At 58.3% G+C, this 55,188-nt stretch carries 58 protein-coding genes and 3 pseudogenes (2 of these 61 cut by a window edge); 44 read left to right on the top strand and 17 right to left on the bottom strand.

Features of this window, described 5'->3' with window-relative positions:
- Window positions 1-88: the final stretch of a GFA family protein gene (locus AC1DNI_RS14360; protein ID WP_477692317.1), read on the top strand. The gene continues 356 nt to the left of window position 1, outside the view; only the last 88 of its 444 coding nucleotides appear in the window; its start codon lies beyond the left edge, outside the window; it ends in the stop codon at window positions 86-88.
- A 335-nt stretch (window positions 89-423) separates the two neighbouring features.
- Here AC1DNI_RS14360 and AC1DNI_RS14355 read toward each other — a convergent pair whose 3' ends face one another.
- The gene (locus AC1DNI_RS14355) at window positions 424-615 is read right to left on the bottom strand and encodes a hypothetical protein (RefSeq protein ID WP_113281297.1); all 192 of its coding nucleotides are present in this window, start codon (window positions 613-615) and stop codon (window positions 424-426) included.
- A gap of 860 nt (window positions 616-1,475) precedes the next feature.
- On the opposite strand from AC1DNI_RS14355, the gene AC1DNI_RS14350 reads away from it, so the two are divergent.
- A complete protein-coding gene (locus AC1DNI_RS14350) occupies window positions 1,476-1,763 on the top strand; it encodes a hypothetical protein (RefSeq protein ID WP_477692316.1) in 288 nt (95 codons plus the stop codon).
- A 67-nt stretch (window positions 1,764-1,830) separates the two neighbouring features.
- Here the strand turns inward: AC1DNI_RS14350 and AC1DNI_RS14345 are convergent.
- A pseudogene (locus AC1DNI_RS14345) lies at window positions 1,831-3,231 on the bottom strand (amidase).
- 255 nt (window positions 3,232-3,486) lie between these two features.
- On the opposite strand from AC1DNI_RS14345, the gene AC1DNI_RS14340 reads away from it, so the two are divergent.
- Window positions 3,487-3,744 (top strand): hypothetical protein, encoded by a 258-nt coding sequence (locus tag AC1DNI_RS14340; RefSeq protein WP_027232142.1) that lies wholly within the window; start codon window positions 3,487-3,489, stop codon window positions 3,742-3,744.
- Between the two features lie 69 nt (window positions 3,745-3,813).
- On the opposite strand, the gene AC1DNI_RS14335 is transcribed toward AC1DNI_RS14340, so the two are convergent.
- Both AC1DNI_RS14335 and AC1DNI_RS14330 read right to left on the bottom strand, forming a co-directional pair.
- Window positions 3,814-6,123: a rhodanese-like domain-containing protein gene (locus AC1DNI_RS14335; protein WP_477692315.1), complete on the bottom strand. Its 2,310-nt coding sequence runs from the start codon at window positions 6,121-6,123 to the stop codon at window positions 3,814-3,816.
- A gap of 380 nt (window positions 6,124-6,503) precedes the next feature.
- A complete protein-coding gene (locus tag AC1DNI_RS14330) occupies window positions 6,504-7,940 on the bottom strand; it encodes a DUF1254 domain-containing protein (RefSeq protein ID WP_477692314.1) in 1,437 nt (478 codons plus the stop codon).
- 272 nt (window positions 7,941-8,212) lie between these two features.
- Between AC1DNI_RS14330 and AC1DNI_RS14325 the strand changes: the two are divergent.
- From AC1DNI_RS14325 to AC1DNI_RS14300, 6 genes and pseudogenes are all read left to right on the top strand, one after another.
- Window positions 8,213-9,000: pseudogene (locus tag AC1DNI_RS14325) on the top strand (alpha/beta fold hydrolase).
- A 3-nt stretch (window positions 9,001-9,003) separates the two neighbouring features.
- Entirely contained in the window at window positions 9,004-10,173 is a 1,170-nt protein-coding gene (locus AC1DNI_RS14320) for a PAS domain-containing sensor histidine kinase (RefSeq protein WP_477692313.1), read from the top strand.
- Between the two features lie 62 nt (window positions 10,174-10,235).
- Complete coding sequence (locus tag AC1DNI_RS14315) at window positions 10,236-10,742, top strand: helix-turn-helix transcriptional regulator (RefSeq protein ID WP_477692438.1); 507 nt, start codon at window positions 10,236-10,238, stop codon at window positions 10,740-10,742.
- A complete protein-coding gene (locus AC1DNI_RS14310; RefSeq protein ID WP_477692312.1) occupies window positions 10,739-11,143 on the top strand; it encodes a VOC family protein in 405 nt (134 codons plus the stop codon). Before AC1DNI_RS14315 ends, AC1DNI_RS14310 begins: the two co-directional genes overlap by 4 nt.
- A gap of 50 nt (window positions 11,144-11,193) precedes the next feature.
- The gene (locus AC1DNI_RS14305; protein WP_036814642.1) at window positions 11,194-11,376 is read left to right on the top strand and encodes a hypothetical protein; all 183 of its coding nucleotides are present in this window, start codon (window positions 11,194-11,196) and stop codon (window positions 11,374-11,376) included.
- A gap of 96 nt (window positions 11,377-11,472) precedes the next feature.
- Window positions 11,473-11,985 carry a pyridoxamine 5'-phosphate oxidase family protein gene (locus tag AC1DNI_RS14300; protein ID WP_477692311.1) on the top strand — a complete coding sequence of 171 codons (513 nt, stop codon included), beginning with the start codon at window positions 11,473-11,475 and terminating at the stop codon, window positions 11,983-11,985.
- Between the two features lie 72 nt (window positions 11,986-12,057).
- Here the strand turns inward: AC1DNI_RS14300 and AC1DNI_RS14295 are convergent, their stop codons facing one another.
- Complete coding sequence (locus AC1DNI_RS14295) at window positions 12,058-12,774, bottom strand: GntR family transcriptional regulator (RefSeq protein ID WP_477692310.1); 717 nt, start codon at window positions 12,772-12,774, stop codon at window positions 12,058-12,060.
- Window positions 12,775-12,893: 119 nt separating this feature from the next.
- Between AC1DNI_RS14295 and AC1DNI_RS14290 the strand changes: the two genes are divergently transcribed.
- From AC1DNI_RS14290 to AC1DNI_RS14260, 7 genes are all read left to right on the top strand, one after another.
- Complete coding sequence (locus tag AC1DNI_RS14290; RefSeq protein WP_477692309.1) at window positions 12,894-14,414, top strand: aldehyde dehydrogenase family protein; 1,521 nt, start codon at window positions 12,894-12,896, stop codon at window positions 14,412-14,414.
- Window positions 14,415-14,538: 124 nt separating this feature from the next.
- On the top strand, window positions 14,539-15,489 hold the full coding sequence (locus AC1DNI_RS14285; RefSeq protein ID WP_027232132.1) for a sugar ABC transporter substrate-binding protein: 951 nt from the start codon (window positions 14,539-14,541) through the stop codon (window positions 15,487-15,489).
- 141 nt (window positions 15,490-15,630) lie between these two features.
- Window positions 15,631-16,578 (top strand): ABC transporter permease, encoded by a 948-nt coding sequence (locus AC1DNI_RS14280; RefSeq protein ID WP_477692437.1) that lies wholly within the window; start codon window positions 15,631-15,633, stop codon window positions 16,576-16,578.
- Window positions 16,578-17,315, top strand: coding sequence for an ATP-binding cassette domain-containing protein (locus AC1DNI_RS14275; RefSeq protein WP_027232130.1), 738 nt, complete (start codon window positions 16,578-16,580; stop codon window positions 17,313-17,315). The genes AC1DNI_RS14280 and AC1DNI_RS14275 overlap by 1 nt, the downstream gene beginning before the upstream one ends.
- 37 nt (window positions 17,316-17,352) lie before the next feature.
- Window positions 17,353-18,189, top strand: coding sequence for a 5-dehydro-4-deoxy-D-glucuronate isomerase (gene kduI, locus AC1DNI_RS14270; RefSeq protein WP_477692436.1), 837 nt, complete (start codon window positions 17,353-17,355; stop codon window positions 18,187-18,189).
- On the top strand, window positions 18,186-18,941 hold the full coding sequence (kduD, locus tag AC1DNI_RS14265; RefSeq protein WP_477692308.1) for a 2-dehydro-3-deoxy-D-gluconate 5-dehydrogenase KduD: 756 nt from the start codon (window positions 18,186-18,188) through the stop codon (window positions 18,939-18,941). The genes kduI and kduD overlap by 4 nt, the downstream gene beginning before the upstream one ends.
- Window positions 18,942-19,283, top strand: a complete 342-nt coding sequence (locus AC1DNI_RS14260) for a cupin domain-containing protein (RefSeq protein WP_477692307.1) — start codon at window positions 18,942-18,944, stop codon at window positions 19,281-19,283.
- Window positions 19,284-19,310: 27 nt separating this feature from the next.
- Here AC1DNI_RS14260 and AC1DNI_RS14255 read toward each other — a convergent pair whose 3' ends face one another.
- Window positions 19,311-19,943 carry a GntR family transcriptional regulator gene (locus AC1DNI_RS14255; protein WP_027232126.1) on the bottom strand — a complete coding sequence of 211 codons (633 nt, stop codon included), beginning with the start codon at window positions 19,941-19,943 and terminating at the stop codon, window positions 19,311-19,313.
- Window positions 19,944-20,106: 163 nt separating this feature from the next.
- Between AC1DNI_RS14255 and AC1DNI_RS14250 the strand changes: the two genes are divergently transcribed.
- The 18 genes and pseudogenes from AC1DNI_RS14250 (at window position 20,107) to AC1DNI_RS14165 (ending at window position 36,114) form a co-directional block, all read left to right on the top strand.
- Complete coding sequence (locus AC1DNI_RS14250) at window positions 20,107-21,531, top strand: M20 family metallopeptidase (protein ID WP_091923247.1); 1,425 nt, start codon at window positions 20,107-20,109, stop codon at window positions 21,529-21,531.
- A 169-nt stretch (window positions 21,532-21,700) separates the two neighbouring features.
- Window positions 21,701-22,420, top strand: coding sequence for an ABC transporter permease (locus AC1DNI_RS14245; protein ID WP_477692306.1), 720 nt, complete (start codon window positions 21,701-21,703; stop codon window positions 22,418-22,420).
- Window positions 22,420-23,139, top strand: a complete 720-nt coding sequence (locus AC1DNI_RS14240) for an ABC transporter permease (RefSeq protein WP_477692305.1) — start codon at window positions 22,420-22,422, stop codon at window positions 23,137-23,139. Before AC1DNI_RS14245 ends, AC1DNI_RS14240 begins: the two co-directional genes overlap by 1 nt.
- Window positions 23,136-23,918: an ABC transporter ATP-binding protein gene (locus tag AC1DNI_RS14235; RefSeq protein WP_477692304.1), complete on the top strand. Its 783-nt coding sequence runs from the start codon at window positions 23,136-23,138 to the stop codon at window positions 23,916-23,918. Before AC1DNI_RS14240 ends, AC1DNI_RS14235 begins: the two co-directional genes overlap by 4 nt.
- Window positions 23,919-23,951: 33 nt before the next feature.
- Window positions 23,952-24,806, top strand: a complete 855-nt coding sequence (locus AC1DNI_RS14230) for a transporter substrate-binding domain-containing protein (protein WP_477692303.1) — start codon at window positions 23,952-23,954, stop codon at window positions 24,804-24,806.
- 508 nt (window positions 24,807-25,314) lie between these two features.
- Window positions 25,315-25,794, top strand: coding sequence for a MarR family winged helix-turn-helix transcriptional regulator (locus AC1DNI_RS14225; protein ID WP_477692302.1), 480 nt, complete (start codon window positions 25,315-25,317; stop codon window positions 25,792-25,794).
- Entirely contained in the window at window positions 25,791-27,863 is a 2,073-nt protein-coding gene (locus AC1DNI_RS14220; RefSeq protein WP_477692301.1) for an FUSC family protein, read from the top strand. The genes AC1DNI_RS14225 and AC1DNI_RS14220 overlap by 4 nt, the downstream gene beginning before the upstream one ends.
- A 5-nt stretch (window positions 27,864-27,868) precedes the next feature.
- Window positions 27,869-28,078: a DUF1656 domain-containing protein gene (locus AC1DNI_RS14215; RefSeq protein WP_027232118.1), complete on the top strand. Its 210-nt coding sequence runs from the start codon at window positions 27,869-27,871 to the stop codon at window positions 28,076-28,078.
- Window positions 28,078-29,010 (top strand): efflux RND transporter periplasmic adaptor subunit, encoded by a 933-nt coding sequence (locus tag AC1DNI_RS14210; RefSeq protein WP_477692435.1) that lies wholly within the window; start codon window positions 28,078-28,080, stop codon window positions 29,008-29,010. The genes AC1DNI_RS14215 and AC1DNI_RS14210 overlap by 1 nt, the downstream gene beginning before the upstream one ends.
- A gap of 52 nt (window positions 29,011-29,062) precedes the next feature.
- Window positions 29,063-29,716 (top strand): phytochelatin synthase family protein, encoded by a 654-nt coding sequence (locus AC1DNI_RS14205; protein ID WP_477692300.1) that lies wholly within the window; start codon window positions 29,063-29,065, stop codon window positions 29,714-29,716.
- Between the two features lie 142 nt (window positions 29,717-29,858).
- Window positions 29,859-30,893 (top strand): alpha/beta fold hydrolase, encoded by a 1,035-nt coding sequence (locus AC1DNI_RS14200; protein WP_477692299.1) that lies wholly within the window; start codon window positions 29,859-29,861, stop codon window positions 30,891-30,893.
- Window positions 30,894-30,931: 38 nt separating this feature from the next.
- Window positions 30,932-31,672: a response regulator gene (locus AC1DNI_RS14195; protein WP_477692298.1), complete on the top strand. Its 741-nt coding sequence runs from the start codon at window positions 30,932-30,934 to the stop codon at window positions 31,670-31,672.
- The gene (locus tag AC1DNI_RS14190) at window positions 31,669-32,985 is read left to right on the top strand and encodes an ATP-binding protein (RefSeq protein WP_477692297.1); all 1,317 of its coding nucleotides are present in this window, start codon (window positions 31,669-31,671) and stop codon (window positions 32,983-32,985) included. The genes AC1DNI_RS14195 and AC1DNI_RS14190 overlap by 4 nt, the downstream gene beginning before the upstream one ends.
- A gap of 139 nt (window positions 32,986-33,124) precedes the next feature.
- Window positions 33,125-34,435: pseudogene (locus tag AC1DNI_RS14185) on the top strand (cytochrome c biogenesis protein DipZ); the annotation flags it as partial.
- A gap of 92 nt (window positions 34,436-34,527) precedes the next feature.
- Window positions 34,528-34,737: a hypothetical protein gene (locus AC1DNI_RS14180; RefSeq protein ID WP_477692296.1), complete on the top strand. Its 210-nt coding sequence runs from the start codon at window positions 34,528-34,530 to the stop codon at window positions 34,735-34,737.
- Window positions 34,734-35,243: a peptide-methionine (S)-S-oxide reductase MsrA gene (msrA, locus tag AC1DNI_RS14175; RefSeq protein ID WP_477692295.1), complete on the top strand. Its 510-nt coding sequence runs from the start codon at window positions 34,734-34,736 to the stop codon at window positions 35,241-35,243. The genes AC1DNI_RS14180 and msrA overlap by 4 nt, the downstream gene beginning before the upstream one ends.
- Window positions 35,244-35,708: an NUDIX hydrolase gene (locus AC1DNI_RS14170; RefSeq protein ID WP_477692294.1), complete on the top strand. Its 465-nt coding sequence runs from the start codon at window positions 35,244-35,246 to the stop codon at window positions 35,706-35,708. It begins immediately after the preceding gene.
- Between the two features lie 91 nt (window positions 35,709-35,799).
- Window positions 35,800-36,114, top strand: coding sequence for a hypothetical protein (locus AC1DNI_RS14165; RefSeq protein WP_091923220.1), 315 nt, complete (start codon window positions 35,800-35,802; stop codon window positions 36,112-36,114).
- 559 nt (window positions 36,115-36,673) lie between these two features.
- Here AC1DNI_RS14165 and AC1DNI_RS14160 read toward each other — a convergent pair.
- Entirely contained in the window at window positions 36,674-37,159 is a 486-nt protein-coding gene (locus AC1DNI_RS14160; protein WP_153669760.1) for a hypothetical protein, read from the bottom strand.
- Window positions 37,160-37,406: 247 nt separating this feature from the next.
- On the opposite strand from AC1DNI_RS14160, the gene AC1DNI_RS14155 reads away from it, so the two are divergent.
- Genes AC1DNI_RS14155 through AC1DNI_RS14145 form a run of 3 tightly spaced genes read left to right on the top strand, consistent with a single transcriptional unit; the run spans window position 37,407 to window position 39,444 of the window.
- A complete protein-coding gene (locus AC1DNI_RS14155) occupies window positions 37,407-37,811 on the top strand; it encodes a hypothetical protein (protein ID WP_228020112.1) in 405 nt (134 codons plus the stop codon).
- A gap of 27 nt (window positions 37,812-37,838) precedes the next feature.
- On the top strand, window positions 37,839-38,408 hold the full coding sequence (locus AC1DNI_RS14150; protein ID WP_477692293.1) for an OmpA family protein: 570 nt from the start codon (window positions 37,839-37,841) through the stop codon (window positions 38,406-38,408).
- Window positions 38,409-38,424: 16 nt separating this feature from the next.
- Complete coding sequence (locus AC1DNI_RS14145; RefSeq protein WP_477692292.1) at window positions 38,425-39,444, top strand: Lnb N-terminal periplasmic domain-containing protein; 1,020 nt, start codon at window positions 38,425-38,427, stop codon at window positions 39,442-39,444.
- Between the two features lie 11 nt (window positions 39,445-39,455).
- Here AC1DNI_RS14145 and AC1DNI_RS14140 read toward each other — a convergent pair whose 3' ends face one another.
- Window positions 39,456-39,731, bottom strand: coding sequence for a hypothetical protein (locus tag AC1DNI_RS14140; protein WP_153669755.1), 276 nt, complete (start codon window positions 39,729-39,731; stop codon window positions 39,456-39,458).
- A 134-nt stretch (window positions 39,732-39,865) separates the two neighbouring features.
- Between AC1DNI_RS14140 and AC1DNI_RS14135 the strand changes: the two genes are divergently transcribed.
- From AC1DNI_RS14135 to AC1DNI_RS14120, 4 genes are all read left to right on the top strand, one after another.
- Window positions 39,866-41,677 (top strand): adenylate cyclase, encoded by a 1,812-nt coding sequence (locus AC1DNI_RS14135; protein ID WP_477692291.1) that lies wholly within the window; start codon window positions 39,866-39,868, stop codon window positions 41,675-41,677.
- Window positions 41,678-41,794: 117 nt separating this feature from the next.
- A complete protein-coding gene (locus AC1DNI_RS14130; RefSeq protein ID WP_477692434.1) occupies window positions 41,795-42,595 on the top strand; it encodes a DUF2092 domain-containing protein in 801 nt (266 codons plus the stop codon).
- Entirely contained in the window at window positions 42,592-42,804 is a 213-nt protein-coding gene (locus AC1DNI_RS14125) for a hypothetical protein (protein ID WP_036814631.1), read from the top strand. The genes AC1DNI_RS14130 and AC1DNI_RS14125 overlap by 4 nt, the downstream gene beginning before the upstream one ends.
- A 48-nt stretch (window positions 42,805-42,852) precedes the next feature.
- Complete coding sequence (locus tag AC1DNI_RS14120; RefSeq protein ID WP_477692290.1) at window positions 42,853-44,136, top strand: alpha/beta hydrolase; 1,284 nt, start codon at window positions 42,853-42,855, stop codon at window positions 44,134-44,136.
- A gap of 140 nt (window positions 44,137-44,276) precedes the next feature.
- Here the strand turns inward: AC1DNI_RS14120 and AC1DNI_RS14115 are convergent, their stop codons facing one another.
- The 8 genes from AC1DNI_RS14115 to AC1DNI_RS14080 form a co-directional block, all read right to left on the bottom strand.
- Window positions 44,277-45,104, bottom strand: a complete 828-nt coding sequence (locus AC1DNI_RS14115) for a Hint domain-containing protein (protein ID WP_477692289.1) — start codon at window positions 45,102-45,104, stop codon at window positions 44,277-44,279.
- A 217-nt stretch (window positions 45,105-45,321) separates the two neighbouring features.
- On the bottom strand, window positions 45,322-45,825 hold the full coding sequence (locus AC1DNI_RS14110; RefSeq protein WP_027232102.1) for an acyl-CoA thioesterase: 504 nt from the start codon (window positions 45,823-45,825) through the stop codon (window positions 45,322-45,324).
- Between the two features lie 180 nt (window positions 45,826-46,005).
- Window positions 46,006-46,653, bottom strand: a complete 648-nt coding sequence (locus AC1DNI_RS14105) for a VOC family protein (protein WP_477692288.1) — start codon at window positions 46,651-46,653, stop codon at window positions 46,006-46,008.
- 38 nt (window positions 46,654-46,691) lie between these two features.
- On the bottom strand, window positions 46,692-48,890 hold the full coding sequence (locus AC1DNI_RS14100) for a xanthine dehydrogenase family protein molybdopterin-binding subunit (protein WP_477692287.1): 2,199 nt from the start codon (window positions 48,888-48,890) through the stop codon (window positions 46,692-46,694).
- Window positions 48,891-48,895: 5 nt separating this feature from the next.
- Window positions 48,896-49,366: a (2Fe-2S)-binding protein gene (locus AC1DNI_RS14095; RefSeq protein ID WP_477692286.1), complete on the bottom strand. Its 471-nt coding sequence runs from the start codon at window positions 49,364-49,366 to the stop codon at window positions 48,896-48,898.
- 317 nt (window positions 49,367-49,683) lie between these two features.
- A complete protein-coding gene (locus tag AC1DNI_RS14090) occupies window positions 49,684-50,364 on the bottom strand; it encodes a superoxide dismutase (RefSeq protein WP_477692285.1) in 681 nt (226 codons plus the stop codon).
- A gap of 42 nt (window positions 50,365-50,406) precedes the next feature.
- Window positions 50,407-50,751 (bottom strand): hypothetical protein, encoded by a 345-nt coding sequence (locus AC1DNI_RS14085; RefSeq protein WP_153669745.1) that lies wholly within the window; start codon window positions 50,749-50,751, stop codon window positions 50,407-50,409.
- 65 nt (window positions 50,752-50,816) lie between these two features.
- Window positions 50,817-52,367 carry a DHA2 family efflux MFS transporter permease subunit gene (locus AC1DNI_RS14080; protein ID WP_477692284.1) on the bottom strand — a complete coding sequence of 517 codons (1,551 nt, stop codon included), beginning with the start codon at window positions 52,365-52,367 and terminating at the stop codon, window positions 50,817-50,819.
- A gap of 281 nt (window positions 52,368-52,648) precedes the next feature.
- Here AC1DNI_RS14080 and crcB (AC1DNI_RS14075) point away from each other — a divergent pair, with 281 nt between their 5' ends.
- Window positions 52,649-53,050: a fluoride efflux transporter CrcB gene (gene crcB / locus AC1DNI_RS14075; RefSeq protein WP_477692283.1), complete on the top strand. Its 402-nt coding sequence runs from the start codon at window positions 52,649-52,651 to the stop codon at window positions 53,048-53,050.
- Window positions 53,047-53,454: a fluoride efflux transporter CrcB gene (crcB, locus tag AC1DNI_RS14070; protein WP_477692282.1), complete on the top strand. Its 408-nt coding sequence runs from the start codon at window positions 53,047-53,049 to the stop codon at window positions 53,452-53,454. Before crcB (AC1DNI_RS14075) ends, crcB (AC1DNI_RS14070) begins: the two co-directional genes overlap by 4 nt.
- 19 nt (window positions 53,455-53,473) lie before the next feature.
- Here crcB (AC1DNI_RS14070) and AC1DNI_RS14065 read toward each other — a convergent pair whose 3' ends face one another.
- Window positions 53,474-54,556 (bottom strand): ABC transporter ATP-binding protein, encoded by a 1,083-nt coding sequence (locus AC1DNI_RS14065; RefSeq protein ID WP_477692281.1) that lies wholly within the window; start codon window positions 54,554-54,556, stop codon window positions 53,474-53,476.
- A 60-nt stretch (window positions 54,557-54,616) separates the two neighbouring features.
- Here AC1DNI_RS14065 and AC1DNI_RS14060 point away from each other — a divergent pair, with 60 nt between their 5' ends.
- Window positions 54,617-55,188 carry the 5' portion of a GntR family transcriptional regulator gene (locus tag AC1DNI_RS14060; RefSeq protein WP_091923195.1) on the top strand. The gene runs 163 nt beyond the window's last position, so only the first 572 of its 735 coding nucleotides appear in the window; it begins with the start codon at window positions 54,617-54,619; its stop codon lies off the right edge, out of view.

Here is a 55,188-nt window from a genome sequence, read left to right as displayed (position 1 = left end):
GATTGCCTTCGACGATACCTTGCCAAGAATAGATCAGTACTCGCGACCGCGCGACGCGGCCTATGGCACGCCGCGTGATCGGAAGTGAGAGAACACACTCCAGGAAGCGAGTGGGTAGGGCAGGGGGCTTTTTAGTGGGGGCTGCAAATCAGCGATTGGCTTATTCCGCGGGACAAAGCTTTTTGATGGCCTGAGCTTTCCCGTTGAGCTTGGCAGATTGCCTGCGCTTCATCATATCGAATGCGATTATGGCGCCCAATAAGACGGGGCCGCCTAGAACGATGAAATACCATAGGTATAGCGTCATCGGTTTCCTTCATTTGTGACAGGAGATTGATTGCAGTCGAAAGAAATGTCTTGCCTGCAAGGCCATAGGATTGTGCCCTTTTTAGCGTGAGCAAAAGGGGCTCGAAAAAAATGTGGTTAACGGCGACTCTTTCGCGCGCTGACCGAAGCATTGATCCGCTCGCAATCACCGTTGAATTTGATGATCAACTGTTCGGCATCATCCCTGTTGAGGTTAAACGCTTCCATGAGGTGATCGACAGTGTAGGTTTCTCCGATTTTGCCCGGAGGGCGGTTCTTCCATGTGGAAGTCGTCTTATCGTTGGTCATCTGTTTTCCTCGCATGTGAATGGCTGTCTCTTATGAGCGGAATGCCATCTCCGCCTTGAGCATCGCGCCTGGCGTCGGTCAGCATGGCCTCTCTCTCGCCGCGCGATCTGTGGCGCATCGATTTGATCGATTTATTTGAAATCCGAAACTGTCCGCAGGTTGGGCAGAAGAATTCAACGAAATCGCCGTCTCGGGGTAGCACTTCATGAACAGGTTCATCGGAAATAGGGCAATTATAATAGGTTTTTAGCATATATCCTCCGTTGAGCAGTATACACCCTCCATCAGTATTCACCTAAGAAACCGCGCCCCTTCCAAAATTACGTGTTGATGTTGAATATCCGGCTTTTTGCACCCTTCAAGACGGAAGGAAGTAAACGCTCGCGCCCAGGAACACGATCAGGATCAGGGCAAAAGCGGCAATCCGGAGATACCAGGCTCTATTATTGTTCATGCCGATCGATCATCTCATATGCTGGCGTAAAATGAAAAACAGCCACACTCCGACAATGAGAGCCATCGCAGTCAGGGCATAGAAGAGCCAGCCGCCTGAAAACATATCTGCCGCAATCGTCGTCATTAGAACCGTAAATGATTAATGGTTCAGTGAGGGAACGCGGGCCAAACCTGTCTGTTCCATGGGACGCAGGCGATAGAGACAAATGCTGCGGTATCGCCACATTTGCAAGTAATGCATCGTTCGGAAAGAGGTGGAGTATGAAGATGCCGGGAGTGAGCGGCAGCGATTACGGGACTATCAACAGCAAATACGATAGTGTTGCACTACGGAATACCCGCGTCGGCCACCAAATGGGAGGCTTCGTACACAGCATAGACCCATGAAATGAGGAATTCGAACGATGCGCAATGCAGTTACAAATTCAAACGACACGTTTTCTAAGCAACTTTCACGGAGCCGTATCCTGCTGATCGTGGTTCCGCTCATGGTGCTCGCATCGTGTGCTTCTTCCGAAAAAAAGTGGGTCCATAGCGAGGCTCCGGCGACTCCGGCAGACAATGATATGGTGCAGTGCAAATACCAGGCCGCGAGTGCAACGGCTTCCTTGGCTTCCGATAGTTCTGCCAGACGGAAGGAAGAAGCCAATCTGATCAATAGCTGCATGCAGGCAAAGGGATACAAACAGTAATCACCCGTCGGTGTGCAACTATAGGCCTGGCGCCCAAGACCTGGCTTTCGGACTGACATCCATAAAATCAAACGTGGCGCGGCGGTCGTGGGTCTATCGGCGTCGGTGGATGAAGGTCCAAAAGGAGTTCCAGTGCACGGGCGGCAGCAAGTACCTGTCCCTCGGCGCGGGTGCGGCCGACGATCTGTAGTCCGACCGGACGTCCATCTTTGGTGAACCCGCAAGGCAGGCTGAGCGCCGGCGCTGCTGTCAGGGAAATTGCGTAGGCTATTGCCAGCCATTCGAAATAATTAGGAAAGGCATAGCCGGCACATTCCTTCACCTATCTGTCGCTGGCAGGATACGCGGCAACGATCGTGGCCGGACAAAGAAGGAGGTCATAAGTCTCGAAAAAGGCATGCATCCTTCGGTAAATCGCCGCGCGATTGTTTTCCGCTCGTACGATATCTGCCATCGAATAGCTGAGCCCCTTTTCAATATTCCATACGACTTCCGGCTTCATTTTGTCCCGATGTGGTTCCAGAAGCGCGCCGTAACTTATGGCAAAGGCCATGCCGCGCAGGACGCTGAACGTGTCATGGGCCTCCGAGAGATCGGGATGCGCCTCTTCAACATGCGTGCCAATTGCCGCCAAGCTTGCAGCTGCTGCGCGACAGATCGAGGCGACCTCCGAGTCAACGGGCGTAATGCCAAGATCGGCGGAAAAGGCCACCCGCGCCGGCCGCCAGCCGGAGCGCGCTGCGGCAAGGAAGCTTTCGGTCCGCGGTAACGACAGAGGATCAGCAGGGCTATCGCCGGTCATCGCATCCAGCAAAAGCGCTGTGTCTTCGACGTTGCGAGCCATAGGGCCGTTGACGCTCAGCAGTTCATCGATCTTGAATCTCGCATTGCGAAGAACGCGGCCCGGGCTTGGGCGCAGCCCAACTACCCCGCAGAAGCTGGCGGGATTGCGCAAGCTGCCTCCAAGGTCGGAGCCTTGCGCGACCCAGGCCATGCCAGTGGCAAGAGCAACGGCGGCTCCACCCGAGGAGCCTGCAGCGGACAGGTCGGTATTCCAGGGGTTCAATGTTGTCCCGAAGACGTCGTTGAATGTATTGCCACCAGCACCAAATTCTGGGGTGTTCGACTTGGCGTAGACAACACCGCCCTCGGCCTCCAGCCTCTCGACAAGAATGTCGGATTGTTCGGGAATATGGTCTGCAAATATTGTCGAGCCATAGGTGCTGCGAGCGCCGGAAACGTCTGTCAGGTCCTTGATTGGCACAGGCAGTCCCGCCAAACGACCGCGGCACCCGAGAGGCTGTTGGAGCAGGCGACGGGCTCGATCGCGGGCGCGATCGAAACAAAGGATCGGAAGTGCGTTGACGACGTTCTCGACGGCGGCAATGCGAACCTCAAGTGCATCGAGACAGTCGAGCGGCGTTACCTCACCGCCATTTAACAGATCGACCACCTCGCAGGCAGACATGCCCGTTAGACCAATATCGCCTGCCACGACGCTATTCTCCGATGGAACGTGTCCAAGCGAAAACACTATACCAGTGTTTGGTGTGGTGTGTCGCAAAAATAGGCATGCCGGACGCGCTCTAGCGGGTCTGGTAGCGCTCGGTGCGGCGAAGCCCCCGAGTTGAGCATTTGTTACATGGTCGTCGGCGCGTGCCCCGGTGCATTACTGTTTCATCCCACTTGACTTGCTCGGGCAATTTGTTCTCTTTTCGTTCCCATGACAAGGACAATCAAGAATCTGGGCCAGGCGGCCCGCTACGGCATGTTCGTGCGGGTCGGTTGCCGAAAATGCGATAAGGTCGCGACCTTCACGGCGACTGACCTCGCCGCAGTTCTCGGCCACGGCCGCACACTTCCCAGCCTCACCTTCCGATGTCGGGACTGCAATTCCATAGATTGCGAGGTCATGCCCTACGAAGACGACCGCGATCGCGTCAACAAGAAGCGCGTCATCTGGCGACCGGTGAAGGAATAAAGTACGATACATAAGTTGGGAAACCATGTAGGCCTACCCCTATTGCCCTCAGTTCACGAACTCGACCGGCTATTTCGTCAAACTTGTTTCAGTCGGGTAATTGGCATCCTGCCAGGCTGCGATGCCATCAGCGAAATAAGAAACTTTGGAGTATCCCCAAGCCAGGGCTTTGGCCGAAGCGAAGGCTGCGTCGACGCAATATTTGGCCTGGCAAGTGAAGATGATGGAATTGCTTGGACCAACCTTTTCGGAAAGTGTCGCCTTTGAAAGGACATTCGTCGCCGGCAAGTTGATGGACCCTGGGATATGCGCATGACTGAATGGCCTTGGACTGCGCACATCAATCAGTTGCGCCCCTTCATCAATTAGCCGCTTGACTGCGGCGGCACCGAGCTTAGGCGCACCGCTGACGGAGTACTCGCCATTCACCCTGTTGACAGCCTTAGCGTAGGTCTCATAGGCAATGTCGGTTCCAGCGCCTTCCGGCACCCCGGCCTTGCGCAATCCTTCGAGCAACCTGTCACGATAGGCAGGATAATAATCGGACATATCGACATACCACTGCCAGGCAATTGCCTGAACAGTTAGCGGTCCGCGGCCGAAAGGTATGGTGATCCCGTTGTATTTGGCCATGTTGAGCTGAACACCACCCAAATTTCCCAAGTGGCCCAGGCCGGACGTCAAGGTAGCGTAGTCATCGGCCACATCCCATTGCAGGGTTATCAGGTATTTCAAGGCATCGACGGCGTCTTCATATTTCTCCTGATGGAACAGCGAGATAGCCAAGGCCCTGAGATACTCCGGCGGATATTTCGGATCGAGCCGCATGGCAAGCCGCGCTTCCACTTCCGCTTCGGGCGCCCGACCTGCAGCATTGAGATATCGTGCTTTGCGGATGTGATGTTCGGGGTCGTTGGCGTCGAGCTGAATCGCGCGGTTGGTTGCGATAAGGGCCTGATCATAGCCGCCATGCGCAGCCAGCACCTCCGATGAAATGGCGTAGGCGAGCGCGTTCTGGTAAAGCATCGCCATCGGCAGGCTTTGATCGACGCTACTCATGGCCTTCCGAAACGCAGAATTACCCGAGTTCCAGCAGGCGACCGCTATCTCCCAATTCGCAGCGGCGACTGCAGCGTGGGCACGACTATAATAAGGATCGAGGCTGAGGGACTCGTTAAAAAGCGCGATCGATTTGAGCAACTCGACGTCGGTGCCGATACGCAAATGGCCCAAGCCTTCGAGCAACCGATCATATGCTTCGGGGGTGGTTTCCGCCTGTGCCGATTCAGCAGAAGGCGGGACGTTCACTTGAAGCGATAAGCCAATCTCGCCGACAAGCTTGTTCTGAAGCGCAGAAACCTGCGATATCCTGCCCTCGTAGTGCTTATCCCACACGCGCTGATTGTTTAGCGCGTCTGTGAGCTGTGCTTCAATCCGCACGAAGTCGCCATCACGCCTCAAGTTGCCTTCGAGCACATAGCGTACCCCCATTGCTTCCGCGATATCTTGAAGCTTTGTTGGCCGGCCCTTGTACGTAAAGGACGAGTGCCGAGCGATGACGAAGAGGCCGGGCAATTCTGACAGCTCGGTAATCAGATCCTCCGTTATCCCATCGGCGAAATAGGCCTGCGAGGCCCCGGGGCTGAGATCGTCGAGCGGCATGACAACGATAGAAGGTTCTTTCGGAAGCGGATATTTCATGCGGGCCATCATGGCCGACTCAGCAACCGGTTGGCGCGGCCACAGCCAAAGTGTTGAACCGGCTAAGGAAACCGCGACCAAGACAACTCCCGCTACCATTGGCCACCGGTGCAAGCGCCCCGCTATCGTTGCTTTACCAATGTCCGTCCCCCGAAGCCTGACGCGATAGGTTCGCACCGGGCGGGCGATGTTTTTCACGTGGCGCTCACCCACAAACTCCACAGGCAGCTCAAGCCTGCCCGGCAACTGGTCATACGCTGTTCCGGAAACGAATAGTCCGCCTGGCTCGCAAAGCTGCTCGAGCCGCGCGGCGACGTTAACCCCATCGCCAAGGAGGTCATCGCCTTCGACCACGACATCTCCAAGATTGATGCCCATCCGAAAGACGATGCGCCTGTCTGCCGCTACGCCGGCTTGGTGAGCGGCAGTTCCTCTTTGTAGCGCGACGGCACAGACGACGGCATCGACAACCGAGCCAAACTCCATGATGGCCCCGTCGCCCATAAGCTTGACTATCCTGCCGCGATATTCGGCAAGCAGCGGATCGGTAACTTTGGATCGCAAGTCTCTGATTGCTGCGAGCGTACCGGCTTCGTCCGCTTCAACAAGTCTGGAATAGCCCACAATGTCGACGGCGAGAATTGCAACCAGCCGTCGCTCGGCATGATCCATTCCCATGGCCTCTCTCCAACAAGGTGTAGGCCTGCTATGAGGTTCTTGAGAACCAAACCGCTTCTCGTCTCGTGAATTCTACTCCCGTTTACGTTTATCCGCGAGTAGTACATGCCTCCCGTGCAGACGCGTCCACGGAGCAGTCATTAGCGATGAGTGGTGGTCGCAATTTGCGGCAGCCACGTGACCTAGCCGAAGCCCGACGAATGGTGGTTGCGGCCCTTCAGCAACGGATCCCTCGTGTGGGGAGCACAGCGCTGTGGTGTGGAATTCGTTGAAGCGCTGGCCCTCTGAGGTCAGGCTGTCTGCCGCCGGTGACGGAGTGCCCCCCGCCGAACGTGCTGAACTGACCGAACCTCACCCAGAGTTGCCGCTAAGCCGCCATCTCAGCTTTCCTTGACCACCGGGGGCACCTTCCAGCTTCCATTCAGGATTGAGGGAGATGCGTCCTTGGGCCAATACATGCGCAGCATCGGGATGAATGCTCCTTTGGGCGCCGGTAGCCAGTTAGCCTCCTTGTCCGCGCCAGGCGACTTGTTCTGGAAATAAAGTGTCAGCGATCCGTCAGCATTGGGCTTTGGATTGTTGCGTGGGCTGACCGTAAACTTGTTCAGCGGATTGGGTACAAACCACCAGCCCTTGTCGATCTCGTACATGGTGATTGACCAGAAACCGTTTACGGGAGGCGTCTGATCCTTAGGAAAGGTCAAGGTGTAGTTGTTCGCACCGGTCAGCTTTTCACCCTTCGAATCGACTTCGGTGTATGGATAGACCGCATCAAGCTGCTGATTGGCGGGCCAGCCAAAGGCGGCCACGGTGGCGCGTTTGATGTAGTCATTTGGCCCATATGTGCCGAGCCCCTTTGACACGACCCAGCCGTCTACTACCTCGCCCATTTTTTCCTTGTTGGCCTGGATCGTCTCCAGGGCAGCTTGCGGAATGTCTTTCAACGCCGCCTGTACCGCCGGGTCCAGTTTGCTCATCTCGAATGGCTTCCCGGGCTCGATGCCGATTTTAGCCATGCTCGCGATGATCGGCGCATCTTCGGCCGCCGGCGGCGCATCCCCGCCCATCAGCTTTGCCATCAGATTGAAATAGCCTTCCGTTCCCATGTCGAGAATGACTTTTTGCGGAGCGTCTTTCATGCTGAAACCCGGCTTAGGGTTCACCTTGGGAGCTTTTGGCTTGTAATTTTTAGTGCCCCACGCGGAGAGCGGCGTAATCTTGTATTGGGCCTGCAACGCATTGACGGCCTTGTAATCTGCCTTCGTCCCGTCAGCATAGGTGCGGCCGAGAATGACCATATAGCGGGTCGCCATGGGGAAATGGTTTATTCCTGCCGGTACATCGCCTTTCCAGGCCGGGCCGGTAAACAGATAGTTGGCGGCTTTTCCGTCAGCCGTGCGTTTGCTCGGCGATTGCTCGGAGTCCGACATCCAAAGGTCTACGACCTCGAACAGGTAGAAGCGGTCGCCCATGTCCGGATGGCTAAAAACCTGGGGCTCATTCAGATCGAGCCACGTTACCGAATATAGCGTATCCGCATTTGGGGCAGATACGCCGCGATAGTTCGCCGGCGGATATCGGGGAACATTGATAAATTGTCCCATCGGCCCGGTGAATTCCACAACCTTCGGCACATTGCTCATTTGAACGCGGGTGACCTCGGTCGTGATGAGCGAATAGCCATAGATGTATGCATCCTCGGCAATCTGGCGCGCTTCTTCCGCCGATATCGTCTGTGCAAATGTGGGATGGTTTATCGTGAGGCTGATTGCGGCAACGCCGCCAGCCAATACAAAGGCTCGTCTGTTGATATACATCTCGATTTCCCTGCAGCGTTGCGTTCCCGTTCAGGTTAGACGGCAGGCAAGACAGGGCGGAAGTACATTACTGTAAATTACAGTTAGATAAGCTTGCGCCGGGCGGAGTATAAATCGCCATGGAAAACGTGAAAAGCGCAAGGGCGCAGATAATACGCGCACCGGCTAATGCCCCAAGAGCGAAAAAAGAGCTGCTGCGGCGCGAAGCAGTTAGGTGTTCAAGCTTTCAAAGCATACAGTCGAACTTCGTTTTGCGAAATCAGGAGTTCCGGGTGTCCGTTTTAGAGCGCAACAATGTCAAACTATCCGGCGGCGGGGAACGGTCGATGGTGTTCGCGCACGGCTTTGGCTGCGATCAAAACATGTGGAAGTTAGTGGCGCCTGCCTTCGAAAGCACGTTCAGAACCATTCTTTTCGACCATGTCGGGGCCGGTGGCTCCGATCTTGGCGCTTACAACTCCGCGAAATATGCGTCCCTGGAAGGATACGCCGACGACCTTATCGAGATTGGCGAGGAACTCGAACTCAAGGATGCGGTGTTCGTTGGGCATTCCGTCAGCGCCATGATCGGCGTGATTGCTTCGCTCAAGGACCCGGCGATTTTCGACAGCCTGATCCTCGTCGGCCCATCGCCCCGCTACATCGACGACGGTGAATACGTCGGCGGCTTCAGTCGTGCTCAGATCGACGAGTTGCTGGAGTCCCTCGCGGACAATCATCTTGGGTGGTCGGCCGCAATGGCCCCAGCCATTATGGGCAATCCGGACAGACCCGAACTTGGTGAAGAGCTAACCAACAGCTTCTGCAGAACCGACCCTGACATTGCAAAGCAGTTCGCGCGGGTCACTTTCACGTCGGACAATCGCGACGATCTTCAACGTGTCACAGCGCGAACATTGATACTTCAGTGCCGGGAAGACATTATTGCCTCAGAGAACGTAGCGAATACGTGAAGCAACACATTCCTCAAAGCAAACTGGTTATGTTGAACGCTACGGGCCATTGCCCCAATCTCAGTGCTCCCGACGAAGTCATTGCGGCCATCAAGGCGTTTGTGTGAGCCGTGCCCGAGGATCCCAACAGCACATTCGCCGAAGATCTTGCGGAGCTGTACGAGAACGCACCGTGCGGATACTTGTCGCTTCGCCCCGACGGCAGAATCTTCAAGTCCAATCTCACCTTCTCGCGTTGGATTGGAGTTTCACAGCCTGAACTTCTCGACAAGAAGTTCAGTGAACTTTTGACGCTTTCCGGACGAATGTTTTACGAAACGCATTTTTCGCCGCTGTTGCGCATGCAAGGTTTCCTTGAAGAGGTCGCTTTCGATTTTGTTACCGGCGACGGGAAGAAACTACCTGTGCTTGCCAACGCAAAAGAGCGGCGGGATGACAATGGCAACCTGCAATTTACCCGTGTCGTCATCTTCCCGGCCGCTCAACGCCGCCGCTACGAACGCGATTTGGTCGACAAGCGAATCGCCGCTGAAGGTGCCAAAAGCGAAGCGATCTCCGAACGGATGCTGGCGGAGGCAGGTCTGAGCGAGGAACTGGCAATAGCGGAGTTGCGCGAACAGTTCATTGCGGTTTTGGGGCATGATCTTCGCAACCCGCTCGCTTCGATGGAGGGCGGTTCGCGCATGCTTCTGCAAGAAGAATTAAGCCCTCGGGCACAGAGGATCGTTACCCTGATGCAAGGCAGCGTGCAGCGCATGTCGGGCCTGATTGATAACGTGCTCGATTTTGCGCGAGGGAGGCTCGGCAGTGGCTTCGCGCTGCGGCTTGATGCGGACGAACTGCTCGACCCCGTCCTCAAGCAGATTGCAGAAGAGCTCCAATTGGGAACGCCCGGGATTTCCATTGAGACGAACTTCAACATCACCGAAAAAGTTTACTGCGACCGGGACCGTATTGGTCAGATGGTTTCAAACCTTCTCGGCAATGCGATTACCTATGGTGACACGAGCCAGCCAATCCGGTTTTCAGCAAGCACGAAATCGGGAATGTTGGAGATAAGCGTCGCCAATAGCGGCGTTCCAATAGCGCAAGAGGCGATGGAGCGCCTTTTCCAGCCGTTTTTTCGTGGTGGCGTTCGCGCAAGTCAACAAGGCCTGGGGCTTGGACTATATATCGCATCGGAAATTGCCAAGGCGCATGGTGGCACCCTTGTCGTAACCTCTTCTTCCATCGAAACGAGGTTTACCTTTCAGATGCCGCTACGCCCGACGACAAAATGAAGTGCCGCTCTTTCGAGGGCGCTGTCATTGTCAACGGTCATCAGTCCATGCATTCATTGGCTATGCGCCCGACCAGAATCGTCAAGAACTCCGCGAATAGAGATTTGAAACTGCTGCGGCGCCTGCTGCGTGCCAAAGACCACATGGACGCGGCGCCGCAGGAGGATTGGCCGATATCCCGGTTGGCAAGCGTCAGCGGCGCCTCGGAAGCCTATTTTGCGCGATCGTTTCGGGACGCCTTCGGCATACCGCCGCATCGTTACCTGTTGACGCGCCGGGTCGAGCGCGCCGCAGCGCTCTTGCGGGATACTGACACGCCCATCATCGCAATCGCGCTGCAGACAGGCTGGAACAGTCTTGGAACTTTTGGCCGCACCTTCCGGGACGTAACCGGTGAAAGTCCAAGCGAACTAAGGCGACGAATGCAACTTGTTCCCGGAGATCTCGAGAAGGTTCCCCACTGTTTCGTGAGCGCCGCGCAAAGGCCGCACCTCAAAATGGCAGTTTCGGAGAAGCGTCGACGAACGAAAGAGGGTAGGCACGACGGGCGAAAGGGAGATGACTCATGAAAAATGGTGTTCAAGTTGCCGGCGTCTATGTCCATGACCAGGACGAAGCGCTTCAGTTCTATGTCGAAAAGCTGGGATTTCGGGTGCACACGGATGCGCGCAATGGCGATTATCGCTGGCTGACCGTCCAGCATCCCGACCAGCCGGACTTCCAGTTGGGCCTGTTCCGTCCGCAGGCGCCCAGCGTCGATGACGCAACGGCTCAGGGCCTGGCTGAAGCCGTGGCCAAGGGTGCGATGCCGCCGCTGGTTCTGGTGGTCGACGATTGCCAGGCTGCATTCGAAGCCATGCGCAAGCGCGGGGTCGAGTTCACCCAAGAACCGATCGATCGATACGGCTCCATGGATGCAAGCTTCCGCGATCCATCAGGCAATGGCTGGAAGCTGGTCCAGGCTCGTTGATGTTGCCATGTGCCACATTCCATCCTGGATGCTCTTTCAAGGAGGCTCTCATGATCTTGCACTACTGGATACGCCAGAGCCATCGGTGGCTCGGAATTCTGCTGACCCTCACCATTCTGGCGAATTTTGTCTCGATGACGTTCGGTCCAGCGCCGCTCGCGATCGTTTACGCTCCATTGGTGCCGCTGGCTCTGCTTGTGTTCAGCGGCCTGTATATGTTCTTCCAGCGGTAGGCGAGGTTGATCCTGGTGCAGAGCGGCAGGTGTGCAGCACGATGGGGGAAAATAATGGTGCGATCGCGAAACCTTTAGCGATCGCGGCAGTTATGCATGTCAATCGTCGAAAGGAATGACAACATGCCAACTGCACCGGAACTGCGGGAAAAATTCTGGAAATCCCTGAAATCCGATATGACCATGATGTTGGGATTGGTGGGCGTTGAAGAGAGCCACACTCGTCCGATGACCGCTCAACTCGAAGGCGATCACGGTCCCATTTACTTCTTCACCTCGACCGAAAACTCGCTCGTACAAAACCTGCAGGGCGAGAGCAGAGCTGTCGCGACGTTCGCGGCGAAAGGTAACGACCTTTTTGCTGCCGTTCACGGCGGGCTCACAGTCTTCAACGATAAGGAAACCATCGACCGGCTATGGAACCGGTTCGTGGCGGCCTGGTTTGAAGGCGGCAAAGATGATCCCAAGCTGACATTATTGCGGTTTGACGCCGAGCGGGCCGAGATATGGCTCAACGAATCCAGTCTGCTAGCGGTTGTCAAAATGCTGCTCGGCGTCGATCCGAAGGAAGATTACAAAGACGATGTCGCCGAGGTCCGTTTGACCTGACCTGGCGTAAATTAAGATTGAAATTGTGGCGCATGCTCCGTTTCCTACGGAGATGCGCCACAGTTTATGGCGCTATTCGAAGAGCTCGCGATTGTCAGCTTCGATCTGTGGCAGGTCGTTAAGAATGCCGTTCAGATGCTCCCTCATGGCGTTGGCTGAAGCTTCGGCGTTTCGGGCGTCGATGGCGGCGACGATTTTCTCATGCTGCTCGATGAGGTTGTTCATAGAGGCTGGGTTACGAAGCTGCAGGTTGCAGACGCGATCCATATGCGCTTTGATGTCTGAAATCGCGTTCCAGGCGAGGCCACAGCCGGCGCCCTCTGCAATGGCGATGTGGAACTGCTCATCCTCCCGGCGAAACGCATTGTGATCGTGACCGGTCATCGCCATTCGCTGGCGCTCGAGGATGCTGTCAATCTTTCGCCGCGTCCAGGTATCGAAACTCTCGCTGGCCCGCCTGGCGACGGCGACCTCGATCGCCTCGCGCACGAAGCGGGCTTCCATCATCTGACGCGCCGAAATGCGGACCACGATGGTTCCCCGATTAGGGCGGATTTCGACCAGCTTTGATTTTCCAAGGGCAATCAGCGCCTCGCGGACCGGCTGGCGGGAGACGCCGAGACGAGACGCGATCTCCTGCTCGGACAGGCGTGAACCCGGCGCGAGATCGAGGCGGATGATCGCCTCGCGCAAGTCACGTTCCACCTGCGCGGCGGTCGTTTCCCCGGTCTCGATCCTCACGGGCTCGATTTTCAATGTCTCAAGGTTCATGCTTTTCGCCGCCGCCATCTCGTTGACATTTGCATTTAGCCACCATACAGTACCATACAACTTAACGACAGCACAAGCGCGGTGGTCGATCCGCCGAGCCTAAAAGGAGGAGCCGGGCTTTAAAATCCGGTCGGTTGATGACGGTACAATCCAATTTCATAACGCCCGACTCTAGTGACCCGCGTTTGCAGAGTAAATCCCGCTACCGGATGCTTGTCGATGGCAAGTCTATTGATGCGGCCTCGGGCAAGACGATAGATCGGGTGAGCCCGGGCCACGCCGGCGTTGTGGTCGGCACGTGGCCGGATGCCTCTGCCGACGATGTTCGCGCAGCAATTGCGGCCGCCCGCCGGGCCTTCGACACGGGGCCATGGCCGCGCATGTCCGGCGCCGAACGATCGCGCTTGATGTTCAAGACCGCGGAGCTCATTCTCGCCCATGTGGAAGAGATCGCCCTGATCGAAAGCCTGGAGGTTGGCAAGCCGATTGCCCAGGCCCGGGGCGAGATCACCTTCTGTGCTGATCTCTGGTCCTATGCGGCCGGGCAGGCGCGGGCACTGGAAGGGCAGACCCACAATAATATCGGCGACAACCGCCTTGGCCTGGTCCTGCGGGAACCTGTCGGCGTTGTCGGCATCATCACGCCGTGGAACTTCCCCTTTATCATCGCCTCCGAGCGCGTGCCGTGGGCCATTGGCGGCGGCTGCACCGTCGTGTTGAAACCATCCGAATTTACGTCCGGCACATCGATCCGCATGGCGGAACTCGCCCGCGAGGCCGGTATTCCCGACGGTGTCTTCAATGTCGTCACCGGCTACGGCGATCCTGCCGGCCAGGTCTTGGCGGAGGATCCCGGCACAGACATGGTCGCCTTCACCGGTTCGGTTCGCGTTGGAACGAAGCTCGGCGAGATCGCGGCCCGCAGCGTCAAGCGCGTTGGCCTTGAACTCGGCGGCAAGGGGCCGCAGATCGTCTTTGCCGATGCGGACCTTGAGGCGGCGGCCGACGGCATCGCCTACGGCGTCTACCACAATGCCGGCCAGTGCTGTATTTCCGGAAGCCGGCTCCTGGTGCAGGAAGGCATCCGCGATGCGCTTCTTGATCGCCTGCTCGATATTTCCCGCAAGGTTACTTTCGGCGATCCCTTGAACGAGCGAACGAAGATCGGCGCCATGATCTCGGAGGCGCATGCCGCCAAGGTGCATTCCTATGTCGAGGCAGGGCAGGCTGACGGCGCCGAATTGTTGCTCGGCGGCGCACGGGTCGGGGAGGGCGCGGGGCTCTATTACGCGCCAACCGTGTTTTCCGGGGTCACCGCCGATATGTCGATTGCCCGCGAGGAAATCTTCGGGCCGGTTCTGTCGACGCTGACGTTCAAGACAGCTGACGAGGCCGTCGCTCTGGCAAACGCATCGGAGTTCGGTCTGTCGGCCAGCGTCTGGTCCACCAATCTCGAAAATGCGCTGCAGAGCATCCGGCGCATCCGGGCCGGGCGCTGCTGGATCAACAGCGTCATCGATGGCGCCCCTGAGCTGCCGATCGGTGGCTATAAGAAAAGCGGGCTGGGGCGCGAGCTAGGCCGCTACGGTTTTGACGAGTATTCGCAGTTCAAGGGCATTCACGTGACCTTGGGCCGGCCGGATCCTTGGTTCGGGTGAGATTGCTCATCGGAAACTGAGGCAGAGGAGAAAAATCTCGGCTGGCGCGATCTTTGGTCGGAGCTCGCCAGCCGAGACATGGGTCTTTCGACCCCGATTGCACATCCAAAGGGAGGATACGCAAATGAAATTGACCAAACTGAAAACCGCAATGCTTGCGGCGTGCGCAGCTATGGCCTTCACGTCCGCCGCGGTAGCGGCCGATGTCAAGGCCACGATGATTATCTATCTTGATCCGAGTGTCCAGTTCTTTAACCCTGTCGTCAAAGGCGCACAGGATGCCGCGGCACAATTCGGTGTCGATCTCGACGTGCAATATGCCAATAACGATCCGGTCCGCCAGAACGACCTTATTGAGAGCGCCACGGCCAGCGGCGTCGACGGCATTGCAGTTGCAATTTCCAGTTCGGATGCCTTCGATGCCAGCATTTGCGCCGCCGTCAAGGCCGGCATCATCGTCATCGGTTTCAACAATGACGATCTCGACGGGGCCAAGGGCAATTGCCGTCAAGCCTATGTCGGCATGAATGAATTTGCCTCGGGTTATGAACTTGGCAATCGCATGATCGAGCAGTTTGGCCTCAAGGATGGCGACGTGGTCTTCAATCCGCGCGAAATTCCTGAAGCTAGTTTCGCTGTCGCGCGTGGCGGCGGCATCGAAAAGGCAATGAAGGAAAAAGGCATTAAGGTCGAGACGGTTCGCTCCGGGCTTGATCCGGCCGAAGCCCAGAACATCATCGCGCAGTTCCTGATCGCCAATCCTAATGTCAAGGCGCTGTTCGGTACCGGGTCCGTGACGTCGACGGTCGGGGCAGGCGCCATCAAGGATGCCGGCGTCAAGATTCCCTTTGGCGGTTTCGATCTCGCCGTTGAAATCGTCAACGCGGTCGAATCCGGCGCCATGTTCGCGACGATGGACCAGCAGCCATACCTGCAGGGCTATTATCCGATCGCCCAGATCGCTTTGGCGAAAAAATACGGTCTGACCCCGACCGATGTCGACACCGGCCAGGGCGCCTTCCTCGATAAGACGCGCATCAGCTCGGTCAAGCCACTGATCGGCAGCTACCGATAAGCGTCACGCCTGAAGACCTTCCGGCCAAAACCGGAAGGTCCCCTCGATCCCTGGAACAGAGTAAAGACAGTGACCTACGCCATGACCGACGTTGCCGTGCCCAAATCGCGCACGAAAAAACAATCGCTGCTGAAGCACATCATGACCATGCCGGCCGGCGCGATTCTCCTGGTTTTCGCGGCCCTGCAGATCGCCTGCATCGCTGGCGCGCTCGCCTTTCCCGACGACTTCCGCTACCTGTCACCGCAGAACCTGACCATCCTGATGAAGGCTATTCCGGTGCTGGGTTGCCTGGCATTGGGCGCCGGCATCCTGATGATTGCTGGCGAGTTCGACCTGTCGATCGGCTCCGTCTATACCTTGACGGCGGTCCTGATGGCGAGCCTGGTCGATGGTGGCCTGAGCGCTTTCATCGCAGCACCGCTCGGCATACTGCTGGGGGTGATGATCGGACTTCTCAACGGGACGATCACGTTGCGCTTTGGTCTGCCGTCATTCATCGTCACGCTCGGCGGCCTGCTCTTCTGGCGTGGCGCCGTGCTGCTCTATAACGGCGCCGTCCAGGTGCGTTTCGATCCGGAACCTGCCTTTTCGAGCCTCTTTGCAGGCACGCTATTCGGCATCAATGCCGCGTTCATCTGGATCATCCTGTTCGTTGTCAGCTTCTATTTGCTGCTGCACCGGCACAAGTTCGGCAATCATGTGTTCGCCACCGGTGGCAATCCCGCCGCTGCAACGGCAATCGGCATCAACACTGACCGTGTCAAGTTGATTGCCTTTGCCATTGCCGGAGGCATGGCGGCGGTTGCCGGCATCATCGCCACGGCGCGCGTGGGCAGCGTCCAGCCGGGGCAGGGCGCCGGGCTCGAGCTTCAGGCGATTGCCGCTTGCGTCATCGGCGGGCTGTCGCTGCGCGGTGGTCGCGGCTCGATTATCGGCATCTTCCTCGGGGTCATGCTGATCCACACGATTACCGATGTACTTCTACTCCTCAGAGCCCCTGGCTTCTACCTCGACATGTTTATCGCAACGCTCATCGTGATCGCTGCCGCCTTCAACCATCTCATCGAACGCCGGGGGGCCGTATGATGTTTGCGCCCCATCTTCTCGAACTGCACAATATTTCCAAGACGTTTGGCACGCTGACGGCGCTGCGGGACCTGAGCTTCCATATCGGCCCAAGCGAAGTCGTCGGGCTCCTGGGCGACAACGGCGCCGGCAAGTCGACCACCGTCAACTTGATTTCGGGGATCCACAAGCCGACCTCCGGCCACTTGAGCGTCGATGGTCGCGAGACGCTGTTCACCTGCCGGTCCGATTCCGCCGATGCCGGCATCGAAACGATCTACCAGAATACCGCGCTGGTGGATTCGCTTTCGATCACCCGCAACATCTTCATGGGGCGCGAGCGCACCAATGCCTTTGGCTTCCTGAAGCAGGCAGAGATGCGCGATATCGCCATGGAGGTGCTCGAGAAGGCTGTCCACATCTCGGGTATCGATTCTCCCGATAAGCTGGTGGGTGACCTCTCCGGTGGGCAGAAGCAGGCCGTCGCCATCGCACGCGCCGTTTTTTTTAAACGGCGGGTGCTGCTTCTCGATGAACCGACCTCAGCCCTGTCCGTGCGCGAAACCGAGGCTTTGCTGGCGCAGGTGCTGAAGCTGAAAGCCGAGGGCGTGTCGAGCGTGCTGGTGACGCACAACCTCTACCATGCCTACCAGGTCTGCGATCGCTTTGTAATCATGAGCCATGGTACCAAGGTGTTCGATGTGAACAAGGCAGACACCAGCATCAGCCAACTCACCGAATATGTCGTCCTGACGTAACCCTTTCACCAAAAGCCAAGAGGCAAATGCTGTGACAATTTCCGTAAATGTGCGCCAGGTCGTTGGTCCAGAAGACGCTGCCAGGCGCGACACGAAAGGCCTGCGAGAGGGCTTCCTGATTGAAGGGCTTTTTTCGAAAGGTGAGATCAATCTTACCTACAGCCATCTCGACCGGATGATTGTCGGGGGTATCGTGCCGCTCGCAGAAGATCTTGTGATCGACCAGGTAAAGGAAACCGGCACCAGCCAGTTCCTCGAGCGGCGCGAAGTCGCCATCCTCAACATTGGTGGCAAGGGCACGGTCACTGTCGGTGTCGTCGACTATCCGCTCGGCTTTCAGGATGCGCTCTATGTGGGAATGGGACAGGGAACGCTGTCGTTTCGCAGCGACGACCCGGCCAGTCCAGCCGAATTTTATCTCCTGAGCGCACCTGCACATCGTGCTTGCCCGACCGTGCTGATCACGCCGGAGATGGCCAAAAAGGTGCGCACGGGCTCGGCCCAAGAAGCGAACGCACGCACGATCAACCAGTACGTGCATCCGGATGTCTGCGAAAGCTGCCAGCTCCTGGTAGGCCTCACGGCATTCGAGCCGGGTTCCGTCTGGAACACCATGCCCGCGCATGTGCATGACCGGCGCATGGAGGTCTATCTCTATTTCGGCATGGAAGAGTCGACCCGCATCTTTCATTTCATGGGAGAACCGCATGAAACGCGACATCTGGTGCTGAAAAGCCATGATGCCGTGTTGTCGCCGGGGTGGTCCATCCACTCCGGCGCCGGTACCGGTCGATACTCCTTCATCTGGGCCATGGCTGGCGATAACATGAGCTTCACCGACATGGACAAGATACCGATGGAAAGTCTGAGATGAATCCGTTCGATCTTTCTGGCAGATGCGCCATCGTCACGGGGGCCAACACGGGCATCGGCCAAGCCATTGCCGTCGGTCTCGCTGGTGCCGGCGCCGACATTATCGGCGTTGGCCGCTCGCCGATGCAAGAAACGGCGTCCCTCGTCACGGCCGGTGGCCGGGCGTTTCATCCGCTTCTGGCAGACCTTTCCAAGATGGATGAGGTGCGCGCCGTCATCGGGCGGGCCGCCGCCGTTCGCAAGCGCCCGGACATTCTGGTCAACAATGCCGGGATCATCCGCCGGGCTGATACGATCGATTTTACCGAGGAAGACTGGGATGCCGTCATGGACACCAACCTGAAGTCGGCATTCTTTCTCTGCCAGTCCTTTGCCAGGATGGCGATGGCTGAGAAGTTACCGGCCAAGATCATCAACATTGCCTCGCTCCTGTCGTTCCAGGGTGGCATTCGTGTTGCATCCTACACGGCAGCAAAGAGCGGCCTTGCAGGCCTGACGCGGCTGATGGCCAATGAGTGGGCGGCGCATAGCATCAACGTCAATGCAATTGCTCCCGGCTATGTCGAGACCAACAACACGACTGCGCTGCGGGCGGATGCCGCACGCAATGCCGATATCCTGAAACGCATTCCGGCCGGGCGCTGGGCTCGGGCGGATGATATGGCCGGAGCGGCCGTCTTTCTCGCATCCCACGCATCCGACTATGTGCATGGCGCGATCCTACCCGTCGATGGCGGATGGCTGGCGCGATAAATGGAGGTATCATTGTCCGATCCCTACACACTGCCTGACGGCCTGGTCTGGACGGAAACCTCGCCGGGCAATCGTCGCGCCGTTCTTTCGCATCGTCCCGAAATGATGCTCGTCGCATTCAGCTTCGACAAAGGCGCGATCGGCGCGCTCCATTCCCATCCGCATACGCAGGTGAGTTATGTGGCCGAGGGTGCCTTCGAGGTGACCGTCGACGGCGTGACCACGACACTGCCTGCCGGGAGCAGTTTCATCGTCGCCCCCAATCTCGTCCACGGCGTCGTGGCGTTTGAGGATGGATTGCTGATCGATACGTTCACGCCGCGGCGTGACGATTTTCTGTAGCGCGTCCCGCCGTGCCCGACGGCCGGTTCAAACCTGCCTTATATGAACAATTATAACGCGTTTCAGATCCTCAATGTCCTTCGCTTCGAGAGCGTCGATCATCTGGTGATGCTCGCGCGACGACTGTTCGATCCGCGCGCGTGTTTTCCATTGTGACACCGGCGCTGACGACGTCCTTTGGCGGATCTCGGTAACGAGGTTCACCAGTTCATTGTTGCCGCACAGCGCCAGCAGTTCGCGGTGAAAGGTAAGATTGGCCTCGTAGAGCTCGATCATCGTTCCGTTCATGATGAGATCGTCAAAACGGTGTGCGAGGTCGCGAAGTTTTTTCGTCGTTAACTCCGAGGCATTGGCAACGATCTTGTCCGCCACAGCCGTTTCAAGGATGACGCGAATGTCGCTTACTTCATTCGCCTGCTTACCATCCGGTTCGAATACGTGATAACCGCGGTTCGGGACGTGCTCGACAAGCCGCTTCTGCACCAGACGATCGAGTGCACGCCGTACCTCCGGCCTGGTGCTCTGATAGCGCTGCTCGAGGTCGATCTGCTTCAGCCAGACACCCGGCGCCAAAACACCGGCGAGAATGTCGTGCAGGATAGAGTCGGTAACATCGACGGATTTGAGTTGTGATTTTCGCTTGGCTCTTGCTTCACTCATTCGTCTCTCCAAATTCCATCGAACGCGAGCCTCCTAGAGTTAGTGGCCCACCCGCGAGATGTACGCCAGACAAATAATTTTACACAGAGGTTGCGTAAAAAATATTTGCGTCTAAATTGGTGCCAATTTTGGTTACTAACATAAAACGACCAATCGGGAAATCATGAAGAATTCGGCAGAAGTCTGGGAAATCGTCGAAGCCAAGCGCGCTGCGTTTTTTGAACTCAGCGATCGCGTCTGGGAGATGCCCGAAACCAACTACGAAGAGTTTCGCTCGTCGAACGAGCATGCCGACCTCCTCGAACGCGAAGGTTTTCGCGTTACGCGCGGCGTTGCAGGCTTACCGACTGCTGTCATGGGCGAAGCAGGCGAGGACGGCCCGGTCATTGCCATTCTCGGCGAATTCGACGCGCTGCCCGGATTAAGCCAGGTCGCTGGCCTCGCGGAAGAGCAACCTGTCGTGCCGGGCGGCAATGGTCATGGCTGCGGCCACAATCTGCTCGGTTCCGGTTCGATGCTGGCGGCTGCTGCGGTGAAGGACTACCTTGCGCGCAACGGCCTTAAGGGCCGTATCCGCTACTACGGTTGCCCAGCCGAAGAGGGTGGCTCGTCCAAGGGCTTCATGGTGCGCGCCGGCGTCTTCGACGACGTGGACATTGCCATTTCCTGGCATCCTGCTGCGTTTGCCGGTGTTAACAACCCGATCTCGCTTGCCTGCAACGAGATCAATTTTCACTTCAGCGGTCGTGCTTCACATGCGTCCGCAACGCCGCATCTTGGCCGCAGCGCTCTCGATGCCGTGGAATTGATGAATGTTGGTGTTAATTACATGCGCGAACATATGCCGTCTAGCGCCCGCATCCACTACGCCGTTACAGACACGGGCGGTTCCGCCCCGAATGTCGTCCAGGCCCGGGCAACGGTGCGCTATCTGGTGCGGGCCCGCGATCTGCCGGAACTCAACGGCCTTGTGGCGCGGGTCAAGAAGGTTGCCGACGGCGCCGCATTGATGACCGAGACCACCGTTCGCAGCCGCATCATCAGCGGCGACGCCAATCTGGTCGGCAACACCCCGCTCGAATCGCTAATGCATTCGCACCTCGAGCGTCTCGGCCCGCCCGCCTTCGACGAGCACGACCATGCCATCGCACGGAAATTTCAGGAGACGTTCTCGCAAGAAGACATTGCATCCTCGTACAAGCGGTTTGACGTCACGCCGAAGAAGGGCCAAGCCTTGTGCGACAGCATCTTTCCGCCCGAAAGCGGCGACGGCGCGATCGTCGGCTCAACGGATGTCGGCACGGTCAGCTGGGTCGTTCCGACAGTCCAGATGCGCGGCGCGACCTATGCCATTGGCACGCCGGGGCACTCTTGGCAGCTTGTAGCGCAAGGCAAGCTGCCAGCGGCTCACAAGGGCATGGAACACGCGGCGAAAGTGATGGCGGGCACGGCCATCGACCTCCTCGCCAACCGGGATCTCATTGATGCCGCCAAGGCCGACCATCGCAACCGCCTCGAGGGAAAGCCTTTCGTCAATCCGATTCCCGATGACGTTCAGCCACCCTTGCCGGAGAACACGGATGTCTGAGACGGCCTTCACACGCGATCGACAGCAGCTGACGGGCCGTATCAGCGAGTTGTCGCAGCGAAAGTCGAGCAAGCTCGATCTTTCGCCGGCACTCCCCGGAAACTGAACGCTCAAGGAACAGATCACGGAAATGCCCTTCAATCGTTCCCCTGAAACCGGATCGTAGGCCATGAACCAGCCAAGCTTCCTTGACGTCATCAGCTTTGGACCCGGAGGATGGGGTGCTGCACTCCTCACGGGGGCCGTGATGACGATCCTCATCGCTATAAGCGGCTTTATGATCGGCTCGGTCATCGGCACATTCGGCGCATGGGCCAAGATTTCCGGTGGCAAAACCATACGTGTCCTTGCCGATGGTTATACGACGGTGCTGCGCGGTATTCCCGACCTTCTCGTGATCTATCTCTTCTATTTCGGCGGCAGCGCGGCCGTGACGGCGATCGGCCGGTTCCTCGGTTCCGAAGGCTTTATCGGCTTTCCCGGCTTCCTTGCTGGTGCGCTCGCGGTCGGGATCACCTCCGGCGCCCAGCAGACTGAAGTCTATCGTGGCGCTTTCAGAGCCGTGCACCGCGGCGAAATCGAAGCCGCCATCGCCTGCGGCATGTCGCGGCCGCTGCGCTTCAGACGCATCATCGCGCCGCTGACCTTGCGCCACGCACTTCCCGGCATGGGCAATGTCTGGCAGGTGGTGTTGAAGGAATCGGCTCTCGTCTCGATCACCGGTGTCGTCGAACTTCTGCGCCAGGCGCAAATCGGTGCGGGCTCAACGGGCATGCCGTTCAATTTTTACATCGTTGCCGGCGGCATTTATCTCATGATCTCCACACTCTCGGGCGCCGTCTTGCAGCGGTCGGAACGGCATTTCTCACGCGGCGTGAGGAGAGGCTGATGGATTGGTCATTTATGCTCGAGACCTTCGTCAGCCTCGTCAAGGCTATACCCCTGACGCTCCAGCTTGCGGCGACGGCGATTTTCCTCGGTGCGTTCGTCGCCCTTGCATTGGCGCTGTTCCGGCTTTCGGGCGTCGCCGTATTGGACTGGTTTGCAAGAACCTATGTATTCGTTTTCCGCGGCACGCCGCTTCTCGTTCAGATTTTCCTCATCTACTACGGCCTCAGCCAGTTTCCGGCGGTTCGGCATACGGTGCTCTGGCCAATCTTGCGTGAGCCCTATTGGTGCGCCGTCATCGCGTTGACGCTGAACACAGCCGCCTATGCCAGCGAGATCATTCGCGGCGGGCTCCTGTCCGTTCCGCATGGACAGATCGAAGCCGCCCGCGCCTGCGGCATGCCACGCCTCATGATCTTCCGGCGCATCGTCATGCCGCTGGCAATCAGGCAGGCGTTGCCGGGCTATGGCAATGAAATGATTTCCATGGTCAAGGCGACGTCACTTGCATCGATCATCACGCTGATGGAAGTCACCGGTGTTGCCGCGAAGATCATCTCCGAAAGTTATCGCGCCATCGAGGTATTTATCGTCGCCGGTCTGATCTACCTCGCCATCAACTTCATGCTGACGCGCCTCGTACAATTCGTCGAGCACCTGCTCAGTCCCCACCTTCGCGCTCCCCGGCTGATGACGCCGGTTCCAGGAGAAGCCAAATGAACGCTCAGTCACATCCGGCCACGCCCTTGGCGCTTCGTGTCAATGACCTGCACAAGAGTTTCGGTGACGCCGAGGTCCTGAAAGGAATCTCCCTTACCGCCAATGAAGGCGAGGTGGTCTCGATTCTCGGTTCCTCGGGTTCCGGCAAGTCCACCCTGCTTCGTTGCATCAACCTGCTTGAGATTCCGGATTCGGGCGAAGTAACCGTTGGCTCGGAGACGATCCGCATGCAGCGCATGCGTGACGGCAAAAGCCGTCCCGCCGATCAGGCCCAGGTCGAGCGCGTGCGCTCACGTCTCGGCATGGTGTTCCAGAGCTTCAATCTCTGGTCGCACAAGACGATCCTCGAAAACGTGATCGAAGCGCCCATTCACGTGCAGAAGCGACCGCGCAAGGAGTGCATCGAAGAAGCCGAGGCATTGCTCGCCAAGGTCGGGATCGCCGACAAGCGCAATCACTATCCCTCGCATCTTTCTGGAGGCCAGCAGCAGCGCGCCGCCATTGCCCGCTCGCTCGCCATGCGCCCGCAGATCATGCTCTTCGATGAACCGACGTCGGCGCTCGATCCCGAACTTGTCGGCGAAGTCCTGCGCGTGATGCGCGGCCTCGCCGAAGAGGGTCGCACCATGCTCGTCGTCACGCATGAGATGGGTTTCGCGCGTGATGTCTCGAGCCGCGTCATTTTTCTCCACAAAGGACTGATCGAGGAAGAGGGGACACCGGAACAGGTGTTCGGCAACTCCAAGTCCGATCGTTTCAAACAGTTTATCCAAGGCTGAACCACCAGTCGCAAACCAAGGGGAATACCTCGAATGAAAAAACTGACCCTCTTTCTGAAGGCACTGACGCTTTCAGCTCTCGTCCTTGCCTCCGGCGCCCACGCCGAAGAAAAGAAATGGACGCACGTTACGATCGCGACCGAAGGCGCGTTCAAGCCGTACAATTTCACCAATCCCGATGGCACGCTCGATGGCTACGAGATTGAACTCTCGAAGTATCTTTGCGACCACATGAAGGTTGAGTGCAAGATCGTCGTTCAGGATTTCGACGGCATGATCCCGGCTCTCAATGCCGGCAAGTTCGACGCGATCATCTCCGGCATGTCGGCAACGGCAAAGCGCGAGGAAGTCATCGATTTCAGCCAGTCGTACGGCTCGACCGGGCAGGCATTTGCGACGTTGAAGTCAAGTCCGCTGGCCGGAATGGATCTCAAGGGCAAGGTATTCTCGCTGGCTTCCAACGAGGCAGGCGCGGTTGAAGCGCTCGAAAAACTGAAGCCGCTTTTGCAGGGCAAGATCATCGGTGTCCAGACCGCATCGACAGGCGCTACCTTCGTTGACAAATATCTCAAGGGCGTCGTCGAGGTGCGCGAATACAAGACCACCGAACAGCATGACCTTGACCTTGCCGCCGGCCGCGTCGATCTGGTGATGGCATCGATGGCGTATCTGACCACCGCTTCCGCCAAACCCGGCAACGAGGAAATGACCGTTGCCGGTCCCCGCTTCCAGGGCGGCTTCCTCGGTAAGGGAAGCTCCGTCGGCCTGCGCAAGAACGAACCCGAACTGAAGGCAATGTTCAACGAAGCAATCGACGCCGCCAAGGCCGATGGCACAATAAAGTCGCTATCGCAGAAGTGGTTCGGTTTCGACGTCACACCGCTTTAAACACCTGCAAGTCCGCGCCGCGGCGGGTGATGAACCTGGCCGCGGCCGCAATTCGAATTCGCGTCGGTTCGCGAGGCGGATAGCTTGCCGTGGCAATTAATCTGCGACCCGCTGGAATGTGACGCCGGTGCTCGGCACTGATCGCCGCAAGGCTAATCCGGTGATCCTCGACTTCGTTCCAGAAGGCCACGCTGACAAAACGCGAGTCAGCCAAAAATGCACCGAGTCACTCAAATAATGACGCGACCTTTCGGCGTGCGAACTGCTCGCCATAGCCCCAGGCAGTTGACCTCAAGCCCAGTCACCGCTGTTGAAGCCGACGCTGCCACTGATGCTTTGTGCTTGCGGTCGGCCGGCAAGCTTGGGGAAGACCGCGCCCTTGATGATGACATTTCTCCCATAGTCCCCCGCATGCGTCAGGCTTGATTGCCCAAGAAGGCGTTCACAACCGGCCGAGCCGCGAAAAAAATCGATTGCAAGAAAATGATTAGGATGCTATTAATTTCCTATGCAAGAAATAGATCAGCTCCGCCGCGCCTTTACCACGAGTCTTCTCCAAACGGGACGGCAGTGGCGGCGCATTACCGATCAAGCGTTGATGTCGTCGAATATCTCCGAAGCCTGTGCTGCACCGCTATTGTGGATCGGACGGCTTGGCGGAGGTGTGCGCCAGATCACTCTTGCATCCTATATCGGGATCGAGGGCCCCTCGCTGGTCCGGTTGATTGACCAGCTGGAAGCGGCCGACCTCGTCATCCGCAAGGAAGACAAGAGCGACCGGCGCGCGAAGACCCTGTGGCTGACGCGCAAGGGCAAGCAATACGCCTCCAGGCTCGAGGATATCCTCGTCGGCTTGCGCGCCCAGATACTTGCCGACGTGAGCAAGGAAGATCTCAATGCGGCACTGCGGGTTCTGGCGGCATTCGATGCTGCAAGCAACTCTCCTGCCGCCGAAACTTCGAGGCGCGAGGTCGAGTTGACGCCGTGATTTTTCCGTCCTGGCGGGATTGGGTATTTTCAGCCAAGGCCTTTCTCGCATCGATGATGGCGCTCTATATCGCCCTGTGGTTCGACCTGCCGCGTCCGTACTGGGCGATGGCGGCTGTCTATGTGGTTGCAAATCCATTGGCCGGGGCAACAAGCTCAAAGGGTCTCTATCGCGCGCTCGGTACAATCATCGGCGCCAGCGCCGCCGTGTTTTTCGTGCCGCTCTTTGTAAACGCGCCCGAGCTTCTCGCCCTCGTCGTCGCATTATGGACCGGCTGCCTCCTCTATATATCCATGCTCGACCGCACGCCGCGCAGTTACGTCTTCATGCTTGCAGGCTATTCGCTTCCTTTGATCGCCCTGCCAACCGTTGGAACGCCCGAACTGATTTTCGATACGGCGGTCGCACGCACGGAAGAAATCATCATCGGCATTACCTGCGCCACTCTCGTTGGCCTCCTGATCTTTCCAAGCAGCGTCGGGACCGTTCTCGGTGGCCGCATCACTGATTGGCTGGATGATGCAGCCGACTGGGCCGACGAAATTCTGCGCGGCGAGGGGGCAATACCGGCAACGCCGGCAAGGCGCCAGAAGCTCGCTGCAGATATTGCCGGCCTCGATCTCATCATCAGTCAATTGTCCTTTGACGCTGGTACCCGCGACGTCGCCCGCCATGCGAGAGAATTGCGCGGTAGGCTCATGATGCTGTTGCCGCTGTTCTCGTCGCTGGCGGACAGGCTTCATGCCCTGAAGTCGGGCGACCGGCCCTTGCCGCCCAAGCTCGGTTCGTTGCTCCATGAAGTGGCCGATTGGCTGCAATCACCCGATGCAGCGTCCGCGGACGCTCCGCAACGATTTGCCAGGACGATCGAGGAGCTTAAATCGGCTGATCGATCAGAGAATTGGGACCACCTGATCCTGTCGAGCGCGCTCGCGCGGCTTTTGGAAATTATCAACCTCTGGCACGATTGCCTTGCGTTGCGCGAACAGATCGCCCGCGGGCAGTATTCGGGCCGGTGGCGACCAACATTTCGGCATCGGCAAGTCGTCGGCCGCACCCGCTATTACGATTATGCCATGATGCTGTTTTCATCCGGATCGGTCGTCGTCGCTACGCTCGTTGCAAGCTTAATATGGATTGAAACGGGATGGCAGAGCGGCGCAGGCTTCGTCATGATGACCGCCGTAGCCTGCTCGTTCTTTGCGGCAATGGATCAACCTGCACCATTCATTTTCAAGATGTTCCTGTGGTGCGGCGTCAGCCTCATCGCAGCATTCGTCTACCAGTTTGCGATCCTGCCGGCGATCAGTGGCTACGAAATGCTCGTCCTCGTCTTCGCGCCGTCGTTCCTTCTCATTGGACTTCTTATTCCACGTCCGCAATTCAACATGCTTGCCATGCTGCTCACGGTAAACACCGCCTCGTTCGTTGCCATGCAGAATCGTTTGACTGTCGACTTCGCCTCGTTCGCCAACGAGGCGATCGCGGCCATGGCGGGTATCGCCTTCGCGCTGGTCTGGACGCAGGTCGCAAGGCCATTTGGCGCCGAGATAGCTGCGCGCCGCTTGGTGCGGGCCGGCTGGTCGGATCTCGCCGAAACCGCGGCTGGTTTGCGGCGAAGCGATCATGAAAAACTTGCCGGAAGAATGCTCGATCGCATGGGCCAGCTTGTTCCCCGGCTGGCTGCGCTGGAGGATCGGTATCTCTCCGAGATCGATGGCTTTGCCGAAGTACGTCTCGGTTTCAACATCGTCGCCATACAACGTGCGCGCCGGCATCTCGATGGCGAGGGCCAGTCGAGCGTGAATGCAGTCCTTTCCGGAATTGCCGACCTGTTTCGCCAGCGTGTCGTACGCCGCGAAGCGGTCGCGCCCGATGCTCGCCTGCAGGAGCGCATCGATCAGGCGCTAAGTCTGCCACGTCTGCAGCAGACAATGCAGGGCCGCAGCATACTCGATGCGCTTGTCGGCCTGCGCCGTGCCCTTTTCCCCTACGCGCCGTCCCCTAAACCTATGGGCGGCGACATCGTCAAAAAGTCATCGCCGCAAATGCTGATGGCTGCGGAGTAGAACCAATGCTTGGTGATTTCGATATTTACGGCGTCTACATGCCCGGGCTCCTCGGCATGATGTTTCTGACGCTTCTCCTCTCGGCGATGGTCCGCCGCGCACTTGCCTGGGTCGGCATCTATGCCTGGGTCTGGCATCGTGGACTATTCGACGTCGCGCTCTACGTTGTGCTTCTCGGCGCGACAGTCTCACTTACGCAATGGTTAGTATCATGATGAAAAATCTTCAAACAGCTGGCAGGGTAGTTGTCACCCTGGCATTGGTCGTGTGTGCATTGTTCGTGGGTCGCGAACTCTGGAACCACTACATGAACGATCCGTGGACTCGCGACGCGAGGGTGCGCGCGGATGTCGTGGCCGTAGCGCCGGACGTCTCCGGTCTCGTCAGCGACGTTCTCGTCAAGGACAATGATGTCGTCCGGAAGGGCGACATACTGTTCAAGGTCGATGAGCGGCGCTTTGAAATCGCCGTGACACAGGCCGAAGCGGCGGTCGAAGGCGCGAAGGCAACGCTCGAACAGGCAAGCCGCGACCGCAAGCGCCGCGAACAACTAGGTGGTGTCATTTCCGAGCAACAGAAGGAGGCGGCGCAATCCGCCGAGGCGACTGCCCAAGCGAGCTATCTGCAAGCTACCGCCAGTCTGGAACTCGCCCGCCTCAACCGCGAGCGGTCGCAGATAAAGGCGCCGGTCAACGGTACCATCACCAACCTGTCGCTCCGCCCGGGCAATTATGTGACCACAGGTAGTTCCCAGATGGCGCTGGTGGACACCGATTCAATTCGGGTCGAAGGCTATTTCGAAGAAACCAAGCTGGCCCGTATCCGTGTCGGGGACTCCGTGAAGGTCAAGCTGATGGGCCAATCAGAAGCCATTACCGGCCACGTCGACAGCATCGCCGCAGGCATTGAGGATCGTGAGCGAACTGCAGGTTCGGGTCTTCTTGCCAATATCAATCCAACGTTCAGCTGGGTGCGGCTGGCGCAGCGCATACCGGTGCGGATTGCGTTGGACCAGATCCCGCAAAAGACGCAACTCGTGGCCGGCATGACGGCGACGGTCACTGTCGCGCCCGACGCCGCTGTCTCGGTTGCGCGTCTGCCCGGTGCCGGAGACATCGAGCAGAACAGACGCTCAACGGGTCGGTAGTAGTGGTGCAATCGTTGATGTAGGATGCCGGCATCATCGGTGGTCGGAAAACATGAGGCGTGTTCTTCTAGCCTTGGTCGCCTTCAGTGCCCTTTGCTTGGGGGCGGTCATTGTCGTTGTCGGTCAGACCAAGGTTCCCGCCGACGCCATAGCGAATGCCGTCACCCGGTCACCCGACATGCTTGCACAGGCTTGGAAGCTTCCGGCGGCCAGGACATTTGGATTGACGGTCAGCTACCAGTCCAACCCCTCAAAATGCGGTCCCGCCAGTGTCGCCAACGTGTTTCGCTCCCTCGGGGAGGACGAGACCACCGAGGCGGCCGTCCTCGAAGGCACCGGCAAATGTTGGACCGGCCTGTGCATCATGGGTCTTACGCTTGACGAATTGGCCGGTGTAGCAAAACAGCATACCGATCGGAAAGTCACGGTCATTCGCGACATATCGAGCGAAGAGTTCCGCGAGCACTTGCGACATTCGAATGATCCGGACCGTCGCTACATCGTCAACTTTACCAGAGAGAAAATCTTCGGCGCTGGCGCAGGGCACTTCTCACCGATTGGGGGCTATCTCGAGGGGGCCGATATGGTCCTCGTCCTTGATGTGAACGAAAACTACCGGCCGTGGCTCGTTGAACGCGAACGCCTATTCCTGGCAATGGACACATTCGATGGCGACAAGAAGCGCGGATTACTTCTGATCCAGTAGCTTGTCCAAAGCCCGATTGTAACAGTATGTATCCGGTACGCTGCTACTTACACGCGCATGAAAATTGCCCTTTGACGGACACACGGGGTATACGTTCGCCATGCATTGCAGTGGTCGCATTTACCCAATCGGAGAAGTAACAATGTCGGAAGAGGTCAACCGTCGCAATTTCCTCAGTATTGCCGCGGTGACGGCAGTCGCTGTGGAATTTCCACTGATAGGCGCAGCGAACGCGCAGGCCGGCAAGGTAGCGCCTGCAGTCAAGCCGGGGACGCATACGAGCTTCGCACCCCTTAAGCAGGTTGACGCGGGTCAGCTCAACGTCGGCTATGCGGAAGCCGGCCCCGCGGATGGCCCGGTGGTGATACTGCTGCACGGCTGGCCGTATGATATCTACAGCTTTGTCGACGTCGCGCCACTTCTTGCCGGAGCAGGTTACCGCGTCGTCATGCCTTATCTTCGCGGTTACGGCACGACCCGGTTTCTCGCGAGCGAGACGATCCGCAACGGCCAGCAGGCGGTCATTGCCACGGACATTGTCGCGCTGATGGATGCATTGAAAATTCAGACCGCGATCATCGCAGGTTATGACTGGGGAGCGCGGACGGCGAACATAGTGGCAGCGCTGTGGCCCGAGCGCTGCAGGGCCATGGTTTCGGTGAGCGGCTACCTGATCGGCAGTCAGGAAACCAACAAGAAGCCCTTGCCGCCGAAGGCAGAGCTTGCCTGGTGGTACCAGTTCTATTTTGCCACTGAGCGCGGCCGCCAGGGCTACGAAAGCAACCGGCATGACTTCGCAAAGCTCATCTGGCAGCTTGCATCGCCAAAGTGGAACTTTGACGATGCTACCTTCGATCGATCCGCCAAAGCGTTCAACAATCCGGACCATGTCGACATCGTTATCCACAATTACCGCTGGAGGCTTGGCATTGCGCAGGGCGAACCGCAGTACGACGCGTTGGAAAAAAAGCTTGCCGCGGGCCCGCCAATCAGCGTGCCGACGATCACAATGGAAGGAGACGCGAATGGCGCACCGCATCCCGAACCGGCATCCTATCGCCAGAAATTTTCCGGCAAGTACGAGCATCGAACGATCACAGGCGGCATAGGCCATAACCTGCCGCAGGAAGCGCCCCAGGCTTTTGCCCAGGCAGTCATCGATGTCGATGGCTTCTGAGGCTCAAGCCGGCAGGGCAACACAAACGAGCAGGTGTGATGGACCACATTGACCACGTCTTGATCGTCGATGATGACCGTGAGATCCGCGAACTGGTCGCGGCCTACCTGACCAGGAACGGCTTGCGCGTCAGCGTCGCGGCAGACGGCCGGCACATGCGCGCTTTCCTTGAAACGAATGCTGTCGATCTCATCGTTCTCGATATCATGATGCCTGGCGACGACGGGCTGGTGCTGTGCCGCGAGTTGCGGGCGGGTAAGCACAAGGCGACGCCGATCCTCATGCTGACAGCGCGAAACGATGAGACCGATCGCATCATCGGGCTTGAAATGGGTGCCGACGACTATCTGGTGAAGCCATTTGCGGCACGTGAATTGCTGGCACGGATCAAGGCCGTGCTGCGGCGAACCCGTATGCTTCCGCCCAACCTCCAGATCACGGAAGCCGGCCAACGCGTGCGGTTCGGCGATTGGGAACTCGACACGGTAGGCCGGTATCTGGTTGACAAGACCGGAACCACGGTCACACTCAGCGGCGCCGAGTACCGACTGCTTCGCGTTTTTGTCGATCACCCGCAGCGCGTGCTTAATCGCGACCAACTGCTCAATCTGACCCAAGGCCGCGATGCGGAGCTATTCGATCGTTCGATCGACCTGCTTGTCAGCAGGCTGAGGCAGCGACTTTGCGACGATGCGCGTGAACCTGCCTATATCAAGACCGTACGGAGCGAGGGCTACGTTTTCTCGATGCCAGTTGAAATTGCCGAGCTGCGACAATGAGCATTGCGGGGAGCCCGCATCCTTGGCGATGGCCCCGCACGCTTGGCGCGCGCCTGTTCCTGATCCTTCTCGCGGGCTTGATCCTTGCTCATGCGCTGTCCTTCAGTGCCTTGTTTCTCGAACGCTATATGGCAACGCGGAACGTCATGCTGAACACGCTCGAAAGCGATGTCGCGACCTCCATTGCCATTCTCGATCGGCTGCCCGCCAATGAGCGCGCGAACTGGCTCGACCGCCTTGATCGTGGAACCTATCGCTTCGAACTCGGAACCGGCCTGCCCGGCGTCCCGGACATGAGCAAGCGGGGGGCCGAGATCGCGGCAAAGATAGAAGCTGCCGGTGGTCAGCGCTTTCCCATCCATGTAGAATCCATCCCGAGCGATGCGATGCGCCTGCAGGCCCATCTGACATTGAGCGACGGCGCGCCATTGACGATCGATGTACAACCGGCGGCGATGCCGCTCGCAGATTGGTTGCCGTACGTGCTCGTTGCTCAACTGCTCCTGCTCGTTTTTTGCACCTGGTATGCGGTGCGCCAGGCAATCCGCCCACTTGTCGATCTCGCCCATGCAGCCGATACGCTCGACCCTAACAAAAAGGCTCCAAGACTCAGCGAGTCAGGTCCGAGTGAAGTTGCCTATGCCGCAACTGCCTTCAATGCCATGCGCGACCGGATCGCGCACTATCTCGAGGAACGCGTGCAAATCCTAGCTGCGATCTCCCACGACCTGCAGACCCCGATTACCCGGATGAAGCTTCGTGCTGAGTTCGGTGAGGATTCCGCCGAGAAAGACAAGCTGATCCAGGATCTGACCGAGATCGAGCGGCTTGTCCATGAAGGCGTGGCCTATGCCCGCAGCGCCCACGGCGATGCGGAGAAGTCCTCCCGCATCGACATTACCTCATTTATGGAAAGCCTCGTCTACGACTACCAGGACACAGGTAAGGCCGTAACGATTGAAGGAAAAATCCTTGCCCCGGTGGAGACTCGGCCCCATGCATTGCGGCGGATCTTCACCAACCTCATCGACAATGCGCTGAAATTTGGCGGCAGCGCCGAGGTATATCTTGAAAGTGACAAGAACGGTAAAGTGACCGTCAAGATCATGGACCGTGGCCCCGGCATTCCGGAAGACCATTTGGAGGCGGTGCTGCAGCCGTTCTTCCGGCTTGAGCAGTCACGCAACCGCGGCACGGGGGGCACGGGGCTGGGACTGGCCATCGCCCACCAACTTGCGCTTGCCATTGGTGCATCGCTGCAATTGCGCAATCGTGCCGGTGGCGGCCTTTCAGCGGAAGTCACCATTCGCTGAAGCGTGATATCCCGCGCATTCGTACAATCCGATACAATTCGAGCCCTATAGGACACATCCAGGATACGTCGCTGCCGCTTTATGCGGTCCGTGACTGATCTTCAGTCGTCGCACACACATCGCTTCGAAGGAGATGATGATGACGCTTCTGTTTGTTGCCTACCTCGCGGGCGCGCTGACGATCCTCAGCCCCTGCATCCTGCCCGTACTTCCCTTTGTCTTCGCGCGCGCGGGGCAACCCTTCATCAAGAGTACCTTGCCGATGCTGGTCGGCATGGCAATCACGTTTGCCCTTGTCGCTTCACTCGCCGCCTTTGGGGGCAGTTGGGCCGTGCAAGCCAATGAATATGGGCGCTACGCGGCACTGGTGCTGTTGGCCGCGTTTGGCCTGACCCTTGTTTCTCCGCGGCTCGCCGCCATCGCCACCACTCCCATTGTGACCTTTGCCAACAAATTGCTGAACGCAACCGGCGGCCCCGGGTCCGTTCCGACATTCGGAGGAGCGCTCATCCTTGGCGTTGCAACGGGCCTGCTCTGGGCGCCCTGTGCCGGACCGATTCTCGGCCTGGTCCTGACCGGAGCCGCGCTTCAGGGCGCCAGCATTCAAACGACGCTGCTTCTTCTCGCCTATGCGGCAGGCGCAGCGACATCGCTTGCACTGGCAGTGCTCGTTGGCGGTCAGGTCTTCGCTGTGATGAAGCGCTCGATAGGCGCCGGCGAATGGCTGCGTCGTGGCCTCGGCATCGCCGTTCTTGCCGGCGTCGCCGCCATCGCGCTCGGCACAGATACGGGCTATCTGGCTCGGCTCTCGGGGCCGGCCACGGGCAAGGCCGAGCAGGCGCTTCTCGATGCGCTCAAGCCGCGTACTTCACCGCAATCAGCGGCAGACCGTGGCGTTATGCTGGCCGCCAACACCCAACCGGGCTTTCACAGTGATTTGCCGGTCGAAGGCAAGTTTCCCTCACTGGGTGGCGCTGTCGAATGGCTGAATTCAGCGCCGCTGACCCCGGAGCAATTGCGCGGCAAGGTCGTGCTGGTCGATTTCTGGACCTATTCATGTATAAACTGCATTCATACGGTGCCCTATGTCGTGGAATGGTCCGAGAAGTATAAGGATCAGGGTCTCGTCGTCATTGGCGTGCACGCCCCGGAATATGCCTTTGAAAAGAAGATCGACAACGTCAAGAAGGCGATCGCCGACTTTGGGATCAAATATCCGGTTGCCGTCGATAACAACTACAAAATCTGGCAGGCTTTCCAGAACAGCTATTGGCCGGCGCACTACTTCATCGATGCCAAGGGGCAGATCCGCTACCACCATTTCGGCGAAGGCGAATACGACACGTCGGAAAAGGTAATTCAGGATCTTCTAGCTGAAGCGAAGGGCGAGCAGGCAGCCAATCAGCCCGTCATGCCCGAGGTCAAGATTGCGGCGATGCCGCAGGAGGGCTGACGATCCGACAGATATCGCCCCCGCCTTGAGGGGCGATATCTTTGTCTATGATCGTAAGATATCGCTCTACCTTTGAGAGGAAAGCCGGAATGAAATTCGTTATAAAATGCCTGATCGTCGCGGGGGTGCTAGGTTCGCCTTGCATTTACGATGTGACCTCGCGTGAACCTTCACCGGCAGCCGGTGTCATTGCACTTGGCGGCCCGCTTCTGGCGGCTGGACACGCGCATCCCTATATTCAGGGCATGTGGACCAGCGATACAGCAGTCCATCCCAAGAAACTGGAGGTAAATTTATGAGCCAAGAACGCGCAATTCTCGCTGGCGGATGCTTCTGGGGCATGCAGGATTTGTTTCGCCGCTATGACGGGGTGATTTCGACACGCGTCGGCTATAGCGGCGGCGACGTTCCGAACGCCACCTACCGCAACCACGGAACCCATGCGGAGGCCATCGAAATCGTCTTTGATCCGGCCCGCATCAGTTATCGGCAGATTCTTGAATTCTTTTTCCAGATTCACGATCCGAGCACCCGCAACCGCCAGGGCAATGATGTTGGCATGAGCTATCGTTCGGCGATTTTCTATACCACCGAGGAGCAGAAGCGCGTTGCGCTCGGTACGATAGCGGACGTTGACGCTTCGGGACTGTGGCCCGGCAAAGTTGTCACCGAGGTGGCCCCGGCCAGCGATTTCTGGGAAGCCGAGCCCGAGCATCAGGATTATCTCGAGCGCATCCCGAACGGATATACCTGTCACTTCATCCGGCCCGGCTGGAAGCTTCCGGTCCGTGCTGCGTCGGCCTGAATGGTACAGCGGAGCGCAGGCCTTCTGATCTATCGCTACAGCGACGGAACTCTCGAAGTGCTGCTCGTCCATCCCGGCGGCCCCTACTGGGCTCGCAAGGATGATGGCGCGTGGTCGATACCGAAAGGCCTCATCGACGATAACGAGGATGAGCTGGATGCGGCGCGACGCGAGACCAGGGAAGAGATTGGCTTCGATATAGACGGCACCTTCGCGCCGCTCGGCGAATTCAAGCAGCCGAGCGGCAAGATAATAGTTGCCTGGTCGGTCGAAGCCGATGCGGCGGTGAATGCCGAAACCATTGTCAGCAATACGTTCGAAATGGAGTGGCCGCCTAAATCAGGCTCAATGCAAGCATTTCCCGAGGTCGATCGCGCGGGGTGGTTCCCGTTGCCCGTGGCCGCGCAGAAAATTCTCAAGGGCCAGCGGACCATCCTGTCAGAGTTCGCAGCAAGACGGGCTTGACCTTGCGGACTTGATGCATGCGGCCAAGGCATGCATCAATGGGGCAGGGGCTTACGCCTCGGCACAAGCACAATGGAAAGGACGAGTTCCCATGGTCGAAACCAGATTGCTCACGGATCACCAGGAAATAAAGGATTGGGCCGCAGGTCGTTCCGGTGTGCCCACCATCCGCGATTCCGCCGATTTGATCGGTAGCGACGTTCCAGTCCTCGCGCTTGCCTTTGGCCAGCACGCCTATGAGGACGACGACGATCAGGGCGCTGACCGTCCAGCGGATTTTGGCCGTCCGCGGCTCGTTGAATGGGACGAATGGTTTGCCATCTTTGACGCCGAGGGCCTTGGCCTGGTCGTCGCCGAGGACCTTCCCGGCCAGCATGACGAGTTCCACGAGATCATCCGGCGCTAAGCGCGACAATCGACGAGATCGATTGCGCCGGAAAATAAGAAGAAAGCGCGGACAAGTAAGGTGAGGCTCGGCTCGAGGAGAAAGGAAGGGTCGACCCGAGCCCCGATGTTGCAGATCGCTAGAAGCGCAACCCCGAAAGCGTGCGCCCGCTGCAGCTTCCCGTCAACTCACGATAATGTAAAAGGTGAGGTCCGGCATTTCGCTCAATGTGACTCACCGAACCTCACATCGAGCGTTGGCCTCTCGACTCACCAACCTTGCTGCACCGCAACAGGCCTGTCAATGGCCCTGCTTGATAGCCATTTCAAGGATTTCATTCCGGCGGCCCCCGGCGCGGCCTCGATTTACGTTACGACGCACCTAAAAAGAGGAGGAGGGAAACGTTTACAAGGGGGAACCTTATCGTCTCTTGCTCCTCCTAAAGCTGATCGCCGGTTTCTTGGGGGCAGTGTGGCGATCAGAAGTCGATCATACGATAGCCTGAGTGATGCAAGAGTGACACCTCGCAGGAATGATACTGCCTCGTCCCGATTTCAGCACAACTAGCAAGCTATTGCGTTCAATGATTCCTGATCATATTGAGGAAGATGGAAGCGATCTTGTCGAGATGCGCGTCGCCGCCTTCCAGGTAGGCTTGGCGCCCAGCCCCTGCGACCGCATGGAACAGCCGATTTTCGCCAATGGAAAGTGCCTCGATTTCGCGCGCAAGTTCGTTTGGGTCGCGTTCGCTTTGGTCCTTGCGCTTCAAATACTCCGCCAGAAGCCGGCGGCGCCGTTCGGCATCAGTCGTCAGTGCTCCGTAGATCCCCCAGGCAAACCAGGATTCGCCTACGCGCAAGTCGGAATCGCCTATCTGCTCAACAAATTTCGGGGAAAGTTTGGCCTTTTGCGTTTCAACGATTCCATTCGCCACTTCAAAAGCGTCCTGATCAGTCAATTGTTTCTCGGCGCTCATTCCGGCCTCCAACTCATGCTGCGGTTTCGAGTGCAAGATAGTGTGCCGGGCCCGCGTTTGACAGAACAAAACGGAAAAAACTGAATGCAACGACCTGTCGGTTGCTCCGAGCGCCTCGCTCCATCCCCAATTCTCCGTGTGAGCGTATCCTACAGTAAATTACTCCCCGACTGCCGGTAAGTTCAGTAGTTTTCGGCCGATGACGCCACATTGGCGCAGTGAGCATGCTTCAATTTCACGCCATCGGCCCTGCACGAAAGCTACTTGGGGAGGGGCCGGCACTACCAGAAACGTCAATCGGGACGAGGGGTAATTTGTGATGAAGAGACTACGCCTCATGAGCGGAGCGGTGGCAATCGTGACGCTTTTCATGGCCGGGATCAGCTCGGCGGATACGATCAGCTACGCTGATGCGGTCAGTGCGCTTGCCAAGGACTGCGGCAAGGATATCAAGAAGCTTTGCAGCGGTCTCAACCTTGGCAACAACCGCATTCAGGACTGCCTGCAGAAAAACGAGGCGAAGGTTTCTCCAACCTGCACCTCCACGCTGACTTCGGTCACGGCCTCGATCAGTCAGCGGCAAGCCGCGCAGACTGGCTTTTTCAAGCTCTGCGAACATGACGCGGCCGAGTTCTGCAAGGGCGTAAAGGGCGAAGGCAATATTCTCGCCTGTCTCTTGAAGACGAAGCGGATCGACAACGGAAAGTGCAACCAGGCGATTACCGATGCGGGATGGCGTTGAACCATGCGCGGCTTAGGGAGACAAAGAATGCTTGTTCATCGACTGCGCGCCGGCCTGGCGCTTGGCCTCTTGCTCGCTGCCGGTCCTGTCGCGGCGCAGCAGCTTACCGACCGCCAGCTCGTTACCAGCTTGAGCCAGGTATCGTCCGAGGCACCGGCGATCGATATCGCACTGCTTATGGAAGAAGCGAACGCCAATGTCGGCAAGGGGGTGGCGAACCAGCCGAACTGGAGCCAACTCACTCATCTCGCGCAATTGCTTGTCGAGATCGACTTCGAGAACGATTCCGTCGCGATAGAGCCGCAGTCCTACCGGACGGTAGGACTTATCGCCGATGCGCTGCATCATCCGAACCTCATGTTCTACACGTTCCTCGTCGTCGGGCACACAAGTTCGACAGGCGATGCCAGGCATAACCTAAAGCTCAGCCAGGAACGGGCAGACGCGATCCGGGAGGCATTGACCACAACTTTTGCCGTTTCGCCCGATCGACTTTATGCTGTGGGCGTGGGCCAGGAAATGCCGGTCGATGCCGCCAATCCGAAGGCGGCGTCAAACCGCCGGGTTCAGCTGATCAACCTTGGCATGGTGAAATAGTGCCAGCGAAGGGGGCTTGTTGCGGCTTGTAGCGCGCATTCTGATCGCAACCATCCTGTCGCTGGTCATTGTGCTGGCGACGGCATGGGCGGCGCTCGCGCTTTGGTACCGCCTGCCGGGGCCCGAATATCTACGCGCGCTTGCGGGGTGCGTCTTCGTCATTCTCGGCATCGTGGCTATCATTGCCCTGTTCACGCGCAGGATGTTTCGCGGCCTTGCCGCCTGTCTGATCGCATTCGTGGCCCTATTACTTTGGTGGAGCACGATCCGACCGCCGGCCCAGGCAGATTGGGCACCTGAAGTGTCCCGGCAGGTAACCGGCACGGTGGATGGCAACGTGCTGACGTTGACAAATGTTCGCGAATTCGAATGGCGCGGCAAGACGGATTTCGTCGAACGCTGGTCTACCCGCAGCTACGACCTCAGCAAACTCCAAACCGCTGATCTTTTCATGTCCTATTGGGGCAATCCCAATATTGCGCATGTCATCATGAGTTTTGGTTTCGAGCAAGATCAGTATGTTGCATGGTCGATTGAGGTAAAGCGGCGTGTGGGCGGCGCGTTCTCGCCGATAGCTGATCTATTCAAGAGTGATCCTCTCGTCATCATCGCGGCCGATGAGCGTGACGTGATTGGCGTCAGGTCGAATTTTCGCGGCGAGGATGTGCAGATTTATCGCCTGAGGGCGGGACGGGAGGCCGCAAGAGCGCTGCTTCTCGAATACGTTGCCGATGCCAACGCCCTGTCGACGTCACCGGAATTCTATAATTCGATCACGACGAACTGTACGACGACGGTCGTCAAGATGATGCGTGCCGTCGGCGACGTCGTCCCTTTCGACTGGCGGCTGATCGTCAATGGCTATTTGCCTGAATATGCATACGACCACGGGGCGCTCGACAAAAGCTATTCGCTCGCAGATTTGCGCGCCCGCGCTCATATCGACGAGCGGGCAAATGCCGCCGGCTTGTCGCAGGATTTTTCCCGCCTCATTCGGGTCGGGGTGCCATCGCCGGCGGGCAAGAACGCCAACTGAGCGCGAGGCTGTCAGGTTCGGGGCCCACGTCTGTGAAACGGGATGATGGCAGCACGATCGAGCGCCGCGCCGATCTCGCCTGCAAGATCGTCTACGAGTTGCAGATACTCGGCATAACGCTCATTGCGCTTTGGCTCCGTCGATTGCTCCCAACGGTACAGTTCCACCTCCGCGTCCGCGAAATCGGCACACAATTCGCGGAACTCGTCATCGCGGGCAGCACGTTCCTCGATCGCTTGACCTCGGAAAGGAAATCGCCTTTTCGCAGCCACTACCCCTCTATCCATGTCAAAGAGCTCCCTTTCCGGAGCAAAAGGAGTTTCGAACTTACTATCGTGGACGGGGAGGCATTTGGGGAGTAGGTTACCGTAGCATACAACTAGAAGATGCGGGCGGTTTCTGTTCATCGGGGGATGAAAGAATGCAGGAGCAAATGGAGGCCCGGACTGAACAGGCAGCCGGCGCACAACGCGTGCCGCCCGCTCCGGAGGATATCCGTGCCCAGTTGGATCGCATGGTTGCCAGTCCTGAATTCCCCAATGCAGGACATGCGCATGCCTTTCTTCGCTACGTCGTTGAAGAGACGCTTGCAGGGCGTGCCGAGCGCATCAAGGGCTATTCCATCGCCATTGAGGTTTTCAATCGCGACGAGGGCTTTAACCAGGACGATCCGGTTGTACGGATCGAGGCGGGCCGTTTGCGCCGTACGCTTGAGCGTTATTATCTGATCGCCGGCAAGGATGATCCGGTAAGGATCGATATACCAAAGGGCAAATACGTCCCGTATTTCTCCTGGAACGAAGCCGGGACGGTGGCAGAGCCTGCCGTTGCTCCCGTCGTGGCTCCCCCGAAATCCCTCTTCGCCCGCCCCAATAGGCTGGCTGCCTGGATGCTCACGGCTGCAATTGCAATTGCACTACTCGGTTACTGGACGTTTGCCCGCACGGTGTTCGATTCAGGCGCCTCATTCACGTCAGTTCCTAATGAACCGTCGCTCGTCGTCGCGCCCTTTGCCAATCTCGGCGAGAGCTCACAGGCCAATCTTTACGCGCTGGGTCTGACGGAAGAGCTGTTGACGGCGCTGCCCCGCTTCAAGGAACTCAAAGTGTTCGGACGGGAAACATCGGAGGCGTTGCCCACCGGCGTGGACGCGTCGCATATACGCGGCAAGCTCGGGGCGCGATACCTGCTGACCGGGGGCGTGCGTATATCCGATGATCGCGTGCGAGTGACTTCCCGGCTTATCGATACAGCGACAAATGCTATTCTTTGGTCAGACACTTATGAGGATGATCTTCGCTCGCGTGGCCTTTTTGCCATCCAGACCGATGTCGCAAACAAGGTCGCGAAAGCCATAGCCCAGCCATACGGCATAATCACGCAAGTCAATACGGCGAATCCGCCGCCAGATGATCTTGACGCGTACGGGTGCACCCTTCGCTTCTACGCCTACCGCGCCGAGCTCAGCGTTGAACGCCACGCCAATGTCCGCGCGTGCCTGGAAACAGCTGTTGCGCGTTATTCGACCTACGCAACAGCCTGGGCAATGCTGTCGATCGTCTATCTGGACGAGGATAGGTTCGGCTACAATCCTCGGTCGAATTCGCAACCCGCACTCCAACGTGCGTTACAGGCCGCCCGGCGCGCCGTCGAACTCGAGCCTGACAACAGCCGCGCCCTCCAGGCGCTGATGACCGCTCTGTTCTTCAATCAGCAACTGGCGGAATCGATGCGCGTGGGCGAAGAGGCGCTTGCCATCAATCCCAACGATACCGAACTCATGGGTGAATACGGGGTTCGCCTCGCCATGGGCGGTGAATGGAAGCAAGGCGCACAGGTCCTGGACCAGGCACTCGCATTCAATCCAGGCGGTGCCGGCTACTACCACGGCAATCGCGCCCTCGCTGCCTATATGCTCGAAGATTACGATACGGCGCTTATCGAAATCCGTCAGGCGAACCTCGAGAAATTTCCCCTCTTTCATCTGGTCGCTGCCGTCATCTACGCAGAAAAAGGGATGATGGACGAGGCAAAACGAGAAGGCGACACGTTCGTCGCCATGCGCCCGGGGTTCATTCCAAACCTCGTAACCGAACTCAAGCTCCGCAATATTCAACCGAATGACCAGGCCCGCATGATCGCAGGCATTCGCAAGGCCGGCCTGCTGCTGCCGCCCGGCGCAGAAGCAGCGGCGGGCGCGGTGCCGGCGGCTGCGTCTGCTCCATCTCGGTAGTGGCGTGGCGCGGGGGGTAACATACCCGATACTACAAGCTTAATGGCATCGCAGCGCATAGTGTTGTTCCCGCCTGCTCAAGCGGGCGAAACAGGGAGGGATGCTTCAATGCAGAAGATGGCTCGAAACGTTAAGCGGTTCGCTGCGACAACCCTGTCGGTAGCGGCGGTGGCGCTCTATGCAGTAGCGGCAACATCATCCGCGGCAAGTGCCGACGAGGCGGACGCCAAGAAATTGCTCAAGGCAATGTCCGACTATGTCACGGCGCAAAAGCAAATCTCGTTCAATTACGACACCAATCTCGAGGTTGTCACCAAGGAACATCAGAAACTCCTGCTGGCAAGTTCCGGAACGATCGAACTCGACCGTCCCGACAAGATCCGTGCGACACGGCATGGCGGATTCGCCAATGTGGAAATGACCTTCGATGGCAAGACGGTGACCCTGTTTGGCAAGGACGCCAATGTTTATACGCAAGTGGATTCGCCCGGCAGCATCGATCATCTCATCGACGAACTCAGGGATAAACTGCATCGGCCTGTTCCCGGCGCCGACCTGCTCCTACCCAACGTCTACGATGAACTGATGCGGGATGTCACGAATGTGAAGGACCTCGGCAGCGGCGTAATCGGCGGGACCGAATGCGATCATCTTGCGTTCCGGGCCAAGGAGGTTGACTGGCAGATCTGGATTGCCCAGGGCGACCATCCTTATCCCTGCAGATATGTCATCACGGCGAAAAAGGTAGACCAGGGGCCGCAATACAGCATTCAGATCAGCGACTGGAAGTCGGGGACAGACGTCTCGGCAGCTGACTTCGGATTCAAGAACGCCACGGATGCCAAGCAGGTCGATCTCAAGAAATTGGGCGATATCGACGAACTTCCACAACACTTCGCCGTAGGAGGCAGCAAATGAAAACCTCAAGGAAGTTAAGGATAGTCGTATTGACGGCGATCGTCGGACTGTTCGTGTTGGAAGCCGGTTTCGAATTGTCGGTCCCGGGCATATCCGGTTTCGTTACGCCCGCCGACGCCAGGATCGGACGTCCGCTCACGCCTGTGAGCGTAGCAGGAGTTGCCCGGCGAACAGTTCGCCGCTGTGCCGTCGGCGTGTACTATTGTTAAGGCCATGAGGGGGAGCGGTGCCATCTGATGCAGTTGTGTAAAAAAGTCATGCGTTCTGAACGTCGATATGGGGCGTTCATTCTATTGTTGGCCATTCTCGCTTCAGGTTGTGCGAGCCATCCGAAAAACGTGCTGGCGCCGGTTGCCGAGACGGCGCCGGCGGCAAGCCAGGTCGATATGCTCGTCACGACGACCCGCAAGCGCTCCACCAATCCCGGCGAAATGTTCAGCGGCGAGCGGGGGCTCGCGCCGGCATTTGCTGACATCACCGTTTCGATCCCGCCAAAGACGGTGCGCAAGGAGGGTGAAGTGGCTTGGCCGAAGCGACTTCCTCCCAACCCGGCAACAGATTTTGCGACGCTGAAGACAGATGATTTGACCCTGGATGAAGCCAAGCAATGGCTCCGTACGGGTGTCCGAAAATCCCCTGATCGCAGCGTTCTCGTGTTTGTCCATGGATTTAATAACAGGTTCGAAAGTTCCGTTTTCCGCTTTGCGCAGATCGTAAAGGATTCGGGCGTTCATAGTGCGCCGATACTTGTGACATGGCCGTCGCGCGGAAGCCTTCTTGCCTATGGCTACGATCGTGAAAGCACCAATTACACGCGCAATGCCCTCGAAAACCTGTTCCAGTATCTGGCGCGGGATCCAGAGATCAAGGAAGTCTCCGTGCTGGCGCATTCGATGGGAAACTGGCTCGCACTCGAGTCTCTCCGCCAGATGGCGATCCGTAACGGCAAGCTGCCTGCGAAATTCACCAATGTGATGCTGGCGGCACCCGATGTCGATGTCGACGTTTTCCGGTCGCAGATTGCCGACATGGGAAGCCAGCATCCCCGCTTCACACTGTTTGTGTCGCGCGATGATCGCGCCCTGGCGCTATCGCGGCGTATCTGGGGGGACATTCCGCGGCTGGGGTCGATCGATCCCGAGCAGGCGCCTTACAAGGCGGAACTCGAGAACAACAAGATCGCCGTCATCGATCTCACCAAGATCAAGGCCGGCGACGATCTCCACCACTCGAAGTTTGCTGAATCACCGGAGATTGTGCAGCTCATCGGCCAGCGCATTTCCGAGGGCCAGACGCTGACCGACAGCAAGACAGGTCTCGGCGATCAGATTCTCGCCGCGACGACGGGAACGGCAGCCGCCGCAGGCGGCGCTGCCGGATTGATATTGGCTGCCCCGGTCGCGGTTGTCGACCAAGCAACGCGAGACAATTACGGGGATCAGCTCAGCGGGACCTTTGGGGTGTCGCAGAACACCACGACGAAGAAAGCGCCTGCCAAGGACTGCAGCGCCGGCCTTGCTTCGACAAGGAGATGCGACTGAGCCCGTCTGCGGGCCGGATAGTTCGATACCGGCTCCTGAACAGATCCTGTTGTTAGCGAGACGGCCGGCCGTCGCATTGGCAAATATGGGCGCTGGCAAAGGCTAGGGGGCGGTCAGACGCCGCCCCTCAGCGGTCAGGATCAGCTGACGAGCTGCTCGGCCCGCGCTGCAATCCTCTGATAGGCCTTTTCGATCGGATCGCTTACCTTGACGAACGGCGAAGCCCAGATGCGAAGCAGGGCCTTGAGGTGTTCGCGGCCACCCTCGTAACCGACGATCGGTGCAAATGGTGTCATGGCCACAGGCGCTTCGTTGGCATATAGGCGCTTGTAATCCGCGAAATTGGTGAAGTGCTCATAATTGCTTTCCCTGACGAGAAGCGTCTCGGCAGCCAACCCTTCCGCCTGGATCACTTCATGGGTATCCAGTACGATATGGTAGTAGTCGAGCACCTCGCCGCGGTTGGGAGTAGCAGGAGCAATAGTAGCCCCGTTTACGAGGTCCTTCACGCGGATAAGGACGCCATCAATATAGAGCGCATGGTTGGGAGAGAGGTACAGGTCTTTGTGCGGCGTACGATCGTCGAGCGCATGACGCGAAACCTTGATGGGAACGACGCTTTCGTGCCAAGATTTTCCGCCGTTCTTGTAGCGTTGATGCCCGACCCATTTGATGGGCACTGCATGGCCCCGCATTGTGACCACCAGATCACCCACCTTGAGTTCCTCGATCACCGCCTCGCCTGTCGGCGTCATGATCGAAGTGCCGCGCAGGAAGCAGTTCTGGCCGCTGGAACCGGAGCCTGAACCCGATCCGGAGCCCTTGTTGCCTCCTCTTCTCCAGGTCTTGTGACCCATCGCGTCCGCCGCTGAAGAAGCAACGACTGTCGCTGTGATTGCACCCGCCACGCCAAGGAAATGTCTTCGCGCTCGGTTGTGCGGTGAATTTTGTCTTTTACCTGATGACATCATGCCCCTCCATTTTGTTATTGGTGCGGTTTCTACCGATATTGGCCCAAGATCATCCTACATGAACTGCGGGCGCTAGAAACGCTCATGGTTAGTGCTTGCCAGCTGATGAATTAGGCGTAGCAATTGCTTGAAAAATATGCACTTCGAGAGAAATCATACTACTTTGGAAGTAGGGGGCTCCGCAGAGGACACTGCGGCAGGCCGGTTGGCGGCGCTAGCCCTCGCCAGCGCTTTCGGAAGAAGCCGCCTCCTTGAACCGCGTCTCGAACTCGCGGCGCAGGCTCCGCCGCGTTTCCGCTGCCCGCAATCGTCGCTTTGCAATCTCAGATTGTGGATCATACGCTGGAATGGCGGTCGGCTTTCCTTCTTCATCCACGGCCACCATGGTGAAGTAGCATGAATTGGTGTGCCGGCGGACGCCGCTACGGATGTCTTCCGCTTCCACCCGAATGCCCACTTCCATTGACGTTCGTCCCGCGTAATTGATCGAGGCGCGGAACGTTACGAGTTCACCGACAAGGATGGGTTGGCGAAACACCACCTGGTCTACCGACAGAGTCACCGCATATTGCTTGGAAAAGCGCGAGGCACAGGAGAAGGCGACGCGGTCAAGAAGATTGAGAAGCGCCCCGCCGTGGACCTTGCCGCTGAAATTAGCCATGTCCGGTGTCATGAGGACCACCATCTCCACGTGACTCGTATCGGTGTGATCGCCCATATTTCCCCATCTCCTTATGGTGGCGTTCATGGGAGGCCACTTACGCACGCAAGCCACTATGTAAGAAATGCTTTCCGGCCGCAACGCGGCTTCGCCAGGCGCAAAACGCGTCAGGCGTCCATTTGAAGCGGCGTATGATTGCGCACCGTCCGAGCGGGTAGGGCTTTCGCGCCGGGTTCGCTAAAGCGGCAGTTCCTTCCCGGCCTGCTCGCGCACGATGTATTCGGCGTACCAATCCGGCCAGTTCTCGTCGTGCTTGCCGCCCTCGCGTTTCTCATGTTCGCCATGCGCGGTGGCAGCCCGGCGCAAGGCGGCAGCAAGCTCGGACGAGGAATTGAACAAGGTGTTGTCGGCGTCGACGCGTCCCGGCAGCCGTGCCGTGATTTCCTGCAATAGCCAGCCGTTACCGTCAGGATCGCTGAATGAGGCGAACGAACGGTAGGTCCGCCGTTCGGGATCAAGGCCGCTTACCCGGACACTGCCAAACAGGTAGGGTTCGTCGGATCCGGTATAGGTGTCGCCGGCATGGTGGAATGTTTCGCTGACCTTGACTCCGTGGCCGATCAACTCGGTGCGCGCTGCCTCGATGTCGGAAACAATGAGATAGAGCCCCTTGACTGAACCTGGAGCCGCAGCAGTGACGTTCTTGCCGAAAATGACCGAGCAACCTGAACCCGGCGGCGTGAACTGAATGACGCGAAAGTCGTCGGCAGGGTAGTCGGCGTCGAGCCGCCAGCCGAGACTTGAATAGAATTCCTTCGCCCTGTCGACGTCCGAAACAGGGATGACGACGATCTCCAACTTCATGTCCACGCCCGTATTTGTCATAGTTCCCTCCCCGTGTTGGTAAGCTAGCGACGTTCAACTTACGCCCGTTTCAGAAGACCAGGATTTGCCGGCATCTTGCGCAGACGCGTCCCGGTTGCTGCATAGATTGCATTGGCTATCGCTGGGACGATTGCCGATGTACCGGTCTCGCCCATCCCTCCGGGTGGTTCCGTGCTCGCCACAATGTGAACCTCGATGGCCGGTGCTTCGTTGATGCGCAGCATCTGGTAGGAGTCGAAATTGGTCTGCTCGACATGCCCGTTCTTGAGCGTAATTTCCCCATAGAGTGCTGCCGTTGCTCCGAAGATGATGCCGCTCTGGATTTGAGCCTCGATCGTATTCGGGTTGACGGGGGTGCCGCAATCCATCGCGCAGACGACGCGTCGAAGCTGGACAGTGCCGTCTTTCGCCACTTCGACCTCGGCAACCTGTGCCATGTAGCTGCCGAAGACAAACTGCAGCGAAACCCCGCGTCCGCTTCCCTCGGGGAGCGTGCTTCCCCATCCGGCTTTTTCTGCCGCAAGGTCGAGAACAGCCTTGGCGCGGGGCGACTTGTCGAGAAGCGCCCGCCTGTAAGCAACGGGGTCCTGCTTTGCCGCTGCTGCCAGTTCATCGACGAAGCTTTCGGTTACGAACACATTATGCGAGGGGCCGACACTACGCCAGAAACCAGTCGGAATAGCCGGAGGCTCTGCCCGCACATATTCGACGTGGAAGTTCGGCAAATCGTAGACGAGATCGATAGCTCCTTCGGTTGAGTCCGGATCGAGCCCATCCTTAAAGCCTGGGGGCAGCCACCGCGCGATGACGGACGACCCGGCAAACCGGTTTTTCCAGGCAATTGGCCTGCCCTTGTCGTCGAGGCCAGCTGAAAGGCGATCGAACCAGTAGGGCCGGTATAGGTCGTGCTGGATATCTTCCTCGCGCGTCCATACCACTTTTACCGGGCCATCGACTTGCTTGGCGATCTCCACGGCGCGGACCGCGCCATCCGCCTCAAGGCGCCTGCCAAAGCCGCCACCGATTAGGTGGTTGTGCACAATGACCTTCTCCTGCGGCAGACCCGCCGCCTGCGCCGCCATCGCCTGAACCCGCGCGATCGCTTGATTGCCGATCCAGATCTCGCATTCGTCCTTGCGGAAATGCACGGTACAGTTCATCGGCTCCATCGGCGCGTGTGCGAGGAACGGCAACTGATACGTTGCCTCGACCTTCGTGACCGCGCTGCCCATGGCCTTGTCCACGTCGCCGATATTCTGCGCAACGGCACCTGGGCCCATTGTTGCCTTGTCGAGCTCGCGGGCAATATCCTCGGTGGCAAGCGAAGCGTGCGGGCCGTCATCCCATTCGACCTGCAGCGCTTCCATGCCCTTCTTGGCAGCGCCCATATGATCGGCCACGACCGCGACAGCATCGTCAAGCCTTACAACCTGGCGCACGCCCTTAACGGCCAGAGCGGCCGCGTCATTAAGGCTCTTCACCTTGCCGCCAAAGACCGGAGACTGTGCAAGCGTTGCGATCTTTACCCCGGGCGGCCGGACATCGATGCCATAAATTGCAGTGCCGTTGACCTTTGTCGGCGTATCGAGCCGCTTGATTGGCTTGCCTATTAACGTGAAACGATCGGGCGATTTCAGCGCGACATCTTTCGGCACCGGCATGTTCGCAGCCGTGCCCGCCAGCGCTCCATATGTCAATCGCTTGCCGGTCTCATCGTGTATCACCTCACCGCCCTGCGCGCGGCAAGTACCCGGATCGACATTCCACTGCTTGGCGGCCGCTGCAACCAACATCATGCGCGCGGTTGCACCCGCCTCCCGCATTGGTTTCCATGCGCCCCGCATGGCGTTCGAATTACCGGTGGCCTGCACTCCGAGCAGCGGATTTGCATAAAGCTGTTCATTCGGAGGCGCATGTTCGAGATGAACCTTGTCCAGGTTCACTTCAAGTTCTTCGGCTATGAGCATGGGGATCGCCGTATAGGTGCCCTGTCCCATTTCGACATAGGGCATCGTCAGAAAAATCTCACCATTGCCATCAATGCGAATGGTGGCGTTTGGCTCGAAGCCTGCGGCTTCGCTCGCCCTCGCTGTGTTTCTTGATGATGGCAGGTGCAGGCTCAAGACAAGTCCACCGCCGATGGCCGCGCTTGCCTTAAGAAAGCTGCGGCGGGAGAGATTTGCCGGCAACAGAGACTGGCGTGAACCCCTTTCGGTCAAGGCGTGATCGATGGTCATGGTCGTCAACCTCCATTTCCGGCCGATTGTGCTGCAAGCTTTATGGCCGCGCGAATGCGAACATAGGTACCGCACCTGCAGATATTGCCGCTCATGGCATCATCGATATCGGCGTCCGTCGGGTTCGGGTTGGCAGCCAGCAACGCCGATGCCGACATGATCTGGCCGGATTGACAGTAGCCGCATTGGGGAACCTCGTGCTCGAGCCACGCCTTCTGTATTTTGGCGCCCGCTGGAGTCGAGCCGATCCCTTCGATCGTCGTCACCTCGGAGTTGCCAAGGCTATCGACTGTCGTAATGCAGGAGCGTGTGGCGACACCGTCGATCTGAACGGTGCAGGCGCCGCAAAGCGCCATCCCGCAACCGAATTTCGTGCCGGTCATACCCAACACATCCCGTAGGACCCACAGAAGTGGCGTGTCGTCGTCGACGTCGACGCTGTGGGTATTTCCATTAATTTTGATGGCAACAGCCATGGCGCACTCTCCCGTTTATGAGGATCGGCAGGGCAGTCCGCCGATAATATGCGAACGCTATGATTTTGTTAGTATGGGTTAAGCGAAGGCGATTGAGACGCAGGTACGCGAACTAACCCCATTTTGGGGGGCAAAGACCCCCTCAGACCGTGTGCTCGTAAACGTTGATCTTAGGCCAGACCAGCGAGGTTGACCAGATCTTCGTATGGTGGGGAGCGCACGTGATTTCTGCTGCATCGGCTTCATTGTAGCCGATGCAGATCATGATGGCCGAAAGTTGGACGCGCAATCACAACGCGGAACAGCGGCTCGAACGCTTATCCCGCAAACTGTTCGCTGACATAGTCCCAGTTGACGAGCTTGCTCAAAACCGCAGCAACATGCTCTGGGCGACGATTTTCATAATCGAGATAGTAGGCGTGTTCCCATACATCGATCCCGACGAGGGCTTTCTTGCCATCAGCGAGTGGCGTTCCAGCGTCCTGTAGCCCAACGATTGTCAGCTTGTCGCCATCCTTGACGAGCCAAACCCAACCGGTTCCAAAGACCTTGTCGCCCTCGGCCACCATTTTCTTTTGCATTTCGTCCGGCCCGCCGAAGCTGGTCTTTACCGCATCGAGTAGCGCACCCTTTAGCGCGGCCGATCCGCCCTTGAATTGTTGCCAATAGATGTTGTGGTTCCAGGCCTGCGCCGCGTTGTTGAAGATGTCGGTGTCACCTTGTTTCTTCGAACGAACGACGACCTCTTCCAGCGAAAGGTCGGCATAAGGCGTCTTTTCCACCAGCGTGTTCAGCTTCTTGAAATAGCCGGCATGGTGCTTGCCATAATGGAGCCCGACCGTCCTTGCCGAAATGGCCGGGGCCAGACCGCCTTCGGCATAAGGCAATTCGGGCTGTTTGAATGGTGCAGCCGCCCACGAGCGTCCAGCAGGCGCAAACAGTGTCGTCGCAGCCGAAGCTGCTGTCAGTGCGAGTACGCCACGTCGATTGAATTTCATTCTTGCCTCCTTGGCCCGTCCGTACGCTGGCGCTCCGGCATTTCAATACCAGCGGCGTCGCGTATCTTCTGCTGTCATGCGACCGACCAACACGCCGAGGAAAAATCCAAGAATGCCTATTGCGCCGACTGCCGACACCGCTCGTCCCGGGTTGCGCCGCACCGGACCGGCCACAGACTCTGCCTGACGGCGAACCGTCCGCGCAGCCGTCGTTGCCATGGACGAAGCATAGTCCGCCAAGCCGGAGTCAGCACTTTTGGCGGTTTGTTTGCGTGGAGAAGCCTTGCTCTTGGTTGTGTCCTTCCGAGTGGCGGCGCTTCGGGTCTTCGGCTTTGTCTTGCTCTGATCCGCAGCCACTTCGCCGTCCGTGATCGTATTGTCGTCCATTGGGTTCGCCTCCTCGCGGGAATATTGAGCAACGATCCGCGAGAAGGTTGGTTCCGCAATTGACTTCAGGTCGCAACCCCATGGGGATCGCGCTTTATCGGCCGGGCAAAGGGCACGACGATAAGGGAGACGAGGGTGATCAGCGCAATCATCGCCCAGGCGTCGTTGATAGACTGCACCAGCGCAGCCTTCGCCACCAATGGACTGAACATCAACTCGGCGCCAGCCCCTGCCATGCTGTCCCCGCGCAGTTGGTCAAGCGGAATGCCGACGAACGCCGCGGTCTTCGCATCGCCGATGAGAAGGCCGTTGGCCAACTCCAGTCCGTGTGTGGCGGCACGCGAGTAGATCACCGTATCAATCAGGGCCAGACTCAGGGCACCGCCGAGATTGCGCATCAGATTGAAAAGGCCGCTCGCATCCGGAATGCGGTGATGCGGCAGGTTGCCGAGTGCGAGACGCGTCGGCGGCAAAATGCAGAACATGATCGCAACGCCGCGTATTATTTGCGGCCAGAACATGCCGTCGCCGTCGGTTGCCGGCGTCTGAAAGGCGCTGCATCCGAGACCGATGGCAAAGACAGCATACCCAATGGCGGTCAAGACTCGCGCATCCATGCGCTGCTCCAGAAAAACCGCTATCGGCGCGACGAGGATTTGCGCGACCCCCGTCGCCAGCATCATGGTTCCAATTGTAAAAGCGCTGTGGCCACGCACATAGGCCAGGAACAAGGGCATCAGATAAACCGAGCCGAACAGTCCAAACCCCAGAATGAAGCTCAACGCGCAGCCGATCGTAAAATTCAGTTCCTTGAAGTTTCGCAGGTTTACCAAGGGCACCTTGTTGCGCCAGGTGCGCCGGACAAACCCGGCAAGTGTTGCGGCACTTACAACGGCAAGCCCGAGTACGATGCCATCGGTCCAACCGCGCTTAGGGGCTTCCTTGAGACCAATCTCCATGGCGGCGAGGCCAATCGCCATCATCAACAGGGACATGACGTCCAGCGTCCGAATCTCCTGAAATTTCGTCGTTTCGCGCGGCAGCAAAGTAGCCGCGAGGCCCGCTGCGACGATCCCCGGGATCACGTTGATTAGAAACAGCCAATGCCAGGAATATGCCTCGGTGATCCAGCCGCCCACCATCGGTCCGACTGTCGGAGCCATGACTGCGACGACGCCTGCCGCTGTTGTGGCGATACCCTGCAGGTTTCCCGGAAACAGGATGAACACCGCCGAAAATATGAGCGGTATAAGCGCGCCGCCGGCAAGACCCTGAAGGATCCGCCAAGCGAGCAACTCCGAGAAATCGCCGCTCAAGGCGCATCCGACGGAGGCCAGCGTAAAAAGAATGATGCCGCATACGAAAAGCCAGCGCATCGTCAGCGTTCGCGTGAGAAAGCCGTTCAATGGAATGGCGACCACCTCCGCGATGAGGTAGGCGGTCTGTATCCAGCTCATCTGATCGGGATCGATGTCGAGCGCGTTCTGGATATTTGGCAAGGAGGTGGAGACGATCTGCACGTCTAGGATCGCCATGAACATGCCGATGCACAAAGCGGCAAAGCCGAACCAGGTACTCGCCGTAGCAGCTGCGATAGACCTGGCATGTGTCGACATTAAATGACTCCGAAAGTGCCTTCGCTCCACTGACGGATTGCCGCTATGCAAACTGTTCAGCATCGGGACTACGCCGCCAGTAAGGTGGCAAATCGCACCTATAAGACACTGTTGCAGAGCTTTGTTCCAGCTATCTCTTATCTGGAATGCGTTTGGTGGGCTAATCGCTCGTCGTGCCCGCTGCGTTTTATAAGGACGGGTGCCTCGATTTGGCGCCATTGCAGAAACGGCAGGGAACCAATATCACGTCATTATTGCTTTCGACCGCGGAACCCGCCCAGATGAGTCCTGAAGCCTGTCTCCTAGTCCTCATCGGCGGGTTTGTCGGCGGTATTGCGCGCCTCTATCTTTCGACGCTCGTCGGCAGAAGATTCGATGAATATTTCCCCTGGGGAACGTTTGTCGTGAATGTCAGCGGGGCGCTCATAATCGGGATTGTCGCCGCGCTTGGACGCAACTCCAGCGGTTTTCTTGCGGACCCATTGTTTCGCGACTTTGTGGTTGTCGGCCTCCTGGGCGGCTATACGACCGTGTCGTCATTCTGCCTGCAAAGCCTCTACCTTGCCGCCAGCGGTGAGATGCGTCGTGCAGCATTCAATGTCGTCGGCTCGTCTCTCCTGTGCCTCTTCGCCGTGGCTCTCGGTTTTCGTCTTGTCGAATGGTCAGGCAGTTTGCTCGGATGACGGAAAAAGCAAACGTCGGTCGGATGTATCTCGCAGTCGGCTGTGGTGCCGCGATTGGCTCGCTGCTGCGCTTTCTGGCGGGCGTCGTCATCGTCGATGGACTGGGTCAAAGCGTGCTTTGGACCACCCCCTTCGTCAATGTCGTCGGCTCGTTCATCATCATGCTATTCGCCACGTCGACCGGTCCCGAGGGACGGTGGCCCGTTGGTGCGATGGGGCGCCTTTTCGTCATGGGCGGGGTTTGCGGGGGCTTCACGACGTTTTCGGCGATGAGCCTCGATTCTTACCTGCTCATGCTCGATGCGAGCATCGTTACCGGCGCGCTCTATCTTGGTGCCGTGGTTTTATTGTCGCTCGCGGCAGCCTTTTGCGGTCATTTGCTGGCCGTCCATATCAACAGGTGAATGCCAGCAGATAACGCGCTTAATTCAGGCGTTGTCCGTTTTGACTGTCAAACAGGTGAGCTTTGGCGCTCTCGCCCTTCACCGAAATCCGGTCGCCGACATTGACCTCGGCTGCGCGCGGAAACTCGACGGTGATCAGTTTTCCAACTCCGGCATCCAGATAGCCGAATGTCTGGCTGCCAAGTCGTTCAACCACGACCAACTCGCCGGAAAACCATGCGCCATCCGGCTCGCACACCGTCAGGTCTTCGGGGCGGACACCGAAGGTAACAGCTTTCGCCTTCCTGGTGGATCGATCTTGAACCGCAATTGCTGCGCGCCCGGCAGGCAGCTGAACAACCAGGTCTTCGCCGGTGGATTCTGAAGCATCGACGGCCAGTGTATTCATTGTCGGGCTGCCGATGAAGCGGGCGACGAAAAGGCTGGCGGGTTTCCGATAGAGATCGAGCGGCTTGCCGATCTGTTCGACATGACCGGCATTCATGACGACGATGCGATCGGCCAGGGTCATTGCCTCGACCTGGTCGTGGGTGACGTATACAGTCGTCGCCTGCATCTGCCGATGCAACTTCGCGATCTCAAGGCGCATCTCGACGCGCAGCGCCGCATCGAGATTGGACAGCGGCTCGTCAAACAGGAATGCCTTCGGGCGACGCACGATCGCCCGCCCCATGGCAACGCGCTGCCTTTGGCCGCCGGAAAGCTGTGCCGGGCGCCGGGCGAGGTAGTCCTGAAGCTTGAGAATATCCGCGGCGCTCGACACGCGCGTATTGATCTCGCTTGCTCCTTCGCTGCGCATCTTCAGGCCGAATGCCATGTTTTCCTCGACGCTCATGTGCGGATAGAGCGCATAATCCTGGAATACCATGGCGATATCCCGGTCTGAGGGCGGCAGCGCATTGACCACCTTGTCACCTATACGCAGTTCGCCGCCGCTGATCTCTTCGAGACCGGCGATCATCCGCAGCAGCGTGGACTTGCCGCAGCCCGAGGGGCCGACGAGCACGAGAAACTCGCCGCTCGCGATCGTTATGTCGACGCCATGAATTACTGGAACGGTGCCATAGACCTTCTTGATCTTATCGAGGCTGATCGCTGTCATTTGAAAATTCCTCCGTTCCATTATCTCTATTGACGTTCATTATCGATATCAATATCAATAATGATATTTCGCGTCGTCTGCAACAACAAGAAAGGGCTTGCAGTGTCCGACTCCCTGTCCCGCCGTCCGGCTCGCACGCCGCAGAGCCCTTTAGCCGCAAAGGCATCGGTTGCGTTTGCCTCGCTGAAACGGGACATCATGCTTGGCGAGCTCAGGGCAGGCGAACCCTTGACGGAACTCGATCTGGCGGCGCGGTTCCAGTGCAGCCAGGGAACCGTACGGGAAGCGCTCCTGCAACTGCAGGAAGAAGGACTTGTACGGCGCCAGGGCCATCGTGGCACGCAGGTCTCCGCCTGCACCGTGGATGAAGCCGTGGAGATGTTTCGCGTCCGCCAGCAGATCGAGTGCAACGGCATGGCCCGGGTGATGCGGCACAAGAGCCGCAGCCTCATACCCGACCTGCAGGACATGGCCGAAGATATGATTGACGCGGCGAAGGCCGACGACGAATTGCAGCTCGCTGCAATAGACCGCGACTTCCATCGTCGCATTTTCCGCGACGCCGACCTGCCTGCGCTCGATCCGATCTTGCACCGCTGCCTCGTCCACAATCACCGCTTCAAGATTTCGCG

It is taken from the genome of Phyllobacterium sp. 01N428 (assembly GCF_056399405.1).
The sequence above is the reverse complement of the archived record's forward strand: the minus strand, read 5'-3'. Positions and strand labels throughout refer to the sequence as shown.

Bases quoted from the DNA above. Each gene is read 5' to 3' on its own strand.
- AC1DNI_RS14205 (WP_477692300.1), top strand. From the start codon at position 29,063: ATGAGGCGTGTTCTTCTAGCCTTGGTCGCCTTCAGTGCCCTTTGCTTG.
- AC1DNI_RS14340 (WP_027232142.1), top strand. From the start codon at position 3,487: ATGACAAGGACAATCAAGAATCTGGGCCAGGCGGCCCGCTACGGCATG.
- AC1DNI_RS14235 (WP_477692304.1), top strand. From the start codon at position 23,136: ATGAACGCTCAGTCACATCCGGCCACGCCCTTGGCGCTTCGTGTCAAT.
- AC1DNI_RS14250 (WP_091923247.1), top strand. From the start codon at position 20,107: ATGAAGAATTCGGCAGAAGTCTGGGAAATCGTCGAAGCCAAGCGCGCT.
- AC1DNI_RS14135 (WP_477692291.1), top strand. From the start codon at position 39,866: ATGCAGGAGCAAATGGAGGCCCGGACTGAACAGGCAGCCGGCGCACAA.
- AC1DNI_RS14275 (WP_027232130.1), top strand. From the start codon at position 16,578: ATGTTTGCGCCCCATCTTCTCGAACTGCACAATATTTCCAAGACGTTT.
- AC1DNI_RS14300 (WP_477692311.1), top strand. From the start codon at position 11,473: ATGTCAATCGTCGAAAGGAATGACAACATGCCAACTGCACCGGAACTG.
- AC1DNI_RS14285 (WP_027232132.1), top strand. From the start codon at position 14,539: ATGAAATTGACCAAACTGAAAACCGCAATGCTTGCGGCGTGCGCAGCT.
- AC1DNI_RS14305 (WP_036814642.1), top strand. From the start codon at position 11,194: ATGATCTTGCACTACTGGATACGCCAGAGCCATCGGTGGCTCGGAATT.
- AC1DNI_RS14155 (WP_228020112.1), top strand. From the start codon at position 37,407: ATGAGCGGAGCGGTGGCAATCGTGACGCTTTTCATGGCCGGGATCAGC.
- AC1DNI_RS14090 (WP_477692285.1), bottom strand. From the start codon at position 50,364: ATGAAATTCAATCGACGTGGCGTACTCGCACTGACAGCAGCTTCGGCT.
- crcB (WP_477692283.1), top strand. From the start codon at position 52,649: ATGAGTCCTGAAGCCTGTCTCCTAGTCCTCATCGGCGGGTTTGTCGGC.
- AC1DNI_RS14200 (WP_477692299.1), top strand. From the start codon at position 29,859: ATGTCGGAAGAGGTCAACCGTCGCAATTTCCTCAGTATTGCCGCGGTG.
- AC1DNI_RS14110 (WP_027232102.1), bottom strand. From the start codon at position 45,825: ATGGGCGATCACACCGATACGAGTCACGTGGAGATGGTGGTCCTCATG.
- AC1DNI_RS14225 (WP_477692302.1), top strand. From the start codon at position 25,315: ATGCAAGAAATAGATCAGCTCCGCCGCGCCTTTACCACGAGTCTTCTC.
- AC1DNI_RS14085 (WP_153669745.1), bottom strand. From the start codon at position 50,751: ATGGACGACAATACGATCACGGACGGCGAAGTGGCTGCGGATCAGAGC.
- kduD (WP_477692308.1), top strand. From the start codon at position 18,186: ATGAATCCGTTCGATCTTTCTGGCAGATGCGCCATCGTCACGGGGGCC.
- AC1DNI_RS14330 (WP_477692314.1), bottom strand. From the start codon at position 7,940: ATGTATATCAACAGACGAGCCTTTGTATTGGCTGGCGGCGTTGCCGCA.
- AC1DNI_RS14195 (WP_477692298.1), top strand. From the start codon at position 30,932: ATGGACCACATTGACCACGTCTTGATCGTCGATGATGACCGTGAGATC.
- AC1DNI_RS14310 (WP_477692312.1), top strand. From the start codon at position 10,739: ATGAAAAATGGTGTTCAAGTTGCCGGCGTCTATGTCCATGACCAGGAC.
- msrA (WP_477692295.1), top strand. From the start codon at position 34,734: ATGAGCCAAGAACGCGCAATTCTCGCTGGCGGATGCTTCTGGGGCATG.
- AC1DNI_RS14120 (WP_477692290.1), top strand. From the start codon at position 42,853: ATGCGTTCTGAACGTCGATATGGGGCGTTCATTCTATTGTTGGCCATT.
- AC1DNI_RS14240 (WP_477692305.1), top strand. From the start codon at position 22,420: ATGGATTGGTCATTTATGCTCGAGACCTTCGTCAGCCTCGTCAAGGCT.
- AC1DNI_RS14255 (WP_027232126.1), bottom strand. From the start codon at position 19,943: ATGAGTGAAGCAAGAGCCAAGCGAAAATCACAACTCAAATCCGTCGAT.
- AC1DNI_RS14350 (WP_477692316.1), top strand. From the start codon at position 1,476: ATGCGCAATGCAGTTACAAATTCAAACGACACGTTTTCTAAGCAACTT.
- AC1DNI_RS14315 (WP_477692438.1), top strand. From the start codon at position 10,236: ATGCGCCCGACCAGAATCGTCAAGAACTCCGCGAATAGAGATTTGAAA.
- AC1DNI_RS14105 (WP_477692288.1), bottom strand. From the start codon at position 46,653: ATGACAAATACGGGCGTGGACATGAAGTTGGAGATCGTCGTCATCCCT.
- AC1DNI_RS14125 (WP_036814631.1), top strand. From the start codon at position 42,592: ATGAAAACCTCAAGGAAGTTAAGGATAGTCGTATTGACGGCGATCGTC.
- AC1DNI_RS14065 (WP_477692281.1), bottom strand. From the start codon at position 54,556: ATGACAGCGATCAGCCTCGATAAGATCAAGAAGGTCTATGGCACCGTT.
- AC1DNI_RS14140 (WP_153669755.1), bottom strand. From the start codon at position 39,731: ATGGATAGAGGGGTAGTGGCTGCGAAAAGGCGATTTCCTTTCCGAGGT.
- AC1DNI_RS14080 (WP_477692284.1), bottom strand. From the start codon at position 52,367: ATGTCGACACATGCCAGGTCTATCGCAGCTGCTACGGCGAGTACCTGG.
- AC1DNI_RS14095 (WP_477692286.1), bottom strand. From the start codon at position 49,366: ATGGCTGTTGCCATCAAAATTAATGGAAATACCCACAGCGTCGACGTC.
- AC1DNI_RS14165 (WP_091923220.1), top strand. From the start codon at position 35,800: ATGGTCGAAACCAGATTGCTCACGGATCACCAGGAAATAAAGGATTGG.
- AC1DNI_RS14355 (WP_113281297.1), bottom strand. From the start codon at position 615: ATGACCAACGATAAGACGACTTCCACATGGAAGAACCGCCCTCCGGGC.
- AC1DNI_RS14210 (WP_477692435.1), top strand. From the start codon at position 28,078: ATGAAAAATCTTCAAACAGCTGGCAGGGTAGTTGTCACCCTGGCATTG.
- AC1DNI_RS14295 (WP_477692310.1), bottom strand. From the start codon at position 12,774: ATGGCGGCGGCGAAAAGCATGAACCTTGAGACATTGAAAATCGAGCCC.
- AC1DNI_RS14170 (WP_477692294.1), top strand. From the start codon at position 35,244: ATGGTACAGCGGAGCGCAGGCCTTCTGATCTATCGCTACAGCGACGGA.
- AC1DNI_RS14130 (WP_477692434.1), top strand. From the start codon at position 41,795: ATGGCTCGAAACGTTAAGCGGTTCGCTGCGACAACCCTGTCGGTAGCG.
- AC1DNI_RS14215 (WP_027232118.1), top strand. From the start codon at position 27,869: ATGCTTGGTGATTTCGATATTTACGGCGTCTACATGCCCGGGCTCCTC.
- AC1DNI_RS14115 (WP_477692289.1), bottom strand. From the start codon at position 45,104: ATGTCATCAGGTAAAAGACAAAATTCACCGCACAACCGAGCGCGAAGA.
- AC1DNI_RS14245 (WP_477692306.1), top strand. From the start codon at position 21,701: ATGAACCAGCCAAGCTTCCTTGACGTCATCAGCTTTGGACCCGGAGGA.
- AC1DNI_RS14280 (WP_477692437.1), top strand. From the start codon at position 15,631: ATGACCATGCCGGCCGGCGCGATTCTCCTGGTTTTCGCGGCCCTGCAG.
- AC1DNI_RS14290 (WP_477692309.1), top strand. From the start codon at position 12,894: ATGACGGTACAATCCAATTTCATAACGCCCGACTCTAGTGACCCGCGT.
- AC1DNI_RS14190 (WP_477692297.1), top strand. From the start codon at position 31,669: ATGAGCATTGCGGGGAGCCCGCATCCTTGGCGATGGCCCCGCACGCTT.
- AC1DNI_RS14260 (WP_477692307.1), top strand. From the start codon at position 18,942: ATGGAGGTATCATTGTCCGATCCCTACACACTGCCTGACGGCCTGGTC.
- AC1DNI_RS14150 (WP_477692293.1), top strand. From the start codon at position 37,839: ATGCTTGTTCATCGACTGCGCGCCGGCCTGGCGCTTGGCCTCTTGCTC.
- AC1DNI_RS14100 (WP_477692287.1), bottom strand. From the start codon at position 48,890: ATGACCATCGATCACGCCTTGACCGAAAGGGGTTCACGCCAGTCTCTG.
- AC1DNI_RS14180 (WP_477692296.1), top strand. From the start codon at position 34,528: ATGAAATTCGTTATAAAATGCCTGATCGTCGCGGGGGTGCTAGGTTCG.
- AC1DNI_RS14335 (WP_477692315.1), bottom strand. From the start codon at position 6,123: ATGGGAATGGATCATGCCGAGCGACGGCTGGTTGCAATTCTCGCCGTC.
- AC1DNI_RS14230 (WP_477692303.1), top strand. From the start codon at position 23,952: ATGAAAAAACTGACCCTCTTTCTGAAGGCACTGACGCTTTCAGCTCTC.
- crcB (WP_477692282.1), top strand. From the start codon at position 53,047: ATGACGGAAAAAGCAAACGTCGGTCGGATGTATCTCGCAGTCGGCTGT.